This window comes from Bradyrhizobium sp. CCGB20, from assembly GCF_024199855.1.
Taxonomy (GTDB): Bacteria; Pseudomonadota; Alphaproteobacteria; order Rhizobiales; family Xanthobacteraceae; genus Bradyrhizobium.
In genome coordinates, this window is the sequence record NZ_JANADN010000001.1 from 5058062 (window position 1) to 5115130 (window position 57069).

52 protein-coding genes and 1 riboswitch (2 of these 53 only partly in view) are annotated in these 57069 nt (G+C 64.1%); of the genes, 10 read left to right on the top strand and 42 right to left on the bottom strand.

The annotated features are described in order from the left end of the window. The 6 genes from scpB to NLM15_RS23410 all read right to left on the bottom strand — a co-directional run. Nucleotides 1–433 carry the 5' portion of an SMC-Scp complex subunit ScpB gene (gene scpB / locus NLM15_RS23385; protein ID WP_254119782.1) on the bottom strand. It extends 329 nt beyond the left edge of the window, so only the first 433 of its 762 coding nucleotides appear in the window; the start codon lies at nt 431–433; its stop codon lies off the left edge, out of view. A 21-nt stretch (nt 434–454) separates the two neighbouring features. Continuing rightward, nucleotides 455–1294, bottom strand: a complete 840-nt coding sequence (locus tag NLM15_RS23390; RefSeq protein WP_254119784.1) for a ScpA family protein — start codon at nt 1292–1294, stop codon at nt 455–457. After that, a complete protein-coding gene (gene nagZ, locus NLM15_RS23395; protein ID WP_254119786.1) occupies nt 1291–2319 on the bottom strand; it encodes a beta-N-acetylhexosaminidase in 1029 nt (342 codons plus the stop codon). The genes NLM15_RS23390 and nagZ overlap by 4 nt, the downstream gene beginning before the upstream one ends. A gap of 46 nt (nt 2320–2365) precedes the next feature. Further along, a complete protein-coding gene (locus NLM15_RS23400; protein ID WP_254124375.1) occupies nt 2366–3940 on the bottom strand; it encodes an SPOR domain-containing protein in 1575 nt (524 codons plus the stop codon). Nucleotides 3941–4080: 140 nt separating this feature from the next. Next, nucleotides 4081–5871, bottom strand: a complete 1791-nt coding sequence (gene argS, locus NLM15_RS23405; protein ID WP_254119788.1) for an arginine--tRNA ligase — start codon at nt 5869–5871, stop codon at nt 4081–4083. Between the two features lie 9 nt (nt 5872–5880). Then, a complete protein-coding gene (locus tag NLM15_RS23410; RefSeq protein ID WP_254119790.1) occupies nt 5881–7089 on the bottom strand; it encodes a deoxyguanosinetriphosphate triphosphohydrolase in 1209 nt (402 codons plus the stop codon). Nucleotides 7090–7225: 136 nt separating this feature from the next. Between NLM15_RS23410 and erpA the strand changes: the two genes are divergently transcribed. After that, nucleotides 7226–7555 carry an iron-sulfur cluster insertion protein ErpA gene (gene erpA, locus NLM15_RS23415; RefSeq protein WP_014495044.1) on the top strand — a complete coding sequence of 110 codons (330 nt, stop codon included), beginning with the start codon at nt 7226–7228 and terminating at the stop codon, nt 7553–7555. A gap of 32 nt (nt 7556–7587) precedes the next feature. Here the strand turns inward: erpA and NLM15_RS23420 are convergent, their stop codons facing one another. Then, a complete protein-coding gene (locus tag NLM15_RS23420) occupies nt 7588–7941 on the bottom strand; it encodes a hypothetical protein (RefSeq protein ID WP_254119792.1) in 354 nt (117 codons plus the stop codon). 349 nt (nt 7942–8290) lie between these two features. Here NLM15_RS23420 and NLM15_RS23425 point away from each other — a divergent pair, with 349 nt between their 5' ends. Beyond that, a complete protein-coding gene (locus NLM15_RS23425; RefSeq protein WP_254119793.1) occupies nt 8291–9907 on the top strand; it encodes a twin-arginine translocation signal domain-containing protein in 1617 nt (538 codons plus the stop codon). Between the two features lie 257 nt (nt 9908–10164). Further along, complete coding sequence (locus NLM15_RS23430) at nt 10165–11067, top strand: hypothetical protein (protein ID WP_309144934.1); 903 nt, start codon at nt 10165–10167, stop codon at nt 11065–11067. A gap of 16 nt (nt 11068–11083) precedes the next feature. Here the strand turns inward: NLM15_RS23430 and NLM15_RS23435 are convergent, their stop codons facing one another. Beyond that, entirely contained in the window at nt 11084–13414 is a 2331-nt protein-coding gene (locus NLM15_RS23435; RefSeq protein WP_254119797.1) for an ATP-binding protein, read from the bottom strand. Nucleotides 13415–13548: 134 nt separating this feature from the next. Between NLM15_RS23435 and xth the strand changes: the two genes are divergently transcribed. Beyond that, on the top strand, nt 13549–14346 hold the full coding sequence (gene xth, locus NLM15_RS23440; protein ID WP_254119799.1) for an exodeoxyribonuclease III: 798 nt from the start codon (nt 13549–13551) through the stop codon (nt 14344–14346). A gap of 75 nt (nt 14347–14421) precedes the next feature. Here xth and NLM15_RS23445 read toward each other — a convergent pair whose 3' ends face one another. The 6 genes from NLM15_RS23445 to NLM15_RS23470 form a co-directional block, all read right to left on the bottom strand. After that, on the bottom strand, nt 14422–15249 hold the full coding sequence (locus tag NLM15_RS23445) for a tetratricopeptide repeat protein (protein WP_254119801.1): 828 nt from the start codon (nt 15247–15249) through the stop codon (nt 14422–14424). Next, the gene (gene ilvD / locus NLM15_RS23450; RefSeq protein WP_254119803.1) at nt 15236–16960 is read right to left on the bottom strand and encodes a dihydroxy-acid dehydratase; all 1725 of its coding nucleotides are present in this window, start codon (nt 16958–16960) and stop codon (nt 15236–15238) included. Before ilvD ends, NLM15_RS23445 begins: the two co-directional genes overlap by 14 nt. 653 nt (nt 16961–17613) lie before the next feature. After that, entirely contained in the window at nt 17614–18063 is a 450-nt protein-coding gene (locus NLM15_RS23455) for a nuclear transport factor 2 family protein (protein ID WP_254119805.1), read from the bottom strand. A gap of 1 nt (nt 18064) precedes the next feature. Continuing rightward, nucleotides 18065–18844, bottom strand: a complete 780-nt coding sequence (locus NLM15_RS23460) for a ribonuclease activity regulator RraA (RefSeq protein WP_254119807.1) — start codon at nt 18842–18844, stop codon at nt 18065–18067. A 12-nt stretch (nt 18845–18856) separates the two neighbouring features. Then, nucleotides 18857–20056, bottom strand: coding sequence for a mandelate racemase/muconate lactonizing enzyme family protein (locus tag NLM15_RS23465; RefSeq protein WP_254119809.1), 1200 nt, complete (start codon nt 20054–20056; stop codon nt 18857–18859). 37 nt (nt 20057–20093) lie between these two features. Continuing rightward, on the bottom strand, nt 20094–21449 hold the full coding sequence (locus NLM15_RS23470; protein ID WP_254124377.1) for an MFS transporter: 1356 nt from the start codon (nt 21447–21449) through the stop codon (nt 20094–20096). Nucleotides 21450–21607: 158 nt separating this feature from the next. Between NLM15_RS23470 and NLM15_RS23475 the strand changes: the two genes are divergently transcribed. After that, entirely contained in the window at nt 21608–22492 is an 885-nt protein-coding gene (locus tag NLM15_RS23475; protein WP_254119811.1) for a LysR family transcriptional regulator, read from the top strand. 36 nt (nt 22493–22528) lie between these two features. Here NLM15_RS23475 and NLM15_RS23480 read toward each other — a convergent pair whose 3' ends face one another. Then, nucleotides 22529–22723: a hypothetical protein gene (locus NLM15_RS23480; RefSeq protein WP_254119812.1), complete on the bottom strand. Its 195-nt coding sequence runs from the start codon at nt 22721–22723 to the stop codon at nt 22529–22531. A gap of 284 nt (nt 22724–23007) precedes the next feature. Here NLM15_RS23480 and NLM15_RS23485 point away from each other — a divergent pair, with 284 nt between their 5' ends. Further along, a complete protein-coding gene (locus NLM15_RS23485) occupies nt 23008–23406 on the top strand; it encodes a hypothetical protein (protein WP_254119814.1) in 399 nt (132 codons plus the stop codon). Nucleotides 23407–23811: 405 nt separating this feature from the next. Here the strand turns inward: NLM15_RS23485 and NLM15_RS23490 are convergent, their stop codons facing one another. The 8 genes from NLM15_RS23490 to NLM15_RS23525 all read right to left on the bottom strand — a co-directional run bounded on the left by NLM15_RS23490 (nt 23812) and on the right by NLM15_RS23525 (nt 31146). After that, the gene (locus NLM15_RS23490; RefSeq protein WP_254119816.1) at nt 23812–24393 is read right to left on the bottom strand and encodes a hypothetical protein; all 582 of its coding nucleotides are present in this window, start codon (nt 24391–24393) and stop codon (nt 23812–23814) included. Nucleotides 24394–24456: 63 nt separating this feature from the next. Next, on the bottom strand, nt 24457–25467 hold the full coding sequence (locus tag NLM15_RS23495) for a DUF6925 family protein (RefSeq protein ID WP_254119817.1): 1011 nt from the start codon (nt 25465–25467) through the stop codon (nt 24457–24459). A 24-nt stretch (nt 25468–25491) separates the two neighbouring features. Further along, a complete protein-coding gene (locus NLM15_RS23500) occupies nt 25492–27270 on the bottom strand; it encodes a TonB-dependent siderophore receptor (RefSeq protein ID WP_254119819.1) in 1779 nt (592 codons plus the stop codon). A 446-nt stretch (nt 27271–27716) separates the two neighbouring features. Beyond that, a riboswitch (cobalamin riboswitch) is annotated at nt 27717–27931 on the bottom strand. A gap of 74 nt (nt 27932–28005) precedes the next feature. Beyond that, nucleotides 28006–28227 (bottom strand): hypothetical protein, encoded by a 222-nt coding sequence (locus NLM15_RS23505; RefSeq protein ID WP_254119821.1) that lies wholly within the window; start codon nt 28225–28227, stop codon nt 28006–28008. 154 nt (nt 28228–28381) lie between these two features. After that, on the bottom strand, nt 28382–28639 hold the full coding sequence (locus NLM15_RS23510; RefSeq protein WP_254119823.1) for a hypothetical protein: 258 nt from the start codon (nt 28637–28639) through the stop codon (nt 28382–28384). A 102-nt stretch (nt 28640–28741) separates the two neighbouring features. After that, the gene (locus NLM15_RS23515) at nt 28742–28954 is read right to left on the bottom strand and encodes a hypothetical protein (protein ID WP_063983092.1); all 213 of its coding nucleotides are present in this window, start codon (nt 28952–28954) and stop codon (nt 28742–28744) included. A 152-nt stretch (nt 28955–29106) separates the two neighbouring features. Then, nucleotides 29107–29283 carry a hypothetical protein gene (locus NLM15_RS23520; RefSeq protein ID WP_254119825.1) on the bottom strand — a complete coding sequence of 59 codons (177 nt, stop codon included), beginning with the start codon at nt 29281–29283 and terminating at the stop codon, nt 29107–29109. Between the two features lie 126 nt (nt 29284–29409). Beyond that, a complete protein-coding gene (locus NLM15_RS23525) occupies nt 29410–31146 on the bottom strand; it encodes an adenylate/guanylate cyclase domain-containing protein (RefSeq protein ID WP_254119827.1) in 1737 nt (578 codons plus the stop codon). 325 nt (nt 31147–31471) lie between these two features. Between NLM15_RS23525 and NLM15_RS23530 the strand changes: the two genes are divergently transcribed. Further along, a complete protein-coding gene (locus tag NLM15_RS23530; RefSeq protein WP_254119829.1) occupies nt 31472–33655 on the top strand; it encodes a lytic transglycosylase domain-containing protein in 2184 nt (727 codons plus the stop codon). A gap of 90 nt (nt 33656–33745) precedes the next feature. Here NLM15_RS23530 and NLM15_RS23535 read toward each other — a convergent pair whose 3' ends face one another. Both NLM15_RS23535 and NLM15_RS23540 read right to left on the bottom strand, forming a co-directional pair. Then, on the bottom strand, nt 33746–33904 hold the full coding sequence (locus NLM15_RS23535; RefSeq protein WP_254119831.1) for a hypothetical protein: 159 nt from the start codon (nt 33902–33904) through the stop codon (nt 33746–33748). 401 nt (nt 33905–34305) lie between these two features. Then, nucleotides 34306–34704, bottom strand: a complete 399-nt coding sequence (locus NLM15_RS23540) for a hypothetical protein (protein ID WP_254119833.1) — start codon at nt 34702–34704, stop codon at nt 34306–34308. Between the two features lie 694 nt (nt 34705–35398). On the opposite strand from NLM15_RS23540, the gene NLM15_RS23545 reads away from it, so the two are divergent. The 3 genes from NLM15_RS23545 to NLM15_RS23555 all read left to right on the top strand — a co-directional run bounded on the left by NLM15_RS23545 (nt 35399) and on the right by NLM15_RS23555 (nt 38981). After that, complete coding sequence (locus NLM15_RS23545) at nt 35399–37834, top strand: PAS domain S-box protein (protein WP_254119834.1); 2436 nt, start codon at nt 35399–35401, stop codon at nt 37832–37834. Next, the gene (locus NLM15_RS23550) at nt 37831–38508 is read left to right on the top strand and encodes a response regulator transcription factor (RefSeq protein WP_254119836.1); all 678 of its coding nucleotides are present in this window, start codon (nt 37831–37833) and stop codon (nt 38506–38508) included. The genes NLM15_RS23545 and NLM15_RS23550 overlap by 4 nt, the downstream gene beginning before the upstream one ends. An 86-nt stretch (nt 38509–38594) precedes the next feature. Further along, entirely contained in the window at nt 38595–38981 is a 387-nt protein-coding gene (locus tag NLM15_RS23555) for a response regulator transcription factor (RefSeq protein ID WP_254119838.1), read from the top strand. Nucleotides 38982–39038: 57 nt separating this feature from the next. Here the strand turns inward: NLM15_RS23555 and NLM15_RS23560 are convergent, their stop codons facing one another. The 17 genes from NLM15_RS23560 to eno form a co-directional block, all read right to left on the bottom strand. Next, nucleotides 39039–40010, bottom strand: coding sequence for a tripartite tricarboxylate transporter substrate binding protein BugD (locus tag NLM15_RS23560; RefSeq protein WP_254119840.1), 972 nt, complete (start codon nt 40008–40010; stop codon nt 39039–39041). 88 nt (nt 40011–40098) lie between these two features. Further along, nucleotides 40099–41340, bottom strand: coding sequence for a threonine synthase (locus tag NLM15_RS23565; RefSeq protein ID WP_254119841.1), 1242 nt, complete (start codon nt 41338–41340; stop codon nt 40099–40101). A 114-nt stretch (nt 41341–41454) separates the two neighbouring features. Next, on the bottom strand, nt 41455–42876 hold the full coding sequence (lpdA, locus tag NLM15_RS23570) for a dihydrolipoyl dehydrogenase (RefSeq protein WP_254119843.1): 1422 nt from the start codon (nt 42874–42876) through the stop codon (nt 41455–41457). 17 nt (nt 42877–42893) lie between these two features. Then, nucleotides 42894–43127: a hypothetical protein gene (locus tag NLM15_RS23575; protein ID WP_254119845.1), complete on the bottom strand. Its 234-nt coding sequence runs from the start codon at nt 43125–43127 to the stop codon at nt 42894–42896. Between the two features lie 8 nt (nt 43128–43135). Next, nucleotides 43136–44488, bottom strand: a complete 1353-nt coding sequence (locus tag NLM15_RS23580; protein WP_254119847.1) for a pyruvate dehydrogenase complex dihydrolipoamide acetyltransferase — start codon at nt 44486–44488, stop codon at nt 43136–43138. A gap of 62 nt (nt 44489–44550) precedes the next feature. After that, complete coding sequence (locus NLM15_RS23585) at nt 44551–45003, bottom strand: nucleoside deaminase (protein ID WP_254119849.1); 453 nt, start codon at nt 45001–45003, stop codon at nt 44551–44553. Nucleotides 45004–45005: 2 nt separating this feature from the next. Then, nucleotides 45006–45308: a DUF5076 domain-containing protein gene (locus tag NLM15_RS23590; RefSeq protein ID WP_018320291.1), complete on the bottom strand. Its 303-nt coding sequence runs from the start codon at nt 45306–45308 to the stop codon at nt 45006–45008. A 3-nt stretch (nt 45309–45311) separates the two neighbouring features. Further along, nucleotides 45312–46697 carry a pyruvate dehydrogenase complex E1 component subunit beta gene (locus NLM15_RS23595; protein ID WP_254119851.1) on the bottom strand — a complete coding sequence of 462 codons (1386 nt, stop codon included), beginning with the start codon at nt 46695–46697 and terminating at the stop codon, nt 45312–45314. Between the two features lie 29 nt (nt 46698–46726). Next, nucleotides 46727–47749, bottom strand: a complete 1023-nt coding sequence (gene pdhA, locus NLM15_RS23600; RefSeq protein WP_254119852.1) for a pyruvate dehydrogenase (acetyl-transferring) E1 component subunit alpha — start codon at nt 47747–47749, stop codon at nt 46727–46729. Between the two features lie 254 nt (nt 47750–48003). Then, nucleotides 48004–49392: a glycerophosphodiester phosphodiesterase family protein gene (locus NLM15_RS23605; protein WP_254119854.1), complete on the bottom strand. Its 1389-nt coding sequence runs from the start codon at nt 49390–49392 to the stop codon at nt 48004–48006. 138 nt (nt 49393–49530) lie between these two features. Beyond that, nucleotides 49531–51048, bottom strand: a complete 1518-nt coding sequence (adh, locus tag NLM15_RS23610; protein ID WP_254119856.1) for an aldehyde dehydrogenase — start codon at nt 51046–51048, stop codon at nt 49531–49533. 279 nt (nt 51049–51327) lie between these two features. Continuing rightward, nucleotides 51328–52287 carry a GAF domain-containing protein gene (locus tag NLM15_RS23615; RefSeq protein WP_254119857.1) on the bottom strand — a complete coding sequence of 320 codons (960 nt, stop codon included), beginning with the start codon at nt 52285–52287 and terminating at the stop codon, nt 51328–51330. 216 nt (nt 52288–52503) lie between these two features. Then, nucleotides 52504–52821, bottom strand: a complete 318-nt coding sequence (locus NLM15_RS23620; protein ID WP_254119858.1) for a septum formation initiator family protein — start codon at nt 52819–52821, stop codon at nt 52504–52506. 216 nt (nt 52822–53037) lie between these two features. Beyond that, the gene (locus NLM15_RS23625) at nt 53038–53589 is read right to left on the bottom strand and encodes an NADPH-dependent FMN reductase (protein WP_254119859.1); all 552 of its coding nucleotides are present in this window, start codon (nt 53587–53589) and stop codon (nt 53038–53040) included. A gap of 418 nt (nt 53590–54007) precedes the next feature. Then, complete coding sequence (locus NLM15_RS23630; protein WP_254119860.1) at nt 54008–55006, bottom strand: MBL fold metallo-hydrolase; 999 nt, start codon at nt 55004–55006, stop codon at nt 54008–54010. 116 nt (nt 55007–55122) lie between these two features. After that, nucleotides 55123–56256 carry a zinc-binding dehydrogenase gene (locus tag NLM15_RS23635; protein WP_254119861.1) on the bottom strand — a complete coding sequence of 378 codons (1134 nt, stop codon included), beginning with the start codon at nt 56254–56256 and terminating at the stop codon, nt 55123–55125. A 33-nt stretch (nt 56257–56289) separates the two neighbouring features. Continuing rightward, on the bottom strand, nt 56290–57069 hold the 3' portion of the coding sequence (gene eno / locus NLM15_RS23640) for a phosphopyruvate hydratase (protein ID WP_028149603.1). Its footprint extends 504 nt past the window's final position; the window shows 780 of its 1284 coding nt (coding positions 505–1284); its start codon lies off the right edge, out of view; its stop codon occupies nt 56290–56292.

Sequence of the window (57069 nt, forward strand, 5' to 3'; positions counted from 1 at the left end):
AGCCGGTCTCCAGCAGCACATCGAGCGTGCCCTTCGAGGTGACGACGCCGCGGATCTCCTCGATCTCGGCGCGCGTCACCGGCTGGTGATAGGCGATGATCGCCAGCACCTCGATCGCGGCGCGCGACAGGCGGCGGGTCTCGGTGCTCTCCCGCGTCATCAGCCAGGCGAGATCGCCGGCGGTACGGAAGGTCCATTTGTTGGCGACGCGGACGAGATTCACGCCGCGCAAGGCATAGTCGGCCTGGAGCTGTTCCAGCGCGGCCTTGACGTCGACGCCCTCGGGCATGCGCTTGGCCAGCGTCGCGGTGTCCAGCGGTTCGTTCGAAGCAAACAGCAGCGCTTCCAGCAGCCGCAGCTCCTCGGGACGTGCCTGGGACTCGTTCTCCATCGGCTCGGCCTCTTCTACCCGCACTTCAGCCAGGCTTGCCATGGTAGCTTCTCCTTCTTGCACTTAACCGACCGGCGCATCAGGCGCAGGAGCTGCGTCCACGACCGGTTTCGGGCGCCCCTTCCGGAAATAGATGGGGGCGAACGCCTCTTTCTGGTTCAGCTCGAGCTGACCTTCACGCACCAGTTCGAGCGCGGCGGCGAAGCTCGAAGCGAACACCGTCGCGCGCTGCGTCGGATCGGCGACGTGGCGGACCAGGAAGTCGTCGAGAACGCCCCAATCGTCCTGTTCGCTGATGCTGCCGACCAGCCGCTCCAGCGTGGCGCGCGCCTCGGCGAGCGACCACACCGTGCGCTTGGCCAGATGCACGCTCGCCAGCACGCGCGACTGGCGCTGTGAAGCATAAGCGGTCAGCAGGTCGTACAGCGTGGCGGTGTATTTCGGATGCTTGATCTCGGCGATCTGCTCGGGCTCGCCGCGCGGGAAGATGTCGCGCAGCAATTGCTGCCGGTTCATCAGCCGGTTGGCGGCTTCGCGAATGGCCTCGAGCCGGCGCAGCCGGTTGGCGAGCGCGGTCGCCATCTCTTCGGCGCTCGGACCTTCCGCACTCGGCGGCTCCGGCAGCAGCAGGCGCGACTTCAGGAACGCGAGCCAGGCAGCCATCACCAGGTAGTCGGCGGCAAGCTCCAGCCGAATCTTTCGCGCAGCTTCGATGAAGTGGAGATACTGGTCCGCCAGCGCCAGGATCGAGATCTTGGCGAGATCGACCTTCTGGTTGCGGGCAAGCGCGAGCAACAGGTCGAGCGGGCCCTCATAGCCCTCGACGTCCACCACCAACGCCGGTTCATCCTCGGCGAGCTCTGCGGGCCGCCCGGTTTCGAACGATAGGATTTCTGCGGTCATGCGGATGCCGTATTTGCCCGTGCGATCAATGCGTCCAGTTCGGCGCGTGCGGCCGCCCGATCGAACGGCTGCGGTGCCTTGCGCGCAGCGAGCGCAGCTTTCGCCCGCTCCAGCGCCGTGCCGGACAGCTCGGGTGTCTGGCCGGCGACCTCGCGCATCTCGTCGATATTGCCGTTGCAATGCAGGGCCATGTCGCAGCCGGCCGCGAAGATGGCGCGGGTCCGTTCGGCGATATTCCCCGACAGCGCGTTCATCGACACGTCATCACTCATTAACAAACCCTGGAACCCGATCACGCCGCGAATCACCTGAGCAATCATTGTCGCAGAAGTCGTCGCCGGATGGGCGGGGTCGACAGCGCTAAACACAACATGTGCAGTCATGGCCATCGGCAGGTCAGCTAGCGGCCTGAAGGCCGCAAAATCGGTTCGGTCGAGTTCGTCCCTCGGGGTATCGACGGTCGGCAGCTTGAAATGGGTGTCGGCGGTGGCGCGTCCATGACCGGGAATGTGCTTCAGAACCGGCAGAACGCCGCCCTGCTCCAGGCCCTCGGTGACCGCGCGCGCGATCGCGGCGACCTTGCCCGGTTCAGTGCCGTAAGCCCGGTTCCCAATGACGGCATCAGCGCCCGGCACCGGCACGTCGGCCAGCGGCAGGCAATCCACGGTAATGCCGAGATCGGCGAGATCAGACGCTATCAGCCGGGCGCTGAGGCGCGCGGCCGTCAGTCCGAGCGCCGAATCAGTGTCGTACAAGGTCGAGAAAATGACGCCCGGCGGATAGACCGGCCAGTGCGGCGGGCCCAGCCGCTGCACCCGTCCGCCCTCCTGGTCGATCAGGACAGGCGCGTCAGCCGCGCCGGCAACTGCCCGTAATTCCGCAACCAACGCAGCAACTTGAGCCGGCGTCTCGACATTGCGCTTGAAGAGGATGAAGCCCCACGGGCGCTCGGCACGGATAAACTCCCGCTCGGCGGCGGTCAGTTCCGTTCCGGATACGCCCGTTATGAAGGCCCGCGTGCTCATAACGGCCGATTAACCCTGCCCCGCGAGGGGGTCAAGGAAACGGCCGTTAATTCCTCTGGACGAAGCAGGCGGACAGGCCAGCAGACTTCAGGCTGTTGCAGGCCTGCGTCGCTTCCTCAGCCGAAGCATAGGGTCCGGCGAAGGCGCGGTAGACGACCCCCTTGCCCTTGTCGGTAAGGTCGACCCGCTTGATCACCGGCGAGCGCGATCCAAGCACGCTGCCATACTTGCTCTGAAGCACCCGGTAGGAAGCGTGAGCGCTATCCTCCGTCTGCTGCGAGGAGACCTGTACGATGAACCCGCCGCCAGAGCTGCTCGCAGGCGCAATTTGCGTCGGATTGTTCGCAGCCATCCGCTGCGGCGGCTCGGCTGGCGATGCCTGCGGAGCCAGCGACATCGGCTGGTTGGCACTGGCATTGGCCGAGGTCGGTGGATTGTGTGGCATGGCCGGGGGTGTAGCAACGGACTTCGGCGCGGCTGCCGTCGGCTTGGCGGCGGCCGATTGCGGCGTGGTGCTATCGGTCTGATCGCCCCTCACAGCCACGGTCCTGATCGATCGCGGCGCGTTGGCCGGCAGCGTGCCGTTGCTCGGGATCGGACCTGCACTCGGCGGCGGGACCGTGGATGGCGAGACGCTCGCGACCGTCGGCGGATTCGCGTTCTGGTTCAGCGGCGGGAACACCACGCGGGGACCGCCCGCCTTGGCTGCGACGTCGACAGGCGCCTCTTCGCGCGGCACGATCTTCTCGGAGCCGTCGCCGCTCGCCATGCGATCCGGCACCTTGGCCGAAGAGTCGGTCGGTGCCGGCACGATCTTCGTCGGCGTATTGTCGGCCTTGATGATCGGCGGTTCGCCGCTGCGGGGCGAGCCGACATAGGTCTTGTAGGCGAAGGCCGCGCCAGTGCCGACCACTGCAAGCGCGAGGATCGCCGCGACCGTCATCATGCCGCCGCGGGGCTTCTTCGGCTCGTCGAGATCGGCCTCGGGGTAGTCGCTCTGGAACGCGTAGGGATCATCCGGATAGGCGGGATCGCGCTGATAGTCCTGCTCGCCCGACTCCAGCCGCCCGTAGAGCGCATCGTCGTAGCGCGCCGGATCGGGCTGCTGATGCGGCTCCTGATAGGCTTGCTCCTGATACGCCTGATCATGCTGCTGGTGAGCATGCCCCTGATAGGCCTGATCCTGATAGGCCTGAGCTTGGTAACCGTGGTCCTGACGGGCCTGCAGCTGATGAAAATCAGGTTCGGGCGCGGTCGGCTGGGCTGAATAGCGATGCAACGGATGAACCGGGTTCACAGAGACGGGATAGTCGGGCTCGGGCGCCGGCTGCGGTTGCACGTTGGCGCGCCGCATCCATGAGGGCGGCCCGGGCTGAGCCGGCGGGGCCTGCTCCGCATGGTCCTGCTGATCATCGTCCTGCGGATAGTGGTGGTCCTGATAGCTCTGGGCGGGCGCTGCCGCCGGCTGTGCGTTCGGTCGCCCCTGCGCTGCGAATGGATCGGTCTGTCCGATCAGGCGGGCGAGCTCGGCCAAGGGATCGTTTTCCGTCTTCCCATGCTGATCGTCACCGCGACCGTAGTCATCGGAAGGAAACGGTCTGTGCTGATATCGTTCGGCCATCGTGATGATGCGTCCCTTCGGGAAAGCCGCGCGCCCCTCGACCAAGGCGCGGCTTTCGACCCACAAGGCTTTCAACCAAGTCTAAGCGATCCGGCTTCTGCCGGTTACCCCCAAATTCCTCTTAAGTAGTTCGCCCCAAACTACCGCATCTCGTCCGGAGCATGGACGCCGAGGATGGCGAGGCCCGATGCCAGGACAGAGACGACGCCCTGGACCATGGCCAGCCGCGCCTTCGTTAGATCTGCATCATTATTGATAATGAAGCGTAAATAGGGCAAATCGCGCCCCTTCGTCCAAAGTGCATGAAATTCGCTGGCTAAATCATAGAGATAGAAGGCAATTCGGTGCGGCTCATGGGCCGCGGCGGCCGCCTCCAGCATGCGCGGAAATATTGCGAGGCGCTTGAGCAGATCGAGCTCAACCGGGTCCGACAGTCGTTCCACCGCCGACTCGCCCAGCCAGGCGATGCGCTTGCCGGTATCCTCAGGCAGTTCCGGGAACACCTCGGCCCGCGCGTTGCGGAAGATCGAGTGGCCGCGCGCATGGCCGTACTGGACGTAGAACACCGGGTTGTCGCGCGACTGTTCCATGACCTTAGCGAGGTCGAAGTCGAGCACCGCGTCGTTCTTGCGGTAGAGCATCATGAAGCGGACGGCGTCCTGGCCGACTTCATCCACCACCTCACGCAGGGTGACGAAGTCCCCGCTCCGCTTCGACATTTTCACCGGCTCGCCGTTGCGCAGCAGCTTCACGAGCTGAACGATCTTGACGTCGAGCGATCCCTTGCCGGAGGTCGTCGCCTTCACCGCCGCCTGCATGCGCTTGATATAGCCGCCGTGGTCGGCGCCCCAGACGTCGATCATCTCGGCGAAGCCGCGGTCGAACTTGTTCTTGTGGTAGGCGATGTCGGAGGCGAAGTAGGTGTAGGAATTGTCCGACTTGATCAGCGGACGATCGACGTCATCGCCGTAAGCGGTCGCCTTGAACAGCAGTTGCTCGCGGTCTTCCCAATCCTCGACGGGCGCGCCCTTCGGCGGCGGCAAGCGGCCTTCGTAGATGTCGCCCTTGGCCTGCAGGAAATCGATGGTCTCGGCAACCTTGTTGTTGCCGGTCTCGATCAACGAGCGCTCGGAGAAGAACACGTCGTGGCGAATGTTGAGGGCGGCGAGATCGTCCTTGATCTCGTCCATCATCATCGCGATCGCCTTGGCGCGCACTGTCGGCAGCCACTCGGCTTCGCTCATCGCGAGGAGCTTGTCGCCGTGCTCCTTTGCGAGCGCCGCACCCACCGGCTTCAGATAGTCGCCGGGATAGAGCCCTTCCGGAACGGCGCCGATGTCCTGCCCCAGCGCCTCGCGATACCTCAGGAAAGCAGAGCGCGCGAGCACGTCGACCTGCGCGCCGGCATCGTTGATGTAATATTCGCGCGTGACGTCATGGCCGCCGAACTGGAGCAGGCTCGCCAGCGCGTCACCGAACACGGCGCCGCGGCAATGGCCGACATGCATCGGCCCGGTCGGATTGGCCGAGACGTATTCGACGTTGACCTTGGAGCCGCCGCGGACGCGGCCGTAATCGGCGCCCTCGCGCAGCACCGTGCGGAGCGCCTCGGCCCAGGCGGCCGGCTTCAGCGTCAGGTTGATGAAGCCGGGACCGGCGACGTCGACCTTGGCGATCAGCGCATCGGCGCGGAGCCGCTCGGCGATCTGCTCGGCGAGGTCGCGCGGCTTTGCCTTTGCCTCTTTCGCAAGCACCATGGCAGCATTGGTCGCCATGTCGCCATGGGAGGCATCGCGCGGCGGCTCGACCACCACGCGGGAGAAATCGATACCCTCGGGCCATTTGGCGTCCGCCGCGAGCGTGCGGCAGGCGGCGTGCACGCGTGCGAGCACGTCGGCGAACAGGTGCGGTGCTGAGGATGTGTCGGGCATGGGCGCCGCCTAACGCAAATCCGGGGTCGAGTCAAAAAGCCGCTGGTGCTCGGTCAGGGCGAAACGGTCGGTCATTCCGGCAATGAAATTGCCGATCCGGCGGGCCCGGTCGCCCTCATCGTCCGTCTCCGCCCCCAGCAGCCATTCAGGCGGCAGCTCACCGGGCGACGTCAGGTATTTTGCGAACAGGTCGAACAGGATCTGTTCCGCCTCCCCCATCACCCGCATCACCCGCTTGTGGCGGTACATGTGCTGATAGAGAAAGCGCTTGATGGCGGCCTCCTCCTCCGCGACGTCGGCCGGGAATGCGATCAGCGCCCTATCCTGCTGGCGGACGTCCTGGGCCGATTGCGGCTTCATGGCCGCGAGGTTCTTCCGCGCCTCCGCAAACACCGCACCGATGAGGTGCGAGATCAGCTCGCGCACCAGCTCGGCGCCACGCCTGACGTCTTCGAGTTCAGGGTAATGCGCCGAGGTCTCGGCGATGATTTCCGCGGTCAGCGGCATCACCTTGAGATCGTCGAGATGGAACAGGCCGGCGCGCAGGCCGTCGTCGATGTCGTGGGCGTCATAGGCGATGTCGTCGGCGATCGCGGCGACCTGTGCCTCCAGCGAGGCGAAGCTCCACAGTTCGAGATCGTAGGTCTTGATGTAGTCGGCGATGCCGACGGGAATGCCGTGCTCGCGATAGCGCCCGACCGGCGCGCCGCTGCGGTCGGTCAGCGGGCCGTTGTGCTTGACGATACCCTCCAGCGACTCCCAGGTCAGGTTCAGTCCGTCGAACTCGGGGTAGCGGTGCTCGAGCGAGGCGACGACGCGCAAGGTCTGGGCGTTGTGGTCGAAGCCGCCGAAATCCTTCAGGCAGGCGTCCAGCGCCCGCTCGCCGGCGTGCCCGAACGGCGGATGGCCGAGATCATGGGCAAGCGCCAGGGTTTCCGTGAGGTCCTCGTCCAGCCCGAGCTGCCGGGCCAGGGCGCGAGCGATCTGCGCCACCTCCAGCGAATGGGTCAGCCGGGTGCGGTAATGGTCGCCCTCGTGGAACACGAACACCTGGGTCTTGTACTTGAGGCGGCGAAACGCGGTGGAATGTATCACCCGGTCGCAATCCCGCCGGAATGGGCTCCGGGTCCGGCTCGGCGGCTCCGTGACCAGCCGGCCGCGGCTGCGGTCGGGGTCGCAGGCATAGGGCGCGCGGGGGGCTGCCATTCCGACGGACACGACGAATTTAGTCCCTATCCATTTGATTCTGCGTATCCTTGCACTTAACTATGCCGGACGCGCGATACCAAATGAATTGGGCACGTGAACCTGACAAGTGAATTTGGTATGACCGCGGGACGATCGGAGACAAGCCATGACGACTGACGTGACCATCAGTGACCGCGCCGCGCGCCGGATTGGGGAAATCCTCAAGGGCGAAGGTTCTGGCGCGATGCTGCGCATCTCCGTCGAGGGCGGCGGCTGCTCCGGCTTCCAGTACAAGTTCGACATCGACCGCGACCGCACCGACGACGATCTCGTGATCGAGCAGGAGAACGCGGTGGTGCTGGTCGATTCCGCCTCCCAGCCGTTCCTGGCGGGCTCGCAGGTCGATTTCGTCGACGACCTGATCGGCGCCTCGTTCCGCGTCAACAATCCGAACGCGACGGCGTCCTGCGGCTGCGGGACCAGCTTCTCGATCTAGCCCGATTCAAAATTCGAAAAGTTCGAATCTCGTCAGCGGCGCCACTTCGGTACAGAACTGGGCACGCCAAAACCTGCCGTTTTTGCGCTTGACGCGGCGAGCGTGCGCAGAAGCCTGCTTTTCGATCCCATGATCTGCAGTTCTTTCTGATCGACTTCGACGCGTTGATCCTTCAGCATCGGGTCAGAGAGATCGACGACGCCGTTCTCTATGGCGTCGTCGAGGCGCTTGAGTTTGGCGTCTGCCTTCGGCCGCCCGCTCGCGCAATTCGGCGGTGTGCGACTTTCGCCGCTCGGCGCGCTCGGTGCGGCGATCGAGTACGTGCGACAACAGCGTTCCAGCCACTTGGGCTCCAACAAACGGTGCTCGATGTACTCCACGACCATCGTGTCGAGTTTTCCATGGGGACGGTGCGCCCGGACAACCGCGTCATCGCTCCACCGCAAACAGCGCAGAAGCAGCTGCCGGTAAGGAGCATCGGACCGCTGACAATCCCTGGTCCGGTCCTTTGATCTAAATCAATCCAGAAGTGTGCAGCTCCGTCCCTGTACACCTCATGATCAAGCCACGTCGGCTTCAGGTGCAATTCTCTCGTCGCCGCTGAGGCAGGCCAGCGGCCGAACATCGTCTTCGCCAATCGTCAGTTGCCGTAAAGGTTTGCGATCGCCGCGCACGACGAGTGCGTGGCTGCCAAAGAACGGAGAACTTTCGGACGCGAGCAAAAAGGAGAAGACAATGGAATCGAAGAGAGTGGAACGTCGGACGGTTCTTAAGGGGAGCGCAGCTGCAGTCGGCATGTTGGGGAGCGGAGCGTCCGCTTCGCTGGTGGCGGGCGTACAACAGGCATCCGCCGATGGGCCACCATCGTCAGTTCCGGATAAAATTCAGGCTGCGTTTCAACGTTTCCGCGAAACCATTCCAGCAAACTTCGATCATGAGTATGTCGAGAAGGCCGTCAAACCGTTTTTTCTGACGAGTTTCTATGAAGGCGAGCGTCCAATGCTCCCCCTGATCGACGTCACGTTCAGCAAGGAAAACGCACTACCCTACGACCTATGGGGACTTATTACCCGGGACTGGCGGCCGACTCCCGAAGATGGCGTTACAGTCTTTTTGCAGGGTCTTGAGAAACGCGGCCCCAATAATCTCCGTAAGAGGATTTACTTCTCGGGGGTGACGCCGGACCTTTACAAGCCAATGTATGGACCGAAGGTCGTCGCATTCTTCGATAAGCTCATGGACAAGCAATTCGCCAATAAGCCGTTCATGCGGCATTACCTCAACTATTATTTCGACCTCTATTGGGACCTTCACCTTGGAGTGACCGGGAACGCCATTCCCTTCGAGGTACGGCAGATTGGTGAAGCATTCAACACGGTTCTTGCGTACCGGAATCCTCTGCTGCCCATCACGTATGATAACTACATGATAGTTCGTGAGCGCCTCGACTTTCTGAAATCATGGATCGACGATCGACTCGCCGACATTGAAAGTGGCAAGACCAAGAATCCCGAAAAGACGATGGCTTGGTATTGGCTGAAGAACGCCGGCGACGGACGTCACTTTGCGAAGCGGGACGTCGTGTTCGAGTGCTTCCACAATTTTGTGGCGCTCAGCCAATGGGGCAACTCGATCTTCGGGATCATGTCGCGTTTGTCCGAAGATGGTGGCGATCCGGCCGTGCGAGCATCTTTTCAGACGACGATGAGCGGAAATTTCGATAACGCCAACGGCGCTCCCTACACACCACTTGAATTGTTCGTCATGGAATTATTCCGCGTCATATCGCCAAACGGCGGCAGCATCTCAGCTATCCAGGATGCCAGGACCAGCGCCTATGGCGCATCTCCGCAGCAAAGATTTGGCCTACCCGTGGAACGCCATAGCTACATCAGCACACCCCACACAAGTACCAGCCTGGACCCGGTCCACTGGAAGGCCCCGGATGCTTTCGATCCATCAAGGTATCTTGGCGTTCCCACCAGCGCCCAGATCAATGAAGGCAAATGCCAGCAGATCGGCCTCGCGCGATGCCCGTTTGAGATCACAAATTTCGAGGTCAAGGATGGACGTAAGGCAAACGTGACGAATAGTGGTTTCGGGACGGTTTTCGGTGTTGTCGACGGGAAGAGCATCCCGGTTTGTGACTATGCCGGCTTCGCACCATTCGGCTTCGGATACCGACGGTGTCCAGGCGAGCAGTTGACCATTCAGGTGTTCGAAGATTTCCTCCGCAAGGTCTGGCGCGACAAGATCGTCTTCCGCAAACTCAATCTAGCCAATGCAGGTCGGGTGCCGGTCGGACCCAACGCCGTGATCGAAGACGATCTTGGATTCGTCAGGTCGTCCTAAATTATCGTCGCGGCAATCCGTTCATACGCGCCGCATCGGCGTGAGCGCCGATGCGGCCACGGTAGGCAGTGAAGGATTGCCTTTCAGCCTTTTCCCGCTTGTACTAGGCCCCCGCGCGCTCCGAAGGTCGCGATAGTGGCTCTTGACCCGACTCGGACATCGCAGGTAGTGAGCGACGCTGCGAACAGCCCAATCTGTTTAGGCGACGCCGATTCTTCATCGGCCGTAGCGCCCCCATAGCGGTTGTAAATGATCCAATGCGCATGATCGATCGTCTGTTCGCGTGCCTCGCTCTGTTCCTTGCCATCGCAGCCGTCCCGGTGCCTCCCGCGCTCGCTGCCGAAACCTGCCCGTTCATCAGCGCCAAGGAGCTAGCCGGCGCGATGCCGGCGCTCAAATGGTCACTGATTTCAAATCAGGACGGCCGCGGCTGCATCTACCAGGGCGGGCGCGGCGACACGATGATGCTGACCGTGTTCCGCAATCCCGACAAGGACCGCGCCAGGGAATTGTACGCGACCTTCGTCAAGACTCTTGGCGAGCGCATGCCGCTGAGCGCAGTCGCGGGGATCGGCGATGAAGGCCAGGGCGGAACGAGCGCCGCAGGCGCAGAGCGCCAGGAGGCCTCGGTCGTGGCTTTGTCCGGCGATTACATTCTGCAGATCAGCGTCTATCCGGTCGGCCGGCGTGCCGACGGCGCGCTGCTCGGACCGATTACCGAAGCCGCGCGCGTTGCCATCGCCAACGTGAGCAAGAGCAGCGAGCGGTTCGGCAATTGCGAGTGGCTCACTGCCGCGGATGCCGACGGCTTTCTCGACCAGAGCACCTTGACGGTCCAGCGGACCGGCGCAGGCAGCTGCATGATGTTCGATCGCGAGGCCAACACCATGACCGTCGCGGTGATCACGATGTCGCGCGACACCGTCATCGGCATGATGAAACGCGTGGGCCCGTGCAAGCACGTCGCGATACCGGCACTCGGCAGTGAAGCGTTCGGCGAGCATTCCTGCACCAAGGGCAACGGCAACGCCGTCAACATCTATGTCTGGAAGAACGGCAGGCAGGCTTCGATCCTGTTCGCGCCGGTCAAGCCGCATCCGGAGTCCGGCTCGGTCGAGCGCCTGAGGGCGGTCGCCGGGCGAGTCTATGGAAAACTGTGACGATCTGACGGGCGGTTTAAGCGCCCGTCATCTGCCTTTCCTCATCCGTCCACTCCACCCCATCAGGCATCAGCTCGGGCTGAAGCGGCGCGTCTTCCGTCATCGCGTGTCCATCGAGTGCGCGCAGCAAGGCTGCGGCGAGCGCCGGCTTGCGTAGCGGCTTGGCCAGGAAGTCCGACATGCCCACTTCGCGGCAGATCGTGACGTCCTCGGGGAAGGCGTTGGCGGTCAGCGCGATGATCGGCAAGGCTTCGAAGCGCCCGCCTTGCGCGCGGATCGCCCGCGTCGCGGCAAGGCCGTCCATGTCCGGCATGCGCACGTCCATCAGCACGACATCGTAGTCGCCTTCTGAGGCCGCCGCGACGGCCTCGACGCCGTCGGTGACGACGCGCAGTTCGACGTCGAAGGCCCCTAACATCTTGCTCACGACCATGCGGTTGACGGCGTCGTCCTCGGCGACCAGCACCTTCAGCGACCGGTCCAGCCCGGCGATCCGCGCCTTGAGCTCGTCGGCTTCATCGCGGCCGGCCGCCTGGTCGGATGCCTGCGCCTGGCTCCAGGGCAGCACCAGCGTGAAGCGGAAGGTCGAGCCCTCGCCCGGTGTCGAGGTGACGCCAATGGTACCGCCCATCTGCTCGATGATGCGGCGAGAGATCGCTAAGCCCAGCCCGGTGCCGCCGAAACGGCGGCTGATGGAGGCGTCGGCCTGGGCGAAGTCGCTGAAGAGTTGCCCGAGCTTCTCGGGCGCGATCCCGATGCCGCTGTCGGTCACCGTCCACTCGACGGTCGCAAGCAGATCGCGGCGCGCCTGGCAGACGGCTGAAATCGTTACTTCGCCTTCGTCGGTGAACTTCACCGCGTTGGAGGCGAGATTGAGCAGCACCTGCCGGATGCGCGCGACGTCGCCGCGCAGCGTCGGCGGCAGCGCCGGATCGAGCTCGACCTTGATCGCCAGTCCCTTGCTCTTGGCACTCGCCCGCACGACGGTCGCGACCGCCTCGACCAGCGCCTGCGGGGCGAAGTCGATCGCCTCGAACGCGAAGCGTCCGGCCTCGAGCTTGGACAGATCGAGGATGTCGTTGAGGATGCGCTGCAGATTGTCGCCGGACTCCCGGATCGTGGTGACGGCCTCGTGCTGCTCCGGATCCAGCCTGGTTTCCAGCAGCATGCTGGCAAGCCCGAGCACGCCGTTCATCGGCGTGCGGATCTCGTGGCTCATCACCGCCAGGAAGTTGGATTTGGCGCGGCTCTCGGCCTCCGCCTTTTCCGCGCGCCAGCGCTCGGTGACGTCGCGGCCGAAGCCGCGATAGCCGAGGAACTGGCCGTCGCGGTCATAGGCGGGCTTGGCGGTCAGCGACCACAGCCGCGCCTCGCCGCCGGCGACGACCTTGAGGTTCATCTCGTGCAGCGGCTCGCTCTGCTCCATCAGGCCGACGACGTTGTAGGCTGCGCTCTTGTCCTCGGGACAGAGCATGTCGAGCACGTCGGCGAAATGCGATCCCTTCAGGAGTGGAAGCGGAAGCTGCGCCACTTCGGCGAAGCGTTGCGGCACGTCGACCAGATGCCCTTCGGCGTCGGTCTGCCACAGCCAGTCGCTTGCGTTCTCCTGAAAGTCCTTCAGCAGCAGCGAGATGATCTCGGTCTGTCGCTCGAGCTCGAGCTGGGCCTTGAGATTGCCGAGGAACAGATTGCCCTGCGAGACGATGTTGCGCGCCATGAAGAACGCGAACAGCAACAGGAATACCGCGGTCACCAGATACGGCCCGGTGCCGCACAGGAGCAGCGCACCAGCACAGGCCATCGTCACGGTCGCGAGATAGACGAGGCCGGCGCGCGGGAAGGTCGACAGCGTGAAGGCGCCGCCGGACATCATGCCGACCATCAGGCAGGCCAGGATGAGCTGGCTGGTCGGCTCGACCCGGCTGAACAGTGCGAGCGGCAGCGTGCCCCAGATCGCCGCGAGGAAGAACGCCTGCCGCAGCATCTGCCGCGCGGCGCGCGCCGAGGCCTCCTGCGGCGGGTTCTGGCGGGCGCGCCGCCAGGCGCGCACCGCGAGCGAGGCGGTGGCGGCAAGGGTCATGCCCCAGATCGCGAGGAAATCGTTCCAGCCCCTGCCCCAAATCAGGATCAGCACGATGGCGACGTTGAGCATGGTGACGGCCATGGTCACCGGGATCTGCCGCGTCACCGCGTCGATCTGCTTTGCACGGATGCGGCGCAGCTCGCGCTCGCTGAGATCGGCGGTCAGGCCGTCCTCGATCTCGAAGCCGCCGAGCCAGTACAGGAACGCGCCGATCAGGCCGTCGCGCGGCTCGCTTGCTCTCATGGATTTGTCCGGCCATCCCATTCGAAAAACCTTTTCGGTATCAATGGCCCAGGCCCGGCTTCAACCGGGTTAATTTTGTGGGAGATTTTGCGGCGTCCTTGACGGGCGTGTTTGCAGTTTGTTCTAACCATGGCCCCTGCCCGGAGCCCGCCGACATGCCCATCAGAGTTGCCACCTGGAACGTGAATTCGGTTCGGCAGCGGATCGATCTGCTGCTGACCTGGCTGAAAGAGTGCCAGCCCCACATCGTCTGCCTCCAGGAGATCAAATGCGTCGACGAGGCCTTCCCGCGACTGGAGATCGAGGCGCTCGGCTACAACGTGGTCACCCACGGTCAGAAGACCTTCAACGGCGTCGCTTTGCTCTCGAAGCTCCGCTTCGAGGAGACCAAGTCGGGGCTCGCCGGCGACGACGAGGACGCCCATGCGCGCTTCCTCGAGGGCGTGGTGACGCTGAAGCGCGGGGTGCTGCGCATCGCCTGCCTCTATCTGCCCAATGGCAATCCGGTCGGGACCGAGAAATATCCCTACAAGCTCAAATGGATGTCGCGGCTCCTTGAGTATTCGAAGGAGCGCCTCAAGGCCGAGGAGCCGCTGATCCTCGCGGGCGACTTCAACGTCATCCCGCATGCCCGCGACGTCCATAATCCCGCCGCCTGGACCGACGACGCCCTGTTCAAGGCAGAGACGCGGGAGAGCTTTCAGTCCCTGCTCGGCCTCGGCCTCACCGACGCCCTGCGCGCTGTCACCGACGAGCCCGGGCTCTACACCTTCTGGGACTACCAGGCCGGCGCCTGGCAGAAGAACCATGGCTTGCGGATCGACCATCTGCTGCTGTCGCCGCAGGCCAGCGACCGGCTCGCCAATGTCGGCATCGACAGCTATGTGCGGGCTTGGGAGAAGCCGTCAGACCACGTGCCGGTATGGGCGGATCTGGATCTCGAGGCGGCTTGAGCCGGTGCGCGTGGGGATACTAGATTACCCCACCAGACTGCGCTTCGCGCAGCCGCGAGCCAACACGGGTACCGACTACCGGCGGCCCTGAACGCCCTGCACCCACTGTTCCAGCATTTGCAGGCACATGGCGCGGTCGTCGTCGGAGGCCTTGGCGAAAGCGCGGTTGTAGCTTTCCTTGATCCAGGTCTCCTCGATCCCGGCGCTGTCACGCGCCAGCGTCAGCCACATCAGGCCGCGCGCGGCCTGCCGCGGCAGGCGGTCGCCGTTGAACAGCATCTGGCCGAGCAGCGCCTGCGCCTCGTGCTGGCCCTTCTGGGCGGCAAGGCCGAGCCAGCGCGCGCCATAGCGGAAATCCTCGCGCGAGGCGTCCGGGGTCTTCAGATACAGCCGGGCGAGATCGTACTGCGCATCCGCATTGCCGAAATAGGAGGCCGCGTAGGAGAACATTTCCCGCGCCCGGTCCGGGTCGGCCTTGATCTTCGAGTTCGGGATGCCGGCGAGATAATAACGGCCGAGCGCGACGAAGGCATTGGCCACGACCTGCGCCTGCGGCGCTGACGGGCTGTCCTCGGCATGCGCATTGGCGATCCGGCTGAAATATTCGAAGGCGCGCACATCGTCCTGGGCGACGCCGTCGCCGTTGGCATACATGCGGCCGAGCTTGAACTGGGCGCCGGGATGGCCGCCTTCGGCGGCATATTGCAGGGCGCTGAGCGAGGTTTCCTGGGGTGCGGTCGTCGGCGCGACCTTGCTGCGGACGGTCCCGGCGGCGCCCGGCAAGGTCGTCACGACCGGGATGGTCGCGTCCTTGCTGGCCGAACCGTCAAAGGCGAGCGCCGGTGCGGCCAGCGCACTGGCCCCCAACACAAACGCAACTATGGTACGCCTAGATGTCCGCATAGCACTGTTTCTCGTGCGCGCCGCCCGGATGGGTTACTGCCCCACCGACCGCTGGTCCAACCTGCTGAGCATATTTCCAGAGCGCACCCGACGTGTGGTTAGTCGCGCGAGCGCTCCATTTGGTTTTGCGCTGGGCGAGCTCCTGGTCGCTCAAATTTACGTTAAGGGTCCCGGCGACCGCGTCGATCTCGATGATATCGCCGTCCTCGAGCAGCCCGATCGGGCCGCCGATGGCGGCTTCCGGGCCGACATGGCCGATGCAGAAGCCGCGGGTGGCGCCGGAGAAGCGGCCGTCGGTGATGAGCGCGATCTTGCCGCCCATGCCCTGGCCGGTCAGCGCCGCAGTGGTCTGGAGCATTTCCCGCATGCCGGGACCGCCCTTGGGCCCCTCGTAGCGGATCACGATCACTTCGCCTTCGCGGTAGGTGCGCTTCTGGACTGCCTCGAAAGCATCCTCCTCGCGGTCGAAGCACCTGGCCGGACCGGTAAACCTGAGGTTGGACATTCCCGCGACTTTCACGATCGCACCTTCTGGCGCCAAATTGCCCTTCAGACCGACCACACCGCCCGTCACGGTGATGGGTTTATCTGCCGGGTGCACCACGTCTTGGTGCGGATTCCATTTCACGCTTTTGAGGTTTTCGGCGATCGTTCGACCGGTGACCGTAATGCAGTCACCGTGGAGAAATCCGTTGTCGAGCAGCGTCTTCATCAGAAGCGGTATGCCACCTACTTCAAACATGTCTTTGGCGACATAACGGCCGCCCGGCTTCAAATCCGCGACATATGGTGTCTTTTTGAAGATTTCGGCGACGTCGAACAGGTCAAACTTGATGCCGCACTCATGCGCGATCGCCGGTAAGTGCAGTGCAGCATTGGTCGAGCCACCGGACGCCGCGACGACGGCGGCGGCGTTCTCCAGCGCCTTGCGGGTGACGATGTCGCGCGGCCGCAGGTTGGAGGCGATCAGGTCCATGACTTTCTCGCCCGCGGTCATGCAGAAAGCGTCGCGGATCTCGTACGGCGCCGGGGCGCCGGCCGAGTACGGCAGCGCGAGGCCGATCGCCTCGGAGACGGTCGCCATGGTGTTGGCAGTGAACTGCGCGCCGCAGGCGCCCGCCGAGGGGCACGCCACGCGCTCGATCTCGTCGAGGTCCTCGTCCGACATGGCACCGACCGAGTGCTTGCCGACCGCCTCGAACATGTCCTGCACGGTGACCTGCTGCCCGCGGAAATTGCCGGGCAGGATCGAGCCGCCATAGATGAAGATCGAGGGGACGTTGAGACGGACCATCGCCATCATCATGCCCGGCAGCGACTTGTCGCAGCCGGCGAGCCCAACCAGGGCGTCATAGGCGTGGCCGCGCACGGTCAGTTCGACCGAGTCGGCGATGCACTCGCGCGACGGCAGCGACGAGCGCATGCCGTCATGGCCCATGGCGATGCCGTCGGTGACGGTGATGGTGCAGAATTCACGGGGGGTGCCGCCGGCCGACGCCACGCCCTTCTTCACCGCCTGCGCCTGGCGCATCAGGGCGATGTTGCAGGGAGCAGCCTCGTTCCAGCATGAGGCGACGCCGACGAAGGGCTGGTGGATCTGCTCGGTGGTCAGACCCATGGCGTAGAAGTAGGACCGGTGCGGCGCGCGCGCAGGGCCTTCCGTCACGTGACGGCTCGGCAGCCTCTGCTTGATGTCGGTCTTCGCGTCCATCGCAAACCAGTTTCCCCGGCCAACCCTTTCAGACCCGAAAAATCAGAGCCAAGATTTGAATCGACCTTGGGATTTCTCGTTCTTCAAAGACCGCCGCTACCCTTCAAACTTTAGAGCGATTTTATTCATATCCGGGTGTGGCCAAAAAGCGGCGCTGATGCGAACGGACGGAGATAAGGGTTTAATCCAAGATGAGTGTTGCAGAGACGGCACAATCGTGGCTCGAAGGACACGGGTAGGCTTACTGTGATACCCGCAGCGGGAAGGTCGCTCACAACTTCAGATTTGGTGGCTGGAACGACGCACCCGGCTTCACCCTATGCGAAGGCGCCTCTGCTGAGTCGCGACACTTCTGGTCCTGTCCCTCCTGAAGTTGCGAGGCGTGGGACGTAGCGCCCCTATAGTGAGCCCCATCGCGCCGCAGAACGCGCACCTCAGCGACAACGGCTTTGCTATTGCGCGGAATGACGTCTTGTTCGCCGCATCGATTTCTGCACCCCAACGACAGACACACCTTCGCGTCCTCGCGGCGCATTCCGCCCGAACTTTGCTTTGCTCACCCCACCCTCATATCCGTGGGGCGCAGGGAAGGCCGGGTGCCGGCCGTCCCCGCGGTCAGGACGCCCGTCGGTCCGAAGCTTCCCGGCCTGGCGTTATTCGTGCGAGAGGTGATATCCGCGACCACGATAATCAAAGTCCACGAGTTCGCAGATCCGAACCAGGGGATCGGCGGGCGCCGCGTAATAGGCCCGGATCTCCTTGATGAGACCGGTCGCCTCGTCGAACACATACCATTCGTCGCCGCGCAGCGCGGTATTCTGCTTGCGCTTCCAATGGGTCCATTCGATCACGGCTTCCGGCGCCGTCGACGAGCACAGGATCTTTTCGATCGTCCATTGCGAGCCGAGAGTCTCGACGCACCAGATCCATTTGCGCGCAATGGTTTCGGCGCCGCGCCACGGAATGTCCGGCAAGCCCCGCGGAAAATAATGGACTGCATCCGCGGTGAAGCAGGACATCAGGGCCTCGTGGTCAGCAACGTTGCAGGCGTCGAAATAGCGACGGATCGTCGCCTCCATGGCGGCGGGCGATGTATTGCTCATCTCACCCTCCCGCCCGGATCGTCGTTGCCCTCGCCGGATCCGCGCCGGCCTTCTTCCAGGCCTCGAAATCGGCACGGACGGCAGGCGTCGGCGGATAGACGCCATAAAGCGGCTCGCCAGCGCCGATGCGATACGACAGATACTTCTCGAGTTGGTCCCGCCTCTCGCAGAGGTCGGCCATCTCGGCCGCCAGATGCCGCGGCACGACGGTAATGCCGTCGCCGTCGCCAACGATGACATCTCCCGGATAGACCGCGACATCGGCGCACGCGATGGCCACGTTGAGGTCGGCGACCCGGTGATAGGACAGCCGTGTCGATGCCGTGACCTGCCGCGCATAGGCCGGGAAATCGAGCTGCGCCAGTTCCTGGCCGTCACGAAACGCGCCATCGGTGACGATCCCTGCTGCGCCGCGCACCTTCATCCGCGTTGGTAGCATCGCCCCGGCCGATGCGGCGCGCGGATCGTTGCGACTGTCGATCACCAGGACGTGGCCGGGCGGAATGTTCTCGACCGCCTCCCATTGCAGATTGTCGGCGTTCGGATGCGGAGTGAGCGTCTCGATCGTGTCGAGATCCTCGCGCGCCGGGATCATGCGCATGGTGAAGGCCTCGCCGGCGAAGCGGACCGCATCCCTGTTCATCGGCACCAGCCCGACCAGAAAACACTGGCGCAGGCCCTTCTTGAACAGCTCGGTGGTCAGCGAACCCGAGGAGACGTCCCTCAGCCGGCGGATGACGGAAGGATCGAGGGGCTGCAACTTTGTCTTTGGCTCATACATGGCGATTCTCCCTCAGGGGCGCTTGCCGACCTCGTGGACGTCGCGCGCCCAGGCGCGCGCCTGTTCCGACAGACTGAAGCCGAGACCGGGCCGGTTCGGCACGATCATGCGGCCGTTCACGACTTCGAGCTTCTCGTTGAACATCGCCTCCGACCACTCGAAATGCTCGACCCAGGGCTCGCGCGCATAGGCGGCCGTCAGGTGCAGATGGATTTCCATGCAGTAATGCGGAGCGAGCTGAAGCTTCCTGTGATCGGCGAGCGCGAGGATCTTGAGGAACGGCGTGATGCCGCCGACGCGCGGCGCGTCGGGCTGGATGAAGTCGACCGAATTGTTGCGGATCAGTTCGTAGTGCTCGTCGACACTCGTCAACATCTCGCCGGTCGCGATGGGGGTCGCAAGCTCGGCCGCGAGCGCAGCATGGCCCTCGTAGTCGTAGGCGTCGAGCGGTTCCTCGATCCAGGTCAGGTTGAACTGCTCGGCGATACGTCCGAAGCGCAAGGCGGTGGTGCGATCCCATTGCTGGTTGGCGTCGATCGCGAGCGGAACGTCGCCGATATGATTGCGCACCGCCTCGATGCGCTTGAGGTCCACCATCGGATCGGGCTGGCCGACCTTCAGCTTGATGGCGCCGATGCCCCTGTCGAGAGCCATGCTGACGCGCTCCTTCACCTCCTCGATCGGCATCGAGAGGTATCCGCCCGAGGTGTTGTAGCAGCGCACGGAATCGCGATGGGCGCCGAGCAGCTTTGCCAGCGGCAGCTTGGCGCGCTTGGCCTTGAGATCCCACAACGCGATATCGAAGGCGGCGATCGCCTGCGTGGACATGCCGCTGCGGCCGACCGAGGCGCCGGCCCAGACCAGCTTGTCCCAGAGCCGCGCGATATCGCTCGGATCCTCGCCGATCAGCTCGCCGGCGATCTCCTTTGCATGCGCGAACTGGCCCGGACCGCCGGCGCGCTTCGAATAGCTGTAGCCAATACCGCTATGGCCGTTCTCGGTCTCGATCTCCGCAAACAGGAAGGCGATCTCGGTGAGCGGCTTCTGCCGGCCGGTGAGAACCTTTGCGTCGCTGATCGCCTGGGCGAGCGGCAGGAAGACGAGCGACGTCCGCACCCAGGCGATCCGGTCGGTCGTGGCTTCGCCGGCCGCAAGACCTGCAGCAAGCGGGTTGGCGATGATGCGCGCATTGGCCTGCGTGTGGAAGTTCATGGCGTTCTCCTTTGATGTGGATTTTCAGGTGATGGGGTTATTCGGCCGCGACTGGCGCGGCGCGGATCAGCCCGGCGCCCTCGCGAATGACGAGACGTTCGATCGGCCCGACGATGACCCAGTAGCAAAGCACCGCGAGCAGCCCGTGCAGGCCGACATAGAGCAACGCGCCGTTGAACGATCCGGTTGCGGAGAGGATGTAGCCAATCGCAACCGGCGTCACGATTCCGGCAGTGTTGCCGATAGCGTTGAAGACGCCGCCGGTAAGACCGATCACCTCCTTGGGCGCGGTGTCGGCGACGACCGTCCAGCCGAGTGAGCCAAAACCCTTGCCGAAGAAGGCCGCGCTCATCAGCACCGTGATAAGGACCGTCGAGTCCGTGTAGTTGCAGCCGATGATGAGCACGGTCATGACGAGGCCGATCGTGATCGGGGTCTTGCGCGCGATGCTGAGCGAACCGGTGCGCTTGAACAGCCAGTCAGAGAAGAATCCGGTCGCAACGCCGCCGACGAAGCCGCAGATGGCGGGAATGGTTGCGATCAGGCTCGCATCGAGCACAGACAGGCCGCGCGCCTTGACGAGGTAGGTCGGAAACCAGGAGACGAAGAACCAGGTGATCGACGAGATGCCGTATTGCGCGAGGAAGATGCCGACGAGCATGCGGCTTTTGAACAGCTCGGCGAGATCGGACCATTGCGGGCCATGCGCCGCGGCAGCGGCCGGCGATGCACCGCCGAGTTCGACCAGCGCGCCTCCCGCACGCAGATGATCGAGCTCCGCCGCGCTTACCTTGGGATGACCGCTCGGCGGATAATAGGTGACGGCCCAGACCGCTGCGAACAGGAAGCCCAGCGCGCCCATGACGGCGAAGATGTGCTCCCAACCAAAGCGATGATCGGGGAAGCCCATCAGCGGAATGAAGACGACAAGCGAGACGTATTGCGCGCTGTTGAAGATGGCGCCTGCGATACCGCGCTCCGCGGACGGAAACCACGCCGCGATGATGCGCCCGGCCGCGGGACCCACGGGTGACTCGAAGACGCCCAGCATGAAGCGCAAGATCAGCATCACCAGGAACGGATAGCTTGCCCAGCCGACGCAGCTCATCAGGAAGGTGACGAACGACCACAGGATCAATCCGCCCAAAATGGTCTGTTTCGCGCCGAGCCGGTCCGCGATCCATCCCGCGGGCAGATGCGCCAGCACGTAGGCCCACGCGAACGCCGAAAACATCCAGCCGAGCTCGACCGGCGTGATGCCGAGCGCCTTCGACATGTTGGGACCGGCGATCGACAGTGTCGCCCGATCGCCGCTGCTGAGCGCCAGCAGGATGGTGATCAACGCCAAGGTGACGAAACGATAATGCGTCCGTGCGGACGGCTTCTGCTCCATGGTCACGTTGCTCCCTTTCCCGGTTTGTTTTGCCCGGCCGCCTTCGGCGACCGTGGAGGTCCGCAACGCCAGCGACGTCCGGACGCGAGAAAGCTAGATCAGCGATCAATTCAGGTCTAAACTCATTTTTGGATTTAATTGATCCAGAAAAGGTATCAATGATCGAGTTCGGGCAAGTGCGCGCGTTCGTGGCGGTGGCCGATGAGTTGAACTTCGGTCGCGCCGCCAAGCGGCTGAACATGACGCAGCCCCCGCTGAGCCGGCAGATCCAGCTTCTGGAAGGGACGCTCGGGGTGAAGCTGCTGGAGCGCACCAGCCGCTCCGTGAAGCTGACCGCCGCGGGGCGCGCCTTCCTCGGCGAAGCGCGCGCACTGCTTCAGCAGCGCGAGCACGCTGTGAAGGCGGCGCGCCAGGCAGCGGCGCTGACCGGCGGCGCGCTGTCGATCGGCTTCGTCGGCGCGACCACTTACGGCTATTTGCCCTGGCTTGCGACGCGCGTTCGCGATGAGTTGCCTGACATTGAGATCACATTCGAAGAGCTGACCTCGCGCCAGCAGCTCGATGCGCTGAGATCCGGGCGGATCGACCTTGGCCTCGTTCGGCCGATCGAGACGGAGAAGCCGATCAGAAGTGCGAGCGTCTTCCGCGAAGGACTTGCCCTTGCGCTGCCGCTCGACCATCCGCTCGCGGTGCGCCGGCGGCCGGAGCTGTCGCATCTCGAGGGACAGCCCTTCATCATGTATTCGCCCGACGGACCGTATATGCGTTCACTGTTGACCGCGGCGTTCGATGCCAATGGTGTGCGGCCGCAAGTGGTGCAATCGATGAGTCAGGCGCAGGCGATCCTGTCGCTGGTAAGCGCGGGCCTCGGACTTGCCATCGTGCCGGACGAGACCCGCAATGCGTGCTTCGACAATGTCGTGTTTCGCCCGATCAGGCTCGGACCATCCGTCTTCGCCGAGCTGCACGCGATCTGGCGCAGCGACAACCGTAACGCCGCGCTGCCGAGGCTGCGCGAACTTGCGTTCCGGACGGCACGCTGAGCGCAGTCGGGAAGACAGCATCCGAAGGACCATGGCCTATTTCCGGTGGGTCTGTCCGGACTGCGCATCGAATCTCGCGACCGGCCGATCGAGTTGCCAGAGCTCCACATCGTGGCTGTCGACGAGTTTCGCGGCGCGAGAGATCGCGGATTCATCGTCGGCACAGTCCATCTGAACCACTCCGATCGGTACGCTGTGTCGCCCCACGACAAATGCGCTGTATGCCGGCATCCTGACCTCCAAGAAAGAGTTGCAGCTTCACGTCAGAACATGACGCCGGACAAATTTGAATTCGATGGGGATCGCATCGCCCGTTTCTAGGAACGGCATAGGTGCCACGCTGGTCCTATGCCGAACCTATACAATCGGGACCGTGCTCATCTCGAAATCCTATCGCAACCGACAACATATCGGGCCGGTCGCGCAGCCTGATGCATCGCAAGGACTGCGACAACAACAACCGAACCGGTGAACTCATGTCTCCCTCAGAGATCAGCGACAGAATCATAGAACCGATGATCGCGCTCGCAGGCTGCTCACCCCGGCAGCGCATCGTCGTGGTCGGCGCGAAGAGCATGGAATTGACGATCGATCTGCAAAGGCGCGGATATTTCCTGGCCGCAGCGGCCGGCAATTGCGGCCAGGCGGCCGCCCAATACGACGCAGCCCTCGTGGACTGGCGACGACGCCCGCTTGGCGCTCTCGATGCGGCGGTGGATTGGCTCGACGGTTTCCTCGGCCCCCGCGCCGTGCTGGTGATCTGGCTCGACGCGCAGAAATCGGCAGCGAAGGACAATCTTCGCACCGCGATCGCAAAGCGTGGCTTCGTCGTCCTGCAAGGCACCGAACATCCGTGTGGCAGCGCCCTGCTCGCGCGACGTTCGCAAGCCTATCCGATGCAAAAGGCGGCCTAGACACGCTGGCGATCAGAGAGGGCTGGAACAGCCGCATGGCTGATCCGGCCCTTGGAGACTCTCATATGTTGAAATCGAAGATACGACGCGCAGTCATTCGCGAGTGGATGGCACGCGCGCCCGCGCAGCGTCGATCCAGCCAACAGGCCCTCACCTTCGCAAGAGATGCGAGCGAGAGGCACAGGCTGCCACGCAGCCGTCAAACGCCGTGCTCAGTGATCATGGGATGGTTGAAGCCACGCACCGGGCGCGGCTGAAGGGCGTCCATGCCGGACGGCAGCTCCCGGCAGATATTGTTCATCCGCAACCGGTCTGGACGGCGGTCGTACTGCGGCGATGGGCAAAGGGCCGGTCATCGCCATGACCGGACCTCAGTCTCGTAGCCCGTATGGAGCGAAGCGGCGCTCAGGCCGACAGCGCTCCCTTGCGGCCGAACGGATCGATCAGCCGAACGATCTCGCAGGCGGCAACGAGGCCGGCGAGCCAGACAGCGCTGGTCAGCCCGATGCGCGTGACGATGGCCGCGGTGAAGGCGCCCTCTCCGCCGAGGACCGGCGTCGCGGCAAGCAGCGCGAGCTCATAGGCCGCGTAGGCGACGACGAGCGCGATCGCGAGCATTAGCGGCGCACGGCCCTGCGGCAGCATGCGGAGCACAGCCGATGCTGCTACGGTCGATAGAAGCGCCGCGGCGCCAATCGCAAAACCCCAGGCAATGGTGCTGCCGTCGATCGGATAGTGCAGCACGCCGAAACCGATCGTCTGATTCACGAGCCAGGCGCCGGTGACGACGAGCAGCGCCGGACGCAGCGGCAGCATCGCGGCCGCGACGACCGCGAAGGCCGCAAACGGCGTTGCGCAGGCCAGCGCAAAGCTGGCGAGCGCGCATGACAGGGTCAGCAGCGCAAAGCAGAACATCGGCGCAAGGCGCGGCGCAACCGGATGAAGGCGGAAGCGGTCGGCATGAGGCGGCAGGATAGTGACAGTCATGAAACGATCTCCTTGCAGGATTTGTAGCACATTTTGCGGGTATGGGGTCAGTGCATCCGGGCTTTAGTGAAGGGCCTCCATGGGGTCTTCGGCCTCGGTCGGATCGCGCCGGTCGTATGCGGCGAGCCAGGCGAGAAGCAACGGCGCGCGCGGTTCCGCGGCCGCGAGCTGCCGCACGGTCACCCGAACTGCGGCGCGCGCAGTGCGGTCGGACGGAAGCGTCACGGTCTCAGGTCCCCGCCCCTTCGCGACGGCTCCGATTACGTTGCTTTTGAGCGCCGTCAGCTCCGGCAGCCCGTAGCGTTCGAGCAGGGCCTGGAAAGCTGCGTGCTGATCCGGCCGAAACGGGTGCTGGCGGCCGAGTTGATCGCGCAGCGGATGGGCCGGATAAAGATGCGCACAGGGGATCCAGCCATCAGGCAGCGGCTCGGTCGCAGCATGGGTGCGGCGATGCGCGAGCAGCTTTGGCAGGACGTGCGTGTGCGGACCATCAGGGCTTTTGCCGCCCGGTGGCGGGATCGGCTGGAACACTTCGGCCCGCCCGATCCGGCTGATGAAGACGCGATGCGGATTGGCGGCGAGGATGACCCGCATGGCATCGCTATCCGGCGCGAACACGGATTGCCCCGCACGGCTCCTGAGCGCGGCGACGACATCCGCCTCGCCGGTCCGGATGCAGGCGTCGATCTGCAATGCTCCAAGGCCAAGGTCGAACAGGATGCCGTTGCGATCCCGATGGCGCAGCGCTGCGCGATCAGGACCGATTTCCGTCAGCACCGTGCGGCCACTCATGATGCCCGCTTCATGCGGAAGACACATCGCGACGCGGTGACTCCAGCTTTCGGTGGTCGGCGATTCCGACGCGATGAGGCGCAGGTCGGGGTGGGAGGCGATGCGTATCCCACCCTTCTCCGTCACAACGCTGATCCCGTTGCGAGACCGCTCCGTGTCCAAGGCATCGCCGAGCTCGCGCGTGAACTCGGCAATGGCCCCGAACGTACCGATGCTCCAACCCGCCTCGGCATCGGCAAGCTGACCTGCAAGCAAGTCCATGATCGGATCGGCTGTCGTCATGAGATCGCTTCCTCCGGAGTCCCGCTATCTGACGTCGTAATTCGCAAGGCGAATGCCGCCATAGACGCCGAGTCCCGGCTGTAGAAAGCCTGTCGGATTTTGGTAGCGCACATTGGCGAGATTATCGACCCGGCCAAATACCTTGATCTGATCGGTGACCAGATATTCGGCGGCCACATTGACGACAGTGTAGGCCGGCGCCAGCAGACGCGGAATGCTGAAGTCGCGGTTGCCGTCCACGAAACTTCCGACGTGCAGCACGGTCGCGGACAGCGTGAGCGGATCGATCGGATTCCAGATGACATTCGCGCTCCACTTCTCCTTCGGACGCCTCAGCAGCTCCAGTCCCGCCGTCGCATCGACGGCGCGGGTAAAAGTGTAATCGGCACGAACGCGGAGCCGGTCGGTGATTGCGGCGGCGACGAAGCTTTCCGTGCCTTCCGTGATGGCCTTGCCGATATTCGTGTTGGTGCTCGTGAATGTCACGGGATCGAACGTGCTCTGGATCAGGTCCGTGATGTTGTTGCGGAAGTAGGTCGACCCGAAGCGAACGCGATCATTGAACAAGGGCTGCTCGAAGCCTGCGTCGTATCCAACGCTTTCTTCGGGTTTGAGGTTGGGATTCGCAAAGAAGAAGAACGCAGGAAAGCTGACGTAAAGCTGGTTGAGCGTTGGCGCCTTGAATCCCGTGCCGTAGCTTCCCCTGAACTTCGTGTCCGTGACCGGCACGATCACGGCTGACGTCAGGCGAAAGGTCGGGTGCTCGCCGAACCGCTCGTTGTCGTCCTGCCGGACATTGGCCGTGAAGAAGACGCGGTCCACGAACTGGGACTGCAACTCCACATATCCTGCCTTGTTGACGTTCTGGGCGGAGACCGTCGCCGTTTGCAGCGTTTCGGTCTCATGCTCGGCGCCGATGATGACATTGTTGTTGGGCGCGAGCCGTGTGGTGGTGTGCCAATCGTATTTGACCCGATCGCCGGTGGTGATGGTCGGCATCGCATCGCCCGGCGAAATGTTGTGGTTCCAGTGGTTGGTGTAGTTGACGCCGAAATAGCTCTTCATCCGGTCGTCGAGAACGGACCAGACCGCCTCGCCGCGCGTGAACAGCTGGTGCACGGTCTGCGTGCTTTGCGCGGCGGCGGGAAAGCTGGCAAGTGTTACGGGATCAAACGTGTCTCCCGTGAAGCGCAGCGTGGCGTCGGTGTAGCGCGCGACGCCATTGAGCGTCAGGTTTTCGCTGACATCGGCGCCGAGCTTGGTCGAATAGGTCATGTTGTCGTAGGAATTGCCGATCGCCTTCTGGCCCGGCGGCAGCAGTTCGACAGGCGTCACCGGCACGTCGCTTGCGCGAAAATGCGCGACGTTGAAGGCATAGTTGAAGTGGTCCTGTGACCCGCTCAGACCTGCCGTCTGATTGAACGTCCCGAACGAGCCTCCCTCGACCGAGCCGGTCGCGCGAGCGGGACCATCACCCTTTTTGGTCACGATGGAAATCACGCCCCCCAGCGCATCCGCGCCGTAGAGACCACCCTGCGGGCCGCGCAGGACTTCGATCTGCTGAATGTCGGAGGTCAACAACTGGCCGAAGTCGAACGATCGGTTCGGATTGCCGGGATCACTGACGTCGATACCGTCGATCAGGACCTTGGTGTGATTGGAGTTCGTTCCGCGCATGAAGACCGACGTCTGTCCGCCCGGTCCGCCGGTCTGGACGAGGTTGAGCCCGGGAACGGCGCTGAGCGCATCGGACGCAGTCCGGCGCTGATCGCGCTCCATATCCCCGGCGGTCAGGACGGTCATCGAGCTCGAGACCAGATTGGTCGGAGTGACAATGCCCGTTGGACTGACAACGACGGTTGGAAACAGATTGGCAGCGGATACACCGGCAACGGGGGGCGATACCGGCGGCTCCGGTCTCAGCGCTCGAACGACACGCCTGCGCTCGGGCTTGTCAGGCGCATGTCGTACGACCGGTGGCCTGGCCGTACGCTCGGATGGCCCGACCTCGACCGGGGGCAGCAGATTGGGCGATGCCGATTGTTGGGCGAACGCGGCGGAAGGATTGAACGAATACAGGAAAACAGACGTGAAGAGGCCGGCGCTGAGGCGCCTGGCGGCAGAGACAATACGGGACACTCTTGTAACCTCGGTATGACGTCAGTGGCACGTCACAGCGAACGAGGTTTCACGGAGCGATCGATTGCTCCGGTGAAGCTAATGTCTGTACTCCCCGACCGACATCTTCGCGTGTGACCACGGCTGACGGCAGGTCTCCTGGCTCGCGGGTCGATACCTTACGTCGCCTTCCCAGGACCGAGATTCCCAGTGGCATATGACGAAAGATTCACCGCTTACAGTTGCGGGGGCAGCCGCTGCATTGAGAATATCCCGGCGTTGGGACAATCCCGCACAACGTTCCCTTTTGATCTCCGTGAGGAGAACCGTCAGGTTCCAATTTACGGGTCGTTGGAGCGGTGAGTCAATCGGCTGATTGCATGATCGTCGCAGCACCGCGCGCAGGTTGACCTGGCGCAATCAGGTCGGCTCCCGCTGCTGACGCGTGCTGATCATCGCCCGCTCGCCGGCATCGACGAGCTGGCCGATGCCGGTGCGGCCCGTGAGCGCGCATCGGATGATGTGTTCGGCAACGGACCTGCGGAAGTCGTGGTCCTCGCCGACCGGGCGATTGCGGCAGACCCGATCCAGCGCCAGCTTCATGTTGATCCGTGTGCGGGTGTCGAAATGCTCGCTGATCATTCGCAGGACCTTGATGCGTTTGATGTCGGGCTAAAACTCCTGGCGGTCGGCCGGGTTCCAAAACGGCACCGGGCCTTTGCAGAACCGACTACGCCCGCCCTTGTCCTATCGTGACGGGCGGGCTACGCGCGCCCTCTGCGCTGTGACGGGCGGGCTATGCCCGCCCTCTTGGCCGCTGGGCCTGCGCCCAGGCCGCGGTGACGTCGCGCGGCGGGACGTCGATGCGCCGGATCGGGGTCAGCTCACCCGAGGCGGAGATGATGGCGGTCTCCTCGCGGCGGCAGCGCGGGCATACGAAGCGGACCTCGTGCGGCGAGGCCGACCAGCTCGCACGCTTTACGTTGGCCGCCATCGGCCATGCATTGCAATGCGAGCACGACACCAGGAACCGACCGGGATCGAGCATACCCATTCCATAGGACTCCGCGTCCTGCCCATCCCTTCAATGATTAACCCTTGTGAATCGTTCCGGTGCCCGAGCACCGTCAGTCCCGGCTCCAGGAACCTCCGCCGCTCAGTGGGCGCCCTTGAGGGTGCATGACGTGGTGCAGGTGACCGTGTTGCCGTGGTCGCACGCCTTGCAGGCGGCCACGCACTGGTTCATGTCGCGGGGATTGTAGGAGCTGTAGTTCCGCATCGCGCAGACCGGCGTCGAGCCGGTGATGTCCTGCTCCTGGTTGCAGGCCGCCGTCATGAGCGCGAAGATGAGGACTGCAAGCAGGCGCATGGGATTGCCCTGGTAAGGAGCGGCAAAGCGACGTCGGCGAGATACGCTGCATCGCAACGGACCTCGGCATTCCCACCGCGAGCAATCATGGATCGCGACGCTCGCATCCAGGAGGATGCGCGCCAAACATTAAGAACGGCTTGCAGCCGGCCTCAGGCCGCGGCCCTGGCCGCGATCACGTACCGCATATCGACCGCCAGCTGGCGGTACTGCTCCCCGAGCTTCAAATAAAATTCGCGCTTGGTGCTGTCGGTGGCGAGCTTGGCAATCAGCTCGCATTCGGCGGTGAGAGTCTCAAACCGCTCCAGCCTGTCCTCAAGTTCTGTCATTGGCGTGTCCCCGTCAAACGCCTCAAGGACACGTAACCTAAGCCCGGGAAATACGTCACTGCGAACATCGTTATGGAGTAGAATCAATTTTCGCCAGCGCGGGCCGCAAGGAGAGGATGTGGCTACCTATTTCTGCTCCAGCCGCCAGGCGCCGTCCCATTCCACGCCCGGCGGATCGGCCTCGAACTGCGCGATGCGGGCGAGCAGCGTGCGCGAGGGGCCATCGCCCTGGACGATTTCCAGTGCGGCATTGAACGCGGTCCGGGCATCGTCGAAGCGCCGCGCGCGATAGGCGGCGAGGCCTTCGGCATAGTGCGCGCGCAAGCTCTCCTGCGGAACGCTGAGCCCGTGCGCCTTGCTCATCACCTCGAAGATGGGTTGCGGCGCACTCTGGCCGGCGACCGCCAGGCGATCGATCTCGCGCAGCTCGCAGGCCGCGCCGATCGCGTCCGCCGTCGCCTGCGAGACCAGGATGCGGGTGCCGTAGACCTTGTTGACGAGCTCGAGCCGCGAGGCGAGGTTCACGGCGTCGCCCATCACGGTGAAGCTCATCATCAGCTCCGAGCCGATGCTGCCGGTCAGGACCTCGCCGGTGGCAATCCCGATGCGCAGGTCGCAGGGACCGGGCATGGCGCGGATGCCGAGCAGATCGGGCAACTGCTTCTGTAGCGCAGGCACCTGGTCGGCCATGTCGATGGCGGCGAAGCAGGCGAGCAGCGCCGGCTCGTCCTCCTCGATGAAGGGAGGGCCCCAATAGGCCATGATGGCATCGCCGATATACTTGTCGATGATGCCGCGATGGCTGCGGATCGGCGCGGACATCACCGTGAAATAATGGTTCATCACCTTGACGAGGCCGCGCGGGGTCATGCCCTCGCTCATCGAGGTGAAGCCGCTCATGTCGCAGAACATGATCGTCATCACCCGGCGCTGGCCGTCGATGGCGACCTCCGGCCGGTCGATCAGGCCCTGAACCACCTTGGGGTCGATGTAGCGCCCGAAGGTCTCGCGGACGCGCTCGTTGTGGCGCAGCTGCTCGGTCATGCGGTTGAAGGCGGCGGCGAGTTCGCCGATCTCGTCCTGGGTCGAGACGGTGATGGTCTTGTCGAAGCGCCCCGCCTCGACCTCGCGCGTGCCGGCAAGCAGCAGCCGCACCGGCCGCGTGATGCCGCTACTGACCATCAGCGCAAAGACGAAGCCGACGATCGCCGCGAGAACGGTGACGGCACCCGAGATGATGATCGCCTGATGCTGGCGGCCGATCACCGTCGACGTCGAGGCGAACACCTGTTTGAGCATGTCGGCGCGGATACCGTCGATCTTCTGGTTGAACTGGTCGCGCAGCATGTCGAGATGCTCGAGCGTGCCGCGCGCCTCCGTCATCTGCTTGCCGTCGATCTGACTGAGGAGCCTTGCGTGATCTTCCTTCATGCCCTGGCGCAGCTCGGACACCGTCGCCTCGATACGGGTGTCGATCCGCGCCAGCGCGGCATTGTCGGACGGTGTCCTGCTATCGTCGATGATCGCGTTGATGTGCTTGCGCGCGCCCGAGGTCTCCTCCTCGATCCTGCGGTCGGCTTCCTCGAACTCCTTGAGACGCGCCGCATAGGCCTCCTCGTCCGAAGCATCCTGCATCTTCATCATGACCATGCGCCGCAGCGCCACCGACCGCTCCAGCGAACGGATATTGGCGCGCGCGAGGTTGCCGTAGGCCGGGATGTAGCGGTCGGTCAGCTCGCCGAGCAGGACGCCGACCTGGCTCGACATCACCATCGACAGGATCGAGGTGACCAGCATCAGGACGATCAATCCGAGGGCGATGCCGACAATCTTGCGCCGGATCGACTGGTTGAAAAGCGGCATGAGCGATGGAGTAAAGGGCTGAAGGGACGGGTTGGAACCTCAATACACCGGATTTGACGGCGGGAACACGCGCAATCTGACCGCTGCGACGCCCCGAGCCGCGCGCAACCGTCGCGCGAGCCCCATTCGTTAACAAAAGCTAAAACAACTGCCGTTTCCGCCGTTTCGGAAGTTCCCCAGTTCCCATCCGTATTTTGCCGCATTGTTGAACGAGCGTGAGGAATGCGAAACGATGTCATGGCATCGTTTTGGTGTCGTCTTTGATTCTCAAGCCGCATGTCGTCGCGGACCTTGGTTTGTAGTGGTTTCGCAGGGGGACCATCGAATGAACCAGTGCCTACGCTCGCTCGCGTGTCTCGTTGCCGTGGCCGCCTTGGCCTTCATCCCAACCGAGCTGGCAGCCAAGAGCAGCCACAAACCGTCCGCGTCGAAGAAGACGCATGAGGCGAAAGCCGGCAAGCAGCGCCAGGCGGCGGTCAAGTCGCGCCGCGGCAAACACGCCGAAGCCAAGCGCAAGCCAAGGAAGGACGACGAGCTCTCGGACAAGCCGGCGCCGCCGCCGCTGACCGGCGACCTCGCCGCGCTGAAGGACGCCATCACCCTCGCGCGCAAGGGCAAGACCGAGGATGCGAGCGCGGCGCGCGACCGCATTGCCGATCCCGCCGGACAGAAGCTCGCCGACTGGTTCATGCTGCGCCATTCCGAGAGCACCGCGAATTTCAAGCGCTACGCGGCCTTCGTCGCCGCCAATCCGGACTGGCCGAGCAACGCCCTGCTCCGCCGCCGCGCCGAGGCCCGGCTGTGGCAGGAGAAGAGCGATGCGGCGACCGTGCACAAATTCACGATGGACCGGCCGGCCAGCGCCAAGGGCAAGTTCGCGCTCGCCCGCGTGCTGCTCACCGAGGGCGAGGCCGACAGGGCCGCTCGCCTCGTGCGCGAGGCCTGGCGCACGGACGAACTGTCCGAGCGCAGCGAGGAGGATTCCTACGAGGCGTTCCGCGATCTCCTGACGGCCGACGATCATCGCGCGCGGATGGACAAGCGCCTCGGCGCCAAGGACTATGCAGGCGCACGGCGCGCCGCCAAACGGCTCGGCGAGGACGAACTCGCGATCGTGAAGGCCTGCGCCGCCGTCACCGGCAAGGCCAGCAAGGCCGGAGATTATCTCGAGGACGTGCCGGCCGAGGCGCGCCGCGACCTGGGCTATGCCCTGTGCCGCGCGCAGTGGCATCTCCAGAACGACCGCATCGACGACGCCGCCGCGGTGATCCTCGCCGCCGCGCCCGCCACCATGGCGGCACAGGACACCGATGCCTGGTGGCGCGAGCGCCGCCTGCTCGCGCGAAAGCTGCTCGACCAGGGCAAATTCAAGACCGCTTACGACGTCGTGCGTACCGCGGCGGTACCCGAGAAGGAAGTCTACCGCGTCGACTACCACTTCATGTGCGGCTGGATCGCGCTGCGCTATCTCGACGATCCCAGGACGGCGATGGCGCATTTCGCCGCGATCGACGAGGGCTCGGCCAATCCGATCGCGCTGTCGCGCGGACATTACTGGCGCGGCCGCGCGGCCGAGGCGATGGGGGCGGCGGCGGATGCGCGCATGAGCTATCAGGCTGCCGCGCGCTATCCGACCGCCTATTACGGCCAGCTCGCACGCGCCAGGCTCGGCCTTGACCGGATCGAGCTGCGCCCGCCCTCGCCCGTGCCGGCCGCCGCCGATGCTCCGCCGGCCGACGAGCGCGTACGCGCTGCCGACATGCTCTACGGCATCGGCGAGCGCGACGTGGTGTTTTACTACGCCGAGGATTTCGCCAGGGAGAGCACCGATGTCGCGGCGCTCGAAGCGCTCGGCGAGCTCGCCGGCCGCCGCAACGATGCGCGCGTGATGCTGGAGGTCGGCAAGTCGGCGCTGGCGCGCGGACTTGCGCTCGACCACTACGCCTTCCCGACCATCGGCATTCCCGAGCACAAGCAGGTCGCCCCCGCGATCGAGACCAGCGTGATCTATTCGGTGGCGCGCACCGAGAGTTCGTTCGACCAGCGTGACAAGTCGCCCGCCAACGCGGTCGGCTTGATGCAGGTAACGCCGGAAGCGGGACGCGACACGGCGAGGCGCTTCGGCCTGACCTATGACTGGGACAGGATGGTCTCCGATCCCGTCTACAACACGCAGATGGGCGCGGCCGAGCTGAGCGCGCTGCTGTCGGAATATCGCGGCGACCAGATCATGACCTTCGCCGGCTACAATGCCGGCCGCGGCCGGGTGCGCGAATGGGTGCAGGTCCGCGGCGACCCGCGCGACCCCAAGGTCGACCCGGTCGACTGGGTCGAGCGCATCCCGCTGTCGGAGACGCGCAACTACGTCCAGCGCGTGATGGAGAACGTGCTGGTCTACCGTGCCCGGTTCGAGGGCAGCGGCACAGCCACGGCGAAATCCGAGCAACGCGTTCCGACGCACGAAGTCAGCGCGGCACCTACGGCAGCGGCCGCAGCCACCGCGCCCTAGCTTCGCAACGCCGGGGCTGGACGCGGCTCGAAGCTGGATGCAGTGACTGCGGCCGACCACTCTGCGCGGCTCGCATCGTTCGGCTAGCGGTCACCTCCTTCCGTGGTCAGAAGGTTCGCGCGCGCGCAGAAATGCCTCCGTCAGCGCGCCAGAGAGCGCGCTCACCTGCATCATCCAGCTCCAGCTCGAAATGGCCGCAAACACCGTGATCGCCTCGAGCGAACTGCGGTAAGGCCAGAGCGTTTCCATGGTCGTCTGCTGATATCGACGGTAGCAATCATACTCGCAGTACCGCCGTTGCGTGGACACATGCCGGACGTAACTCGAGCCCAGCGGCTGTGCGCACGCGCTGCAGGTGACGCCATGGTGGGGTTGGTCCTGATTGACGAGCATGAATCTCAACGTCATGTCCTCTTGTGCCAGCAGCCGTCTCCGCCGGTTCCGCCTCGCCCACCCGTCTGCTCAAGACGCCGCTCGCGCCGGCCTCTCGATCAACGGCGCTGCTGCTTCGTGATGAAGCGCGTAACACTCGTAGCCGCAGTAGGGCAGCAGCGACTTCGCATCGCGCAGATAGCTGCCGCTGATCTCCTCGCAGCACCACAGACAGAAGGTTTTGCGAAAAGGGGTCCTGCCATTCACCAATATGAATCTCACGTGGCACCTCCCAACGCGAAGCAGTAGACCGTGTCGACCAGGGAGGCGGACGGCGGCGGCGCACAAAGATGGTTGCGGCCGTCCGGATTGTCCCTGTTTCTCTCAACCTTCTGGGACGGGATGAGGATGTACTTCCCGTCTTCCCGCCGCCGCGCGTAGATCCTGCCGTCGACGTATCGCACCTCGGTCGGGTAGCAATCCGCGCTGTTGCAGCAGCTGAGCACAGGATTGTCGGGCATATGCCAGCTGGAATAGAACTTCTCGTGCAGGAGCTGATCCTGGACCGGATGATGACGATGTCCACCATCCCGTCCGACCTCATCGGCCTGCGCTGCCGTCATCAACGGAAGCAGCAGCGCGACCATCAAGAGGAGCTTGCAAGCACGGTTCAGCACGCAGCCTCCTGTTTACCGAATGGAGCGGACCGAAGCGCTAATCCTCATGCCGCCTGAAATCGAAAAAGCCATCGACGGTCGCGTTCGCGGCGTGCCCTGAAGCGATCGAGACATTTTCTGGAGCACAGCGGCGTTCGCCAGGAATAATATCGGATCAGGCCGAACTTGCCGCTGCAGACGGCGCAACCTCTTACGGCAGAAGCGCGCTCGGAGTATTCAGGCGTATCGCACATCATGCTCTCTCCTGGCTCTCATGGTCGTGGCTTCGCTCGTGCGCTGACGCACGGCCATCCACGCGCGTTAGTGAAATGCGGCCTCTCGATCGTGACCGGCCGATCATGCGGCAAGTCGGACAACGGAGGCAGAGATATGAGCTGCACATCGAGCTAATCGCCGGCTTGTGCCTTGCACATCGCGTCCCCTCGATGCTTGTGAGAGTAATCCGCGTGCAACGGACTCCTCAATTGTACGGAGGTAAATGTGCTCTATGATTTGGGATGCGCGAGCTATACGTAGGTTTGTCCCGTAGTTTTTCGGGTCTCCGCCGCACCTTCGCAACGAGACGGCGCATGGCCGGTAGGCTGCACGGCTGCCGCGAGTTTCGCAGCGGCGTTCTACTTTGGTCGGAGGGAATTGCTCCCCTTGTTGCAAAGTGCTCTACTTGCTTCGACCCCAGCGTGCCGGGACGCCCGCGATGATGCCTGGCCAAATCGCGAAAATCGGGAATTCGGCCGCGCAATTGCTGCTCGGCGGCCTCGCGGCGCTTCGATCTTTCGGCAACGGCGAGAAGGACAGCCCCGCGCTCGGAGGTGCCTCGCGGCAGGACACCATCGATCTACGCGACGCAGTGAAACAGTGGCGCGAGGTGTTCGAGCACAACCCGGTCATGTACTTCATGGTGGATCCGGCCGGAACGGTGCTCAACGTCAATACATTTGGCGCCGCACAACTGGGCTACACGGCGGCCGAGCTGATCGGCCAGTCCGTGCTCAACGTGTTCTTCGAGGAGGATCACGACTTCGTCCGTCGATGCGTGGCGTTGTCCCTCGAAACCCTGGACCAGTCGCATACCTGGGAGATTCGCAAGTTCCGGAAGGACGGCTCGGTCCTTTGGGTCCGTGAAAACGCCAAGGCGATGCTGCGCGGCGACGGCACGCCGATCGTGCTGGTCGCCTGCGAGAACATCACCCAGCGCAAGGAGGCGGAGGACGCGCTGCGGCAGAGCGAGACCTACCTCGCGCAGGCGCAGGAGCTGAGCCGCACCGGCAGCTTCGGCTTGAACCTTGCGACCGGCGAGGCCGTCTGGTCGAGGGAGACTTTTCGTATCTTCCAATGCGACCCCGCGACGAAGCCGACCCTGAACTTCGTCTTTCAACGCATCCATCCGGAAGATCGCGATACGGTCCGCAGGACCCTCGATCGCGCCTCGCGCCTCGCGGAGGATTTCGACCACGAATATCGCCTGCTGATGCCGGACGGATCGGTCAAATATCTTCATTCCGTGGCACGCGCGGTGCGACACGCATCCGGGCGCATCGAGTTTGTCGGGGCTGTGACCGATGTCACCATAGCGAAGGAGGCAGAACAGAGGCTGCGTCGCAGCGAGGCCTATTTGGCCGAGGCCCAGCGACTCAGCCACACGAGCAGCTGGGCCTGGGATGTACGTCGTCAGGAGTTTGCCTACCGATCGGCTGAACTCTTCCGCCTGTTCGGGTTTGAGCCGGGCCAGACCGACTTACCGGCGCGGGCTTTCCAGCAACGCATACTCCCGGAGGATTTCCAACGGATCGTCGAGGTGGAACGTCAGGCCCTCCGCCAAAGGGAACCGTTCGAAATCAACTTTCGCATTGCGTGCCCGGACGGTTCGATACGACGGGTCCACACCGAGGGACTCCCCGTTGTCGGCAGCGACGGCGAAGTGAGGGAGATCATCGGCACGCATGTGGACGTCACCGAGCAGGTCGCTGCAAAAGAAGCACTGCAAAAGGCATTTGATGAACTCAAGGCATCCGAGCAGCGCTTCCGCGACTATGCTGAAACCGCATCTGACTGGTTTTGGGAGACCGGGCCGGATCACCGCATCACGCAGATATCAGAACACGCCGATACGGCCAGTGCTGCGCCGACGGGATTGGTCGGCCTGACCCGTTGGGACATTCGGCCCGACGCCGAGCTCGAGCCGGGGAAGTGGGAGCAGCATCGCGCAGCGCTCGACGCTCACCTCCCGTTCCGCGATTTGGTTTACCGCGGCCGGGATCGCAATGGATCGCCAATTTACGTGCGCACCAGCGGCAAGCCGTTACATGACGAGGACGGCAATTTTCTCGGCTACAGGGGCGTCAGCAGCGATGTGACGGCGGCGATCCGCGCCCAGCAGACCGAAGAAGAGCTGCGGAAAACGCAAGCCGAGCTCGCCCATGTCACGCGCGTCACGACGCTCGGCGAACTCACCGCCTCGATCGCTCACGAAATCAACCAGCCTCTCGCCGCCGTAATCTCCAATGCAGACGCCTGCATCGCGTGGCTCGGCCGCGAGCCGGCCGATCTGGAGGCTGCGCGCCGTTCCGTGGAATGGATCGTCGAGGACGCCAATCGGGCCAGCGAGGTGATCCGCAGGATCCGGGCGCATGCGAAAAAGACCGAGATCGAGATGGTGCCACTCGACATCAATCAGGTCGTCAGGGAGGCGATGGCCCTCGTCCGGCGCGAGCTCGCTACGCATGCCGTGTCGGTGCGAATGGAGTTGTCGTCCGGCCTGCCCAGTATTTGCGGCGATCGGATCCAGCTCCAGCAGGTGCTGATCAACCTTGTCGTGAACGGGATTGAAGCCATGCAAGCCAATGTCGACCGCCCGCGCGAGCTGGCGATCCGCTCCAGTCGGGCCGGCGAGGACGGTGACGAGCACCTGCTCCTGACCGTGACAGATCGCGGTGTCGGCCTTGGCGGCGACGTGACAGACCACATTTTCACGCCGTTCTTCACCACAAAATCGAGCGGCCTGGGGATGGGACTGTCGATCTGCCGATCCATCATCGAGGCTCACGCGGGCCGGCTTTCGGCGTTTCCCAATGAGGGGGGCGGTGCAACATTTCAGATCGCCCTGCCCCTCCCACAAGAGGACGCGTCGTGACTGACCACGCCAAGCCGACGCAGGTGCAGGCCCAGGCAAGCGCCGACGATCCGATCGTCCTGATCGTCGATGACGATCCGTCGATGCGGCGCGCGCTCACCAATCTCTTTCAATCGGTCGGCCTCAGGGTGGAGGCCTTCGGCTCGGCGGCGGAGGTCCTGGAGGCCAAGCCGCCGGTGGTCCCCAGTTGCCTTGTGCTCGACATTCGCCTGCCCGGCTCGAGCGGCTTCGACCTCCAGGCGGACCTCGTAAAGGCCGACATTCACACGCCTATTATCTTCATCACCGGTCATGGCGATATTCCCATGACCGTCAGGGCCATGAAGAGTGGTGCCATCGATTTCCTGACCAAGCCGGTGCGCGACCAGGACATGCTGGATGCGGTCCAGGCCGCGATCGAACGGGACCGCAGGCGGCGCGATGCAGAGAAGTCGGTGTCAAGCGTGCGGACACGCTTTGAAGGCCTGACAGCGCGTCAGCGCGACATCCTCGCCCTGGTTGCGTCCGGCCTGATGAACAAGCAGGTCGCTGCCGAGCTTGGATTGGCCGAGATTACCGTCAAGATCTATCGCGGGCAGATCATGCGGAAAATGGGCGCGAAGTCATTGGCAGATCTCGTCAGAATGACCGAGACGCTCGGAATCCCCCGGCCAAGGGGAAAAGTGCAAACCTAAGTATGCTTTCCAAGCTCGCCCCGAGGGCCCAATTTCCGGCGGGTGCCGTACCATGATCGGCGGCTTCCCGATCAGGAGCGATCATCTTGTCGGTTCTCTCGGTCATTTCCATCATTGACGATGATCCGTCAGTCCGCCTCGCGACGAACAATCTCCTGACGTCGCGGGGATACACGGTCTGCATCTTTGGCTCCGCTCGCGAGTTTCTCCAGTCCGCCGAACTGCATACGACGTCCTGCGTGATCGCGGATGTGCAGATGTCGGTCATGGGCGGCGTCGATCTCCTGATGCATATGCGCGGCCTTGGTCATCTCACGCCGTTCATCTTCGTGACGGCCTTTCCCGACGATGCCGTGCGCGAGCGCGCGCTGAAAGCCGGCGCCATCTGCTTTCTCGCGAAGCCGTTTTCCACGCCGACCCTGATCAAATGTCTGGAGACGGCGCTGGCAGGGCCCGGTGAAGCCAAATCCTGACGCGGCGCCGCGTGACCCTGATGGCTCCACAGGGGGCGGCGACGTGTCGTCGTCGCCTCAATCCACCTTGATGTTGGCGGCCTTGATGATCGGCCACCACTTTGCGATCTCGGCCTTCTGGCGGTTGCCGAGCGCTTCGGGGGTGAGCTGGTCCTGCGGCGTCATCTCCAGGCCCTGGCTTTCGAGCTGCTTCTTCACCGCGGGATCGTTCAGCGCTTCCACCGCTGCGGTATTGAGCTTGGTCACGATCTCCTTCGGCGTGCCCTTCGGCACCCACAGGCCCGACCACAGCGTCATGTTGAAGCCTTTGAGGCCCGCCTCGGCTGCCGTCGGGATATCCGGCGCCGACGAGAGCCGCTTGTCGTCGGTGATGGCGTAGGCGCGGATGGTGCCGGCGCGGACCTGGTTGATCGAGTTGGAGGTCTGGTCGATGATGACGTCGATCTGGCCGGCGATGAGATCGTTCAGCGCGGGGGCCGTGCCGCGATACGGCACATATTGCAGCTTGATGCCGGAAACGCTCTCGAAATAGACGCCGGCGATGTGGCTGCCGGAGCCCGCGCCGGCGGTGCCAGCGGTCGGCGGCGACGGCCGTGACTTCAGCCATTCGATCAGCTCTTTCAGCGAGGTCGCGGGCACCGCGTTCTTGCTGACGACGATCATCGGATTGCTCGGCAACAGCACCACGGGCTCGAGATCGGCGACGAGGTCGTATTTGAGCTTGTAGACGGCGCCATTGGCGACGTGGGTGCCGAGATGGCCGAACGAGATGGTGTAGCCGTCCGGCGGAGATTGCACGGCGCGGCCGACGCCGATCGAGCCGCCGGCGCCGGTGACGTTCTCGATCACCAGCGGCTGGCCGAGCGTCACGCGCATCCGTTCGGCAAGCACCCGCGCCATCGCGTCCGACGGGCCGCCGGCGGCGAAGGGAACGATGATGGTGATGGGGTGCGAGGGATAGTCGTCGGCGCGCGCGGCGCCTGAAACAGCGAGAATACCGAGCAGCCCGGCCCAGATGGCCTTCTTCATTGTCTTCTCCCCAGCGATGTCATTGTTGTTTTTTGTCTCTTCCCGCGTACGGGAAGAGGGATCGTTCGTGAAGAGACGAAATGACGCGCTAGAACTGCGTGTAGTCGATCGGCTTGTGACGATCCAGCGTGCGGGCAACCGGGGGCAGCGGGTACTTCAGGCCGGTCGCGCAGTTGAACAGCATGACGCGGTCGGTCTTGCTGACGCGGCCGTCGGCGAGGCTTTCCTTGTAGGCGGCGTAGGTCGCGGCGCCCTCGGGGCACAGCAGCAGCCCCTCCTCGCGCGCGACCTCGTTCAGCGCCGACGAGATCTTGTCGTCGTCGACCGCAATCGCAAAGCCCTTGCTCTGCCGCACCGCGCGCAGGATCAGGAAATCGCCGATCGCCTGCGGCACGCGGATACCCGAGGCAATCGTGTGGGCGTCCTCCCAGCGCGTCGCATGCTCGGTGCCGGCGTCATAGGCCCGCACCATCGGCGCGCAGCCCGAGGCCTGCACCGCGACCATGCGCGGGCGCTTGGAGCCGATGAACCCGATCTTCTCCAGCTCGTCGAACGCCTTCCACATGCCGATCAGGCCGGTGCCGCCGCCGGTCGGATAGAAGATCACGTCGGGCACGTCCCAGCCGAGCTGCTCGGCGAGCTCGAGGCCCATCGTCTTCTTGCCTTCGATCCGGTACGGCTCCTTGAGCGTGGACGTGTCGAACCAGCCGACCTTTGCCTTGCCTTCGCCGACGATCTTGCCGCAATCGTCGATATAGCCGTTGACGCGATAGACGGTCGCGCCCTGGAGCTCGATCTCGCTGACATTCACTTCCGGCGTATCGGCGGGGCAGAAGATCGTGGTCTTGATGCCACACGACGTCGCATAGGCCGCGAGCGCCGCACCGGCATTGCCGTTGGTCGGCATCGCCATGTGCTTGATGCCGAGCGCCTTGCCCATCGACACCGCCATCACCAGGCCGCGCGCCTTGAATGAGCCGGTCGGCAGGCGTCCCTCGTCCTTCACGATGATCTCGCCGCCGCCGAGTTTCGCGCCGAGCTTCGGCAGCCGGATCAGCGGCGTCGTGACTTCACCGAGCGAGACGATGTCCTTGCATTTGCGCACGGGCAGCAGCTCGCGGTAGCGCCACATGTCCGCGGGCCGCTGCGCCAGCGCGTCCTTGGTCAGCGCCTTCTTCACGCCCGCGAGGTCGTAGCGCACCAGCAGTGGCTTGCCCGCCTTGGAGAGGTTGTGGACCTGGTCGGCGGCGTAATGATCGCCTTCCATCGCGCATTCGAGATGGGTGACGAAGGTCGGGCGTTCGATGGTGAGATTATCGTTGTCTTGCATGGGTTGGTTTCCTTCTTGTTTTGCAGTCGATCTCTCTGCTCGTCATTGCGAGCGCAGCGAAGCAATCCAGAATCTTTCCGCAGAGGCAGTCTGGATTGCTTCGCTCGGCGGGGGCTAGATATTCAGCACCCGTCCATAAGCATCCAGCACGGCTTCCTTCATCATCTCCGACAACGTCGGGTGCGGGAACACCGTGTGCATCAGCTCTTCTTCCGTGGTCTCCAGATTCATGGCGACGACATAGCCCTGGATCAGCTCGGTGACTTCCGCGCCGACCATGTGAGCGCCGAGGAGCTGGCCGGTCTTCTTGTCGAAGATCACCTTGACCAGGCCCTGGTCCTCGCCGAGCGCAATCGCCTTGCCGTTGCCGACGAAGGGGAAACGGCCGACGCGGATCTCGCGGCCGCTCTCCTTGGCCTTGGCTTCGGTGAGGCCGACGGAGGCCACTTGCGGCTGGCAATAGGTACAGCCCGGGATCAGGTTCTTGTCCATGGGATGCGGATGCAGGCCCTTGATGGCCTCGACGCAGATCACGCCCTCATGCTCGGCCTTGTGGGCCAGCATCGGCGGACCGGCGACGTCGCCGATGGCGTAGATGCCGGGGACATTGGTCTTGCCGTAGCCGTCGATCACGATGCAGCCGCGGTCGGTCTTCACCCCCAACTTTTCCAGACCGAGATTCTCGATATTGCCGACCACGCCCACCGCCGAGATCACGCGCTCGAACTCGGTGGTGACGGGCTTGCCCTTGCCGTCGTCGATGGTGGCAACGACGCTATCGGCCTTCTTCTCCAGCTTCGTCACCTTGGTCGAGGACATGATCTTAATGCCCTGCTTCTCCAGGCGCTTGCGGGCAAAGCCGGCGATTTCGGCATCCTCGACAGGGAGGATCTGCGGCAGCACCTCGACCACGGTGACGTCAGAGCCCATGGTGTGGAAGAACGAGGCGAACTCGATGCCGATCGCGCCGGAGCCGACCACCAGCAGCGACTTCGGCATCCGCTCCGGCACCATGGCTTCGAAATAGGTCCAGATCAGCTTCTTGTCGGGCTCGAGCCCCGGCAGCACGCGCGGCCGTGCGCCGGTCGCGACGATGATGTGTTTTGCCTGGTAAGTCCCCTCGCCCAGCGTGCCCTTGGGCGCCTCGACGTCGGACTTCTTCACCGTGACCTTGCCCGGCGCGTCGATCGAGGCGGCGCCCCAGATCACGCTCACCTTGTTCTTCTTCATCAGGAAGCCGACGCCGTCGTTCAGCCGCTTCGAAACCCCGCGCGAGCGCTGCACCACCGCCTTCGGATCGAACGAGACCTTCTCCGCCGACAGGCCGTAATCCTTGGCGTGCTGCATGTAATGGTAGATTTCGGCCGAGCGCAGCAGCGCCTTGGTCGGGATGCAGCCCCAGTTCAGGCAGATGCCGCCGAGATAGGATTTTTCGACGATCGCGACCTTCAAGCCGAGCTGTGCGGCGCGGATCGCGGTGACGTATCCGCCCGGGCCGGAGCCGATGATGATGACGTCGAAGGATGTGTCGGCCATGGCGGCTCCCGTTCAACTCAAGCGGTCGTTGCGCCGCGGGCGCGGCGATTGAGGATATAAGCTCTGATCAGCCATTCGATGAGAATGACCACCGCCATGATGGCGAAGATGGTGAGCGCGATTGGCGCCCAGATGTTGCGCGACAGCGCCTCGCCGGCAAAGAAGGCGGACTCAACGATGTCGCGGCCGAGCGGGCTGAGCGTGAGGATCAGCGAAACCAGCATCGAGATCCAGGGCCAGCGCGTCGTCATGCGCCATCTCAGACCATCATCATGACGGGATTTTCGATCAGCTGCTTGAAGGCGCCGATCAGCTCGGCGCCGAGCGCACCGTCGATGGCGCGGTGGTCGCAAGACAAGGTCACGCTCATCATGTGCGCGATCTCGATCTTGCCGCCGCGCACGACGGGACGCTCCTCGCTGGTGCCGACCGCGAGAATGGTCGCATGCGGCGGGTTGATCACGGCGGTGAAATGGCTGATGCCGAACATGCCGAGGTTGGAGACCGCGGTGGTGCCGCCCTGGTATTCTTCCGGCTTCAGCTTGCGCGAGCGGGCGCGTGCGGCAAAATCCTTCATCTCGTTGGAGATAGTCGACAGCGTCTTGGTCTCGGCCTTGCGGATGATCGGCGTGATCAGGCCGCCGGGCATCGCCACGGCGACACCGACGTCGGAATGATGGTGCTTGACCATGCCGGATTCGGTCCAGCTCACATTGCAGTTCGGGATCTTCTGGAGCGCAACGGCCATCGCCTTGATGACGAAGTCGTTGACCGAGATCTTGTAGAGCGGCTTCTTCTCCTTGTCCTTGGGAGCAGCCGCATTGATCTCCTCGCGCGCAGCGAGCAGCTTACCGATGTCGCAGTCGATGGTCAGGTAAAAGTGCGGGACGTTTTGGATCGACGCAGTCAAACGTTGGGCAATCGTGCGGCGCATGCCGTCGTGGGGAACGACGTCATAGGAGCCCGGCTCGAACAGCGACAGGATCTGCTTGTCCGACATGGTCGGCGCGATCGAGGGCGCACCGGAGGGCGCCGCCGCAGGTGCCTTGAGGCCCTTGCCGGACTTGGCCTGCTCGACGTCACGTGCAACCACGCGGCCGTGCGGGCCGGTGCCGGTGACCATCGAAATCTCGACGCCGGCTTCCTTGGCGAGACGCCGCGCCAGCGGTGAGGAGAACACGCGACCACCATGGCCGTTGCTCTGCGCGGCCGGTGCGGCAGCAGCTTGCGGAGCGGGAGCAGCAACAGGCGCCGGAGCAGCCTTGGGCGCGGCAGGCGCAGGCGCGGGCGCGGCAGCGGGAGCTTCAGCAGCTTTCGGAGGAGCAGCCGCGGCGCTGGGCTTGGCGGCACCTGCCGCCTTCACGTCCTCGCCCTCGCCGGCCAGCACCGCGATCACGTCATTGACCGGGACGTCCTGCGTGCCCTCGGGCACGAGGATCTTGGCGATCGTGCCTTCGTCGATGGCCTCGACCTCCATCGTCGCCTTGTCGGTCTCGATCTCGGCGATGACGTCGCCGGATTTGACCTTGTCGCCTTCCTTCTTCAGCCACTTGGCGAGGTTGCCCTTCTCCATCGTCGGCGAAAGAGCGGGCATCAGGATGTTGATGGGCATGCTGACCTCACGAAGAACTTCTCAAAACGTCGTCCCCGGAAGCGAGGACGAACAGACCAGGTTTAGTTGCCGATGTCGCCCTGCCACAGGCGCTCATTGGCAGGATTGGAACGCCAGTTCTTCATCATGGTGATGGAGCGGTCGTCCGCAAGATCGATCCAGGGGATGCCGAACTTGTCGAGGATGTCCTTCGAGCCCGGGAAGGTGACGGATTCCCCGATCACCACCTGCTGGACCTTGAACAGAGCAAGTGCGCCGGCGCACATCGAGCATGGCGACAGCGTGGTGTACATGACGGTGTCGTGGAACGAGATCACGCCGGCTTCGCGCAGGCAGCTCATCTCGCCGTGCAGGATGACGTTTTTCTCCTGCACGCGGTTGTTGTGGCCGCGGGCGATGATCTCGTTGCCGCGCGTCAGCACGGCACCGATCGGCAGGCCGCCCTGCGCGATCGAAGCCTCCGCCTCGCGGATCGCCTCCAGCATGAAATCGAAGTGACGGGATTCGATCGCCACGGTCAGTGCCCCTTGCCGCGCGGCGTCGTGGTGCCGGTGTCCGTGGGACGCTCGATCTCGGCCTGGAACATCTCGAGGATCCGGTTCAACGCGTCTTCCTCGGTGTATTCGCTCTCGCGCGCATAGGCGCGCGCGGCATGGCGGGCGAGATCGACCAGCAGCAGGCCCCACATGTCGGGCTCTTCGAAGGCCCGCTGGAACGCCATCGACAGCCCGCCGTCCAGCACGAACACGCGCAGGATCTCGACCGCGTCATCGCGGGTCATGACGTCGGGCGGCAGTGGCTGCTCCTTCGGGCCCGCCATGATCTACCTGTAGCAGACGGCTTTGGCGGCCTCGACCACTTCCGCCGCCGAGGGCAGCGCGAGCTTCTCCAGGTTCGCCGCATAAGGCATCGGCACGTCCTTGCCGGATACGCGCGCAACCGGCGCATCCAGATAGTCGAAGGCGTTCTCCATGATGCGCGCGGCGATCTCGGCGCCGACGCCGCTCTGGGCCCAGCCCTCTTCCACCGTCACGGCGCGGCCGGTCTTCTTGACCGAGTTGATGATGGTCTCGGTGTCCATCGGACGCAGCGTGCGCAGATCGATCACCTCGGCCTCGATGCCGTCCTTGGCGAGCTCGTCGGCGGCCTTCAACGCGTAGGTCATGCCGTTCGACCAGGAGATGATGGTGACGTGGCTCCCTGCGCGCACGATGCGCGCCTTGCCGATCGGGATCACGAAGTCGTCGAGCTTGGGCACTTCGCCGGTGTGACCGTAGAGCACCTCGTTCTCGAGGAAGATCACCGGGTTGGGGTCGCGGATCGCGGCCTTGAGCAGCCCCTTGTAATCGGCGGCCGAGAACGGCGCGACGACCTTGAGGCCCGGCACGTTGGAGTACCAGGACGAATAGTCCTGGCTGTGCTGGGCGGCGACGCGGGCGGCGGCACCGTTCGGCCCGCGGAACACGATCGAGCAGCCCATCTGGCCGCCGGACATATAGAGCGTCTTGGCCGCGGAGTTGATGATCTGGTCGATCGCCTGCATGGCGAAGTTGAAGGTCATGAACTCGACGATCGGCTTCAACCCGGTCATGGCGGCACCGACGCCGATGCCGGCAAAGCCGTGCTCGGTGATCGGCGTGTCGATGACGCGCCTGGCGCCGAATTCCTGCAGCAGCCCCTGCGTCACCTTGTAGGCGCCCTGGTATTCGGCGACCTCTTCGCCCATCACGAAGACGTCGGCGTCGCGGCGCATCTCTTCGGCCATGGCGTCGCGCAAGGCTTCGCGGATGGTCTGCGTCACCATCTCGGTGCCGGCAGGGACTTCCGGATCGGGCTCAGCGACGGCCTGCGGCGCGGGCGCAGCCTTGGGTGCAGGTGCCTCGGCCTTTGCGGCGGCAGGAGCTGCTTCCGCAGCCTTCTCCTGCTTGGCCGGCGCAGGCGCCTTGGCCAGATCAGCGGCGCTTTCACCGTCGGCGAGAATCGTCGCGATCGGCGTGTTCACCGCAACGTCGGCGGTGCCTTCGGGGATCAGGATCTTGCCGAGCGTACCTTCGTCGGTCGCCTCGACCTCCATCGTCGCCTTGTCGGTCTCGATCTCGGCGATGACATCGCCGGACTTGATCGTCTCGCCCTCTTTCTTCAGCCACTTGGCAAGGTTGCCCTTTTCCATCGTGGGCGACAACGCGGGCATCAGCACTTGAATTGGCATATCGACTCCAAAAGAAAGCTTGCGCGCGTTCAGCGGTAAATGTCGGTCCAGAGCTCGGCGGCATCCGGCTCGGGGTCATGCTGGGCAAAGTCGGCAGATGCGTTGACGATGTCGCGCACCTCGGCGTCGATCGCCTTCAGATCCTGCTCGCTGACCTTGGCGGCCAGCAGGCGGTTGCGCACCTGCTCAATCGGATCCTGGTCGTGGCGGACTTTTTCGACCTCCTCACGCGTTCTGTATTTTGCGGGGTCGGACATCGAGTGGCCGCGATAGCGGTAGGTCTGCATCTCCAGGATGTAGGGGCCCTTGCCGGCGCGGCACCAGGCCGCCGCCTCCTCGCCCGCGGCCTTCACGGCGCGGACGTCCATGCCGTCGACTTGCATGCCGGGAATGTTGAAGGACGCGCCGCGCTTGGAGAAATCCTGCTGCGCCGAGGCGCGCGAGACCGCGGTGCCCATGGCGTAGCGGTTGTTCTCGATGACGTAGATCACCGGCAGCTTCCAGAGCTCCGCCATGTTGAAGCTCTCATAGACCTGGCCCTGGTTGGCCGCGCCGTCGCCGAAATAGGTGACGCTGACGTTGCCGTTACTGCGATAGCTGTTGGCAAACGCGAGACCGGTGCCCAGCGAAACCTGCGCGCCGACGATGCCGTGGCCGCCGTAAAAGTGCTTCTCCTTGCTGAACATGTGCATGGAGCCGCCCTTGCCCTTGGAATAGCCGCCGCGCCGGCCTGTCAGCTCGGCCATGACGCCATTGGCCTCCATGCCGGTGGCGAGCATATGGCCGTGATCGCGATAGCCGGTGATGACCTGATCGCCCTCTTTCAGGGCCATCTGCATGCCGACCACCACGGCCTCCTGGCCGATATAAAGATGGCAGAAGCCGCCGATCGCGCCCATGCCGTAGAGCTGGCCGGCCTTCTCCTCGAACCGCCGGATCAGGAGCATGTCGCGGAGCGCCTTGAGTTCCTGCTCCTTGGTGAATTCCGGGGGCGAGCCGCCGTCGGTCTTGTCCTGCGCAGCGCCTGCGGCGGCTTTCTTGGGTGCGGCCATGGGAATTCCGGGTCAGAGAAAACTTCAGCCCTCTCTAACCCAAGTCAAACGCCCTTGGAAAGCACCGCGGCGGCATGGCACGATTTTCATTATGCCGCAGTGCAACGTGGCCGAAACTTTGCAAAACCTTTAGGCTTGATTGGGCAACATTAGCTCCCCGCCCGCGCAGCGGGTGCAAGCAACCAACGCAGCGAAAATCAGACACGGTTACGTTCGGATCCGAACGAGAGCGCCGGTCCGATTCGCCGTTTCGCCTACCAGCCGAGCTCTCGCAAATACGTTGCGCGGGCGGCAACGCCGGTATGCGTGAAGTCGGTGAAGACCCCATCGACGCCAAGTCGGAAAAATTTGAGATATTCAAGGCTGGGATCACCGCGATAGTCGGCGGCCAGATATTTCTTCTCGTTCCGGAAGGTGAAGACGTGCACGAACAGGCCGAGCTTGTGCGCGTCGGCGATCAGGCTGGTCGCCTCCTGCGTCGAAGCGTCCGGCGTCGATCCCTTGTAGGGTGTGCCGTCGGCGTTGCTGTCCTTCCACGGCGCAATCTTGAGCGGAACGATGTAGGCCTTCCACGGGCCGATGCCGTCGGCATAGGTCTTGATCTCGGCAAGGCCCTCAGGCGTCAGCATCGCATCATACAGGCGCGGATCACCTGCAACCGTCCAGTCGAACGGGCGGGAGTTGGTGATGTTGTTGAGCAAGACCTTGCCGCTCCTGAAGTCGATACCGTTGCCGTCGATGAGCTGGACCTGCCGCGTCTGAAGACCATGGCTGCGCATATATTTCAGGCTGCCGGGCTCAAAACTCTGAACAAGGATGGGAGCGTCTTTCGTATTGAGTCCGTTGTCCTTGATGATCTTGATCAAGGCATCCTCGAACGGGCGGCCGCCGGGCGCGCCGCAGCCATTGGCGATCGCCTGGGCATTGTTCCAGGTCGGATTCTTGGTTTCCGGGTAGACGAAGATGGACCGCCCGGTCTCCTTGCTCTTCGCCTTGGCGATATCGATGACGTCCTGGAAGCTGATGATCGGGAGCTTGCCGTTGAAAACTTTCGGCCGCTCATTGGCGGCGTCATAGGTGGTGCCGGCGATCCACTGCTTCAGCTCGGCCATGGTGAAATCGGTGATCGACCAGTCGTTGGTATGGTCCTCGCCATCCACGATCAGTGACTTCAGCACTGATTTGGGATCGGCCGGGTCGGTCAGATCCGTGCGGTAGTCGGCAGGCACGCCGGTGGCCGACGGGGCCTTGACGCGCACACCGGGCACGGTGCGCTTGCGGGCCGCAACAGCGGCATTGGTCTTCGCGACATCCGCAACATTGGTGTTGTCGCTCAGCCAAGGGTTATGGCGCACGGCCAGGACGCAATCCTTGGTGAGGTGCAGGTCCTCTTCGAGCGCATCAGTGCCGAGGGCTGCGGCGAGGTCATAGGATGCCTCGGTCTCTTCCGGCACCAGTCCCGGCACGCCGCGATGCCCGAGGATCAGCGGGGGCTTTCCATCGACGGTCAGGAAGGGCTTGGCGCCTGATGGCGCCGGACCAGTCTGCGCGAAGGCGATCGACGGCGCCAGCAACGCCAGGGCCACCGCGCCGTACAACATCGCTCCAACGCGCAGCTTCCGTGCCGAAAAATCGCGCTTCATGGCCATGCCTCCGTCGTCTGCCTGGCATCGCCTCGCATGCCAAAGGGGCCGAGCTGGATAGCTCGGCCCCTCGTCTTGTCTCAACTCTCTGACAGCGGGATGACGAAGGCGGCGCCACATTGGCGCCGCCTCGCCCGATCAGAAGAAGCCGAGCTTCTTCGGGCTGTAGCTGACCAGCAGGTTCTTGGTCTGCTGGTAGTGATCGAGCATCATCTTGTGGGTCTCGCGACCGACGCCCGACTGCTTGTAGCCGCCGAACGCGGCATGCGCAGGGTAAGCGTGGTAGCAGTTGGTCCAGACCCGGCCGGCCTGGATGGCCCGGCCGAAGCGGTAGCAGCGGTTGGCATCGCGGCTCCAGACACCGGCGCCCAAGCCATAGAGCGTGTCGTTGGCGATCGCGAGCGCCTCCTCGTCGGACTTGAAGGTCGTGACCGAGACGACGGGCCCAAAAATCTCCTCCTGGAAGATTCGCATCTTGTTGTGGCCCTCGAACACGGTCGGCTGGACATAGAAGCCGCCGGACAGATCGCCCGCGAGCTCGGCGCGGCCACCGCCCGCCAGCACCTTGGCGCCCTCCTGCTTGCCGATGTCGATATAGGAGAGGATCTTCGCGAGCTGCTCGCCGGATGCCTGCGCGCCGATCATGGTGTCGGCCTCGCGCGGGTCGCCCTGCTTGATCGCCGCGACGCGCTTGAGCGCCCGCTCCATGAAGCGGTCGTAGATGTCGGCGTGGACCAGCGCCCGGCTCGGACAGGTACAGACCTCGCCCTGGTTCAGCGCGAACATGACGAAGCCTTCGATCGCCTTGTCGAAGAAATCGTCGTCTTCGGCGGTGACGTCGTTGAAGAAGATGTTCGGCGATTTGCCGCCCAGCTCGAGCGTGACGGGAATGAGGTTCTGGCTGGCATATTGCATGATCAGCCGGCCCGTCGTGGTCTCGCCGGTGAAGGCGATTTTCGCGATCCGCGGGCTCGACGCGAGCGGCTTGCCCGCTTCAAGGCCGAAACCGTTGACGATGTTGAGGACACCGGGCGGCAGGAGATCGCCGATGATCTCGGCCCAGACCATGATCGAGGCCGGCGTCTGCTCGGCGGGCTTGAGCACGACGCAATTGCCGGCGGCGAGCGCCGGCGCGAGCTTCCAGCACGCCATCAGCAGCGGGAAGTTCCAGGGGATGATCTGGCCGACAACGCCGAGCGGTTCGTGGAAATGATAGGCGATGGTGTCGTGGTCGATCTCTCCGATCGAGCCTTCCTGTGCGCGCACCACCCCGGCGAAATAGCGGAAATGATCGATCGCGAGCGGCAGGTCGGCGGCACGGGTCTCACGGATCGGCTTGCCGTTGTCCCAGGTCTCGGCAACCGCAAGGCGCTCGAGATTCTCCTCCATGCGGTCGGCGATCCGGTTCAGGACCGCGGCGCGCTCGGCGACGCTGGTGCGTCCCCAGGCGGCCTTGGCCGCATGCGCCGCATCGAGCGCGGCCTCGACGTCCTGCGCGTCGGACCGCGCGATCTTGCAGACGATCTGGCCCGTCACCGGCGAGGCATTGTCGAAATATTTGCCCGAGATCGGCGCGACGAATTTCCCGCCGATGAAATTGTCATAGCGTTCAGCGAAGGGAACTTTCGTGACGCCGAGGAATTCCACCTTGTTCATTGATCACTCCCGAGTTTTGCTGTTTGCGCAATTCGTCGCGTGGTCGCGACTTGTGCCGACGATGTCGCGGGAGAGTTTGTCTGTCAGCCCGGGCGGGAGCGATGTCGGGGCCGACCTGTCGCAGTTCTGCGACAGGTGATGCAGCTGCACCTACATACTCCGACCTCATCCTGAGGCGCGCGCCCTTGCGCGCGTCTCGAAGGATGGCTGCGGATGCAGTGGGGCCTGTTTGGTTCGAGACTACCGCTTCGCGGTCTCCTCACCATGAGGGGATAGAACTCAGTGTTTCAGCTCGAACCGCTTCAACTTCCGATGCAGCGTGGCGCGGCTGACACCGAGGGCCTTGGCGGCGGCCGAAACATTGCCGCCCGCGCGCAGCAGCGCCCGCTGCAGCACCGCGCGCTGGCCGCCGGCAAGATGGTCACGCGCGGGTTCGCCGCCGAGCAAGTCGGCCGCGGGCACCGGCTGCAAAGCACGGCCGGGCGCGATCCCAAGCCCCGCCCGCGCAGACCGGGTCGCGCCGATCACGAGATCGTCCGCGTCGACCGCGACGAGGCCGATGGACTGGCCGTCTGCGCCTTGCGTCAGCACGATGCGGGCATGGGCGAAGGCGCGGCGAAACAGATCAGCCTCGATGCGCCGCGCCGCCTCACCTGCCGCCAGCGCGATGAGGCTGGAGAACGCATCGGTGCGGTCGGCGCGGCAGGAGGAGACGTCGAGCACGCCGGCAAAGGCCGCCTCGTGGTCGTAGATCGGAACGGCGGTGCAGCTCAGGAGCGTGTTGCGGGTGAAGAAATGCTGGTCGCGGTCGATCGTCAGCGGCCGCTGCTCGACGACGCAGGTGCCGATGCCGTTGGTACCCTCATGCTCCTCGCTCCAGAGTGCGCCGGTCCACAAGCCCCAGGATTGGAACGTCGCATCGTCCGCCGGTGTGCCACGGCGGTCGACCGGTACGCCCTCGCCGTCGGCGAGCAGCACGCAGCAGCCGCTCGCGCCGACCGCCTGATAGAGCCGGTCCATCGCGCCCTGTGCGGCGGCCAGCAGCGGCGCAATGCGCTCCCGGGCCTGACGCAGCTCGGCTTCGGTCAGCCGCATCGGCGCGGCACGGCCGGCGGGATCGAGATGATGCAATCTGGAGGAACGGCGCCACGAGGCCACGAGCGCGGACCGTGCCGCCTGGCCTGACGCGATGGCGGCCTCGACACGGGCCGCGTGATGCCGGGACATTGGCCCATTCATCACTGTTTCCTCCGGGTGGCAGTCTAGGCGGCGTTGGCACGGTCCGGTTGATCTGCGTCAACTCAGGCGACGGCGGCCAAAAGCCATGAGCCCGTCGTGGTGCCGCCGTCAAGGCAGCGGTCCGGTTCCGGGTCTACGACTTTCGGTAAAATTGAAACTCGCCTGCCGGATTCTGGTAGCGGCTTTCGACGCCGGTTTCGAATGCAGCGAAAAACGCTACTTCGCCGGGATCATCCGAACGAGATCATGCGGATTGACATAGTCGAGCTGGTAACGCGCCCGCTCGTCCAGCATATCAGGATCGATCCGCGAGGTGCGCAGCAGCGAGACGCGCTGCTCGCTCCGCGCACGTTCGCGCTTGAGCTGGGCGAGTTCGCTGGTCAGCGCGATGATCTCCTGGTCGAGTTCCTGGCGCGCGTTGAGGCCGTATTTGCCGGTATAGGCGTTGACGCCGAAATAGCCGACGATTGCGACCGCCATCGCGTAGAGGGCAAGGCCGGTCAGGATCGATTTCAGACGCGCGCGTGAGACCATCTTGGGAAGATGGGACAGGTTGGTTAAGGGAGTGCTAATTTAAGCCCTCCCCGCCCAACCCTCATGGTGAGGAGGCGCGAAGCGCCGTCTCCGGACGATGCTTCGCATCGCCGGGAGAACCATGAAGGCCTCTCGCCCGCGGCCATCCTTCGAGACGACCGCTGCGCGGTCTCCTCAGGATGAGGATCTCCCTTGCGGCCGCGGGGGAATTCGGCCTCAGCCGTGATGCTTCGCCACGTGCGCGGCGAACGCGTCGATATAGGCCTGGAGCACGGGCTTCAGAGATTCCTTGGTCAGGGTCCCCTCCGCATCGAAGGCGTCACCGACCGCATTCAGGTAGATCTCCGGCTGCTGCATGATCGGGCCGGCGATGCCCGGCAGGATGTTCTGGAGCGTCTTGGCCGCGCTGACGCCGCCGAGCGGGCCCGGCGAATTCGAGACGATGCCAACCGGCTTGCCGTTGAACGAGCTCTTGCCATAGGGGCGCGAGGCGACGTCGATGGCGTTCTTGAGGACGCCCGGGATCGCGCGGTTGTATTCGGGGGTCACGAAGATGACGCCATCCGACTTCTGGAGTTTTTCGCGGAAGGCAAGCCAGTCCGCCGGCGGCGCGCCCTCGAGGTCCTGGTTGAAGAACGAGATCCCCGCGAGCGTGACGACCTCGAGCTTGAGGGATGCCGGCGCGAGCTTTGCGAGGGCGTTGGCGATCTTCAGCGAGAAGCTGTCTTTGCGCAGGCTGCCGGCGATCACGACGATGTTGTAGGCCATGGGGTGTCCTTGAAACCTTGAGGGGGAAGTGCCGGGCGGCACTTAAGCCATCCGAACCAATGGATGCAAGTGCATGAACCGGTCCGGTTTGGAAACGCTGAGTTTCTCGAAAGCAGATGGTCGAGCCCGTCGCCCGGATGGAGCGCAGCGTAATCCGGGACCAGTGGGCCTCATGGCAACATCAAAAGCCGCTACCCGCCGTGCCTGCCCACTATGCCACCATACCCGTGTTTTGCCCGACGGCGCAACTCTTATTCGGTTTAACCTAATCTCTGGAACCGCTTGCGATTTCTACTGTGCATGGGGTTGTTTTCGACATTTTTGTTTAAGCAGGGAGTTCCGCAGGATGCCCACCGCCGCAAAAACGAACAGGCCGCCAAATGGCGGCCTGTTGTTTCACGCAAATCTGTAACTTCAATCAGATCGTCGGATTCCACGCCGACGGGATCAGGCGATACTTCGCGCCGTCCTTTTCGACGTGGCCGACCGATGGGAAGGTGAAGTGGAAGCCGATCACGGTCGCCTTCTCGGCCGCCGCCATGTCGTAGAACTTGTGGCGCGTCGCCTGCGCCATCGCCGCATCGGTGTCGAACATGACGTGCCAGTCCGGATTGCGCAGGAAGAATTCCGGAATGTTGGTGACATCCGACTGGATCAGCACCTTGGCATCGCCCGAGGCAACCGCGAACGAGGTGTGGCCGGGCGTGTGGCCGGGCGTCGCGATCGAGGTGATGCCCGGCGCGACCTCCTTGCCCCACTCGTACTTCGTGACCTTGGATTCAAGGCCGGCAAAGGTCTTCTTCACGTTGGCGAAGTAGTTCTTCATCATCGGGTTGGACTCGGCCTTGGCCGTGTTGTCCTCGCTGGTCCAGAACTCCCAGTCCTTGCCCGGCACCATGATCTCCGCATTCGGGAACGCGAGCGCGCCATCGGCCAAACGGATGCCGTTGGTGTGATCAGGGTGCAGATGCGAGAGCAGCACGATGTCGATGCTCTTGGGATCGACGCCGGCGGCGGCAAGGTTTTGCAGCGTGCGACCGACCGCGCCCTTGCTCGGTTCGAGATTGGCGACGCCGTTGCCGGTATCGATCAGCACGAGCTTGGAGCCGGTGTTGATGAGCTGCGGATTGAACGGCACCGTGACCATGCCCTTCGGCATATAGGCCGCCTCGCCCGCGGCCAGCGCTTCCTCCTTCGGCGCGTTGACGACGAACTTGTCCGGCATCGGGAAGGTGCGCGCGCCGTCGTTGATCGAGGTGCACTCGTAGCTGCCGACCTTGTAGCGGTAGAAGCCCGGCGCCTGCGTCCCGGTCGGCGGCACGGAGGCACTGGCAGTGGTCGGTCCAAGCCCGGTTACGGCCGCCGCGCCAATAGCGGCCGCGCCCGCGAGCAGGTCGCGGCGATTCAGATCAGTCATGGAAGTGTCCCCTTCGATGCTTGCGGTCGCCCCGCTTTCAATTACGGCGCGAATGTTCCCCCGCTTCGCTCAGAAGGCAAGACCTTCTTTCGGTGACGTGCCGCCGCACATCACGATTATTTATTTGGGTTGATGAGGAATTTTTCGCCGGTGGCGCGTTTGGCGTACACCGCGATGTTGGCGGGATCGAGCGCCTGCTGAAGCGACACCACCTTGGTGTAGTGGCTCGCGAAGGTGGTCTTCAGCTCGTCGACCACGCGCTGGCGCAGCTTGGCCCCGTCCGCCTGCCCGATCTTCATCAGGAACGGAAACAGCAGCCAGCCGCCGACGCCCCAGGCCATGCCGAAGCCGCGTGGCAGCTCGATCGGGCGGATGTCGAGCGCGCCGTAGACGTAGACCTGCTTGTGCACGTTGGAGCCGTAGCGGCTGTACTCCTTCGCGGTCTTGTTGATCGCGCTCTCCATGCAGTTGAGGATGTCGCCGGCAAGCTTGCCGCCGCCGATGGCGTCGAAGGCAATGGTGGCGCCGGTCTCGACCAGCGCATTGGTGAGATCGCCGAGGAAGCTCGGTGCCGTGGAATCGACGACGTATTTGGCGCCGATCTTGTGCAAGATGTCCGCCTGCTCCTTGCTGCGCACGATGTTGACCAGCGGGATGCCGTCCTTGATGCAGATCTTGTTCAGCATCTGGCCGAGATTGGAGGCGGCCGCGGTGTGCACCAGCGCCTTGTGACCCTCACGTCGCATGGTCTCGGTCATGCCGAGCGCCGTGAGCGGATTGACGAAGCAGGAGGCGCCTTCAGCCGGCGTGGTGCCCGCGGGCAGCGGCATGCACTCGCGCACTTTCAGCGTGCGATATTGGGCATACATCGCGCCGCCAATCATGGCGACGGTCTTGCCCATCAAGGCTTTCGCGGCATCGGAGGAGCCGGTCTTGATGACGACGCCGGCGCCTTCGTTACCCACCGGCATGGATTCATCGAGCCGGCCAGCCATCGCCCGCATCGCGCCCTCCGGCACCTTCGCAGTGATGACAGGAGCATCCTTGGTGCCCGAAGCCTTCGCCGTGCTCATATCGGCCGCGCCGACGAGAAGGCCGAGGTCGGACGGATTGATCGGCGCCGCCTCGACGCGGACGACGACCTCGTCCGCGGCGGGCTCGGGGGTCGGCACCTCGACCAGCGAGATTTCCAGCTCTCCGCTCGTCTTGATCAGCGAACGCAGTTGCAGTCCGGTCTTGCCGTCGCTCATGTCGATCCTCCCCTGTCCTTGCCGGGCGCTGGCTTATGCCAGCGCCTTCAGTGCCGCCTTGCCGCCGTAGAGCGCCTGCTTGCCGAGCTGCTGCTCGATGCGGAGGAGCTGATTGTATTTGGCGGTGCGATCGGAACGTGCAAGGGAGCCGGTCTTGATCTGACCGCAGTTGGTGGCGACCGCGAGGTCGGCGATGGTGGAATCCTCGGTCTCGCCGGAGCGATGCGACATCACGGAGGTGTAGCCCGCCTTGTGCGCCATCTCGACGGCGGCAAGCGTCTCGGTCAGCGTGCCGATCTGGTTGACCTTGATCAGGATCGAGTTGGCGCGGCCGGCCTTGATGCCTTCGGCGAGGCGCTTGACGTTGGTGACGAAGAGATCGTCGCCAACCAGCTGGCATTTCTTGCCGATGAGGTCGGTGAGCTCCTTCCAGCCGTCCATGTCGTCTTCCGACATGCCGTCCTCGATGGTGACGATCGGATAGCGCGAGACGAGGTCTGCGAGGTACTTGGCCTGCTCGGAGATCGAACGGGTCTTGCCTTCGCCTTCATAGACGTACTTGCCGTCCTTGAAGAACTCGGTCGAGGCGCAGTCGAGGCCGATCACGATATCGGTGCCGGCCTTGTAGCCGGCCTTGCCGATCGCGTTCATGACGAATTCGAGCGCGGCGTCCGCCGACGGCAGGTTCGGGGCGAAGCCGCCCTCGTCGCCGACATTGGTGTTGTGGCCGGCCTTCTTCAGCTCCGACTTCAGGGTGTGGAAGACCTCCGCGCCGTAGCGCAGGCCCTCGGCGAAGGACGACGCGCCGACCGG

Excerpts from the sequence above, each read along its gene's own strand:
- NLM15_RS23560 (WP_254119840.1), bottom strand. The coding sequence starts at position 40,010 with ATGAAGAAGGCCATCTGGGCCGGGCTGCTCGGTATTCTCGCTGTTTCA.
- NLM15_RS23595 (WP_254119851.1), bottom strand. The coding sequence starts at position 46,697 with ATGCCAATTCAAGTGCTGATGCCCGCGTTGTCGCCCACGATGGAAAAG.
- NLM15_RS23460 (WP_254119807.1), bottom strand. The coding sequence starts at position 18,844 with ATGTATGAGCCAAAGACAAAGTTGCAGCCCCTCGATCCTTCCGTCATC.
- NLM15_RS23465 (WP_254119809.1), bottom strand. The coding sequence starts at position 20,056 with ATGAACTTCCACACGCAGGCCAATGCGCGCATCATCGCCAACCCGCTT.
- NLM15_RS23635 (WP_254119861.1), bottom strand. The coding sequence starts at position 56,256 with ATGAGCGACGGCAAGACCGGACTGCAACTGCGTTCGCTGATCAAGACG.
- lpdA (WP_254119843.1), bottom strand. The coding sequence starts at position 42,876 with ATGGCCGACACATCCTTCGACGTCATCATCATCGGCTCCGGCCCGGGC.
- NLM15_RS23400 (WP_254124375.1), bottom strand. The coding sequence starts at position 3,940 with ATGGCCGAACGATATCAGCACAGACCGTTTCCTTCCGATGACTACGGT.
- NLM15_RS23580 (WP_254119847.1), bottom strand. The coding sequence starts at position 44,488 with ATGCCCATCAACATCCTGATGCCCGCTCTTTCGCCGACGATGGAGAAG.
- NLM15_RS23510 (WP_254119823.1), bottom strand. The coding sequence starts at position 28,639 with ATGGGTATGCTCGATCCCGGTCGGTTCCTGGTGTCGTGCTCGCATTGC.
- NLM15_RS23390 (WP_254119784.1), bottom strand. The coding sequence starts at position 1,294 with ATGACCGCAGAAATCCTATCGTTCGAAACCGGGCGGCCCGCAGAGCTC.
- NLM15_RS23530 (WP_254119829.1), top strand. The coding sequence starts at position 31,472 with ATGAACCAGTGCCTACGCTCGCTCGCGTGTCTCGTTGCCGTGGCCGCC.
- NLM15_RS23445 (WP_254119801.1), bottom strand. The coding sequence starts at position 15,249 with ATGCGGACATCTAGGCGTACCATAGTTGCGTTTGTGTTGGGGGCCAGT.
- adh (WP_254119856.1), bottom strand. The coding sequence starts at position 51,048 with ATGAACAAGGTGGAATTCCTCGGCGTCACGAAAGTTCCCTTCGCTGAA.
- NLM15_RS23455 (WP_254119805.1), bottom strand. The coding sequence starts at position 18,063 with ATGAGCAATACATCGCCCGCCGCCATGGAGGCGACGATCCGTCGCTAT.
- NLM15_RS23590 (WP_018320291.1), bottom strand. The coding sequence starts at position 45,308 with ATGGCGGGCCCGAAGGAGCAGCCACTGCCGCCCGACGTCATGACCCGC.
- argS (WP_254119788.1), bottom strand. The coding sequence starts at position 5,871 with ATGCCCGACACATCCTCAGCACCGCACCTGTTCGCCGACGTGCTCGCA.
- NLM15_RS23505 (WP_254119821.1), bottom strand. The coding sequence starts at position 28,227 with ATGATCAGCGAGCATTTCGACACCCGCACACGGATCAACATGAAGCTG.
- NLM15_RS23565 (WP_254119841.1), bottom strand. The coding sequence starts at position 41,340 with ATGCAAGACAACGATAATCTCACCATCGAACGCCCGACCTTCGTCACC.
- NLM15_RS23485 (WP_254119814.1), top strand. The coding sequence starts at position 23,008 with ATGATCGCGCTCGCAGGCTGCTCACCCCGGCAGCGCATCGTCGTGGTC.
- NLM15_RS23430 (WP_309144934.1), top strand. The coding sequence starts at position 10,165 with ATGCGCATGATCGATCGTCTGTTCGCGTGCCTCGCTCTGTTCCTTGCC.
- NLM15_RS23515 (WP_063983092.1), bottom strand. The coding sequence starts at position 28,954 with ATGCGCCTGCTTGCAGTCCTCATCTTCGCGCTCATGACGGCGGCCTGC.
- NLM15_RS23495 (WP_254119817.1), bottom strand. The coding sequence starts at position 25,467 with ATGACGACAGCCGATCCGATCATGGACTTGCTTGCAGGTCAGCTTGCC.
- NLM15_RS23575 (WP_254119845.1), bottom strand. The coding sequence starts at position 43,127 with ATGACGACGCGCTGGCCCTGGATCTCGATGCTGGTTTCGCTGATCCTC.
- NLM15_RS23545 (WP_254119834.1), top strand. The coding sequence starts at position 35,399 with ATGATGCCTGGCCAAATCGCGAAAATCGGGAATTCGGCCGCGCAATTG.
- NLM15_RS23490 (WP_254119816.1), bottom strand. The coding sequence starts at position 24,393 with ATGACTGTCACTATCCTGCCGCCTCATGCCGACCGCTTCCGCCTTCAT.
- pdhA (WP_254119852.1), bottom strand. The coding sequence starts at position 47,749 with ATGGCCGCACCCAAGAAAGCCGCCGCAGGCGCTGCGCAGGACAAGACC.
- NLM15_RS23420 (WP_254119792.1), bottom strand. The coding sequence starts at position 7,941 with ATGGTCGTGGAGTACATCGAGCACCGTTTGTTGGAGCCCAAGTGGCTG.
- NLM15_RS23620 (WP_254119858.1), bottom strand. The coding sequence starts at position 52,821 with ATGGTCTCACGCGCGCGTCTGAAATCGATCCTGACCGGCCTTGCCCTC.
- NLM15_RS23480 (WP_254119812.1), bottom strand. The coding sequence starts at position 22,723 with ATGCCGGCATACAGCGCATTTGTCGTGGGGCGACACAGCGTACCGATC.
- NLM15_RS23520 (WP_254119825.1), bottom strand. The coding sequence starts at position 29,283 with ATGACAGAACTTGAGGACAGGCTGGAGCGGTTTGAGACTCTCACCGCC.
- NLM15_RS23630 (WP_254119860.1), bottom strand. The coding sequence starts at position 55,006 with ATGACTGATCTGAATCGCCGCGACCTGCTCGCGGGCGCGGCCGCTATT.
- ilvD (WP_254119803.1), bottom strand. The coding sequence starts at position 16,960 with ATGGACGCGAAGACCGACATCAAGCAGAGGCTGCCGAGCCGTCACGTG.
- NLM15_RS23525 (WP_254119827.1), bottom strand. The coding sequence starts at position 31,146 with ATGCCGCTTTTCAACCAGTCGATCCGGCGCAAGATTGTCGGCATCGCC.
- NLM15_RS23435 (WP_254119797.1), bottom strand. The coding sequence starts at position 13,414 with ATGGGATGGCCGGACAAATCCATGAGAGCAAGCGAGCCGCGCGACGGC.
- nagZ (WP_254119786.1), bottom strand. The coding sequence starts at position 2,319 with ATGAGCACGCGGGCCTTCATAACGGGCGTATCCGGAACGGAACTGACC.
- NLM15_RS23605 (WP_254119854.1), bottom strand. The coding sequence starts at position 49,392 with ATGAAGCGCGATTTTTCGGCACGGAAGCTGCGCGTTGGAGCGATGTTG.
- NLM15_RS23535 (WP_254119831.1), bottom strand. The coding sequence starts at position 33,904 with ATGGAAACGCTCTGGCCTTACCGCAGTTCGCTCGAGGCGATCACGGTG.
- NLM15_RS23425 (WP_254119793.1), top strand. The coding sequence starts at position 8,291 with ATGGAATCGAAGAGAGTGGAACGTCGGACGGTTCTTAAGGGGAGCGCA.
- NLM15_RS23470 (WP_254124377.1), bottom strand. The coding sequence starts at position 21,449 with ATGGAGCAGAAGCCGTCCGCACGGACGCATTATCGTTTCGTCACCTTG.
- erpA (WP_014495044.1), top strand. The coding sequence starts at position 7,226 with ATGACGACTGACGTGACCATCAGTGACCGCGCCGCGCGCCGGATTGGG.
- NLM15_RS23625 (WP_254119859.1), bottom strand. The coding sequence starts at position 53,589 with ATGGCCTACAACATCGTCGTGATCGCCGGCAGCCTGCGCAAAGACAGC.
- NLM15_RS23500 (WP_254119819.1), bottom strand. The coding sequence starts at position 27,270 with ATGACCGTCCTGACCGCCGGGGATATGGAGCGCGATCAGCGCCGGACT.
- NLM15_RS23475 (WP_254119811.1), top strand. The coding sequence starts at position 21,608 with ATGATCGAGTTCGGGCAAGTGCGCGCGTTCGTGGCGGTGGCCGATGAG.
- xth (WP_254119799.1), top strand. The coding sequence starts at position 13,549 with ATGCCCATCAGAGTTGCCACCTGGAACGTGAATTCGGTTCGGCAGCGG.
- NLM15_RS23615 (WP_254119857.1), bottom strand. The coding sequence starts at position 52,287 with ATGAATGGGCCAATGTCCCGGCATCACGCGGCCCGTGTCGAGGCCGCC.